57 protein-coding genes (1 of these 57 only partly in view) are annotated in these 54545 nt (G+C 73.2%); 33 read left to right on the top strand and 24 right to left on the bottom strand.

The window, feature by feature from the left end; translation table 11 throughout:
* Positions 1 to 46: 46 nt before the first annotated feature.
* From ACGF3A_RS24395 to ACGF3A_RS24370, 6 genes are all read left to right on the top strand, one after another.
* On the top strand, positions 47 to 1423 hold the full coding sequence (locus ACGF3A_RS24395) for a hypothetical protein (protein WP_393732388.1): 1377 nt from the start codon (positions 47 to 49) through the stop codon (positions 1421 to 1423).
* Between the two features lie 83 nt (positions 1424 to 1506).
* On the top strand, positions 1507 to 2544 hold the full coding sequence (locus ACGF3A_RS24390; RefSeq protein WP_393732387.1) for a transporter substrate-binding domain-containing protein: 1038 nt from the start codon (positions 1507 to 1509) through the stop codon (positions 2542 to 2544).
* A gap of 126 nt (positions 2545 to 2670) precedes the next feature.
* Positions 2671 to 4968 carry a protein kinase gene (locus ACGF3A_RS24385; RefSeq protein WP_393732386.1) on the top strand — a complete coding sequence of 766 codons (2298 nt, stop codon included), beginning with the start codon at positions 2671 to 2673 and terminating at the stop codon, positions 4966 to 4968.
* Positions 4969 to 5062: 94 nt separating this feature from the next.
* On the top strand, positions 5063 to 6061 hold the full coding sequence (locus tag ACGF3A_RS24380; RefSeq protein ID WP_393732385.1) for an ArsR/SmtB family transcription factor: 999 nt from the start codon (positions 5063 to 5065) through the stop codon (positions 6059 to 6061).
* Between the two features lie 100 nt (positions 6062 to 6161).
* Entirely contained in the window at positions 6162 to 6860 is a 699-nt protein-coding gene (locus ACGF3A_RS24375; protein ID WP_393732384.1) for a peptidoglycan-binding protein, read from the top strand.
* Positions 6861 to 6911: 51 nt separating this feature from the next.
* Complete coding sequence (locus tag ACGF3A_RS24370; protein ID WP_393732383.1) at positions 6912 to 7643, top strand: C39 family peptidase; 732 nt, start codon at positions 6912 to 6914, stop codon at positions 7641 to 7643.
* Positions 7644 to 7692: 49 nt separating this feature from the next.
* Here ACGF3A_RS24370 and ACGF3A_RS24365 read toward each other — a convergent pair whose 3' ends face one another.
* The 3 genes from ACGF3A_RS24365 to ACGF3A_RS24355 form a co-directional block, all read right to left on the bottom strand.
* Complete coding sequence (locus ACGF3A_RS24365) at positions 7693 to 9129, bottom strand: helix-turn-helix domain-containing protein (protein ID WP_393732382.1); 1437 nt, start codon at positions 9127 to 9129, stop codon at positions 7693 to 7695.
* Positions 9130 to 9206: 77 nt separating this feature from the next.
* Positions 9207 to 10010, bottom strand: coding sequence for an SAM-dependent methyltransferase (locus ACGF3A_RS24360; protein WP_393732381.1), 804 nt, complete (start codon positions 10008 to 10010; stop codon positions 9207 to 9209).
* Positions 10007 to 10861, bottom strand: a complete 855-nt coding sequence (locus ACGF3A_RS24355; RefSeq protein WP_393732380.1) for a helix-turn-helix domain-containing protein — start codon at positions 10859 to 10861, stop codon at positions 10007 to 10009. Before ACGF3A_RS24355 ends, ACGF3A_RS24360 begins: the two co-directional genes overlap by 4 nt.
* A 302-nt stretch (positions 10862 to 11163) precedes the next feature.
* On the opposite strand from ACGF3A_RS24355, the gene ACGF3A_RS24350 reads away from it, so the two are divergent.
* From ACGF3A_RS24350 to ACGF3A_RS24340, 3 genes are all read left to right on the top strand, one after another.
* A complete protein-coding gene (locus ACGF3A_RS24350; RefSeq protein WP_393732379.1) occupies positions 11164 to 11952 on the top strand; it encodes an SDR family oxidoreductase in 789 nt (262 codons plus the stop codon).
* A gap of 8 nt (positions 11953 to 11960) precedes the next feature.
* Positions 11961 to 12707 carry a class I SAM-dependent methyltransferase gene (locus ACGF3A_RS24345; RefSeq protein WP_393732378.1) on the top strand — a complete coding sequence of 249 codons (747 nt, stop codon included), beginning with the start codon at positions 11961 to 11963 and terminating at the stop codon, positions 12705 to 12707.
* Between the two features lie 64 nt (positions 12708 to 12771).
* The gene (locus ACGF3A_RS24340) at positions 12772 to 13884 is read left to right on the top strand and encodes a glutamate--cysteine ligase (RefSeq protein ID WP_393732377.1); all 1113 of its coding nucleotides are present in this window, start codon (positions 12772 to 12774) and stop codon (positions 13882 to 13884) included.
* Positions 13885 to 13983: 99 nt separating this feature from the next.
* On the opposite strand, the gene ACGF3A_RS24335 is transcribed toward ACGF3A_RS24340, so the two are convergent.
* Positions 13984 to 14799, bottom strand: a complete 816-nt coding sequence (locus tag ACGF3A_RS24335; protein ID WP_393732376.1) for a hypothetical protein — start codon at positions 14797 to 14799, stop codon at positions 13984 to 13986.
* A gap of 338 nt (positions 14800 to 15137) precedes the next feature.
* On the opposite strand from ACGF3A_RS24335, the gene ACGF3A_RS24330 reads away from it, so the two are divergent.
* Positions 15138 to 16625, top strand: a complete 1488-nt coding sequence (locus ACGF3A_RS24330; protein ID WP_393732375.1) for a hypothetical protein — start codon at positions 15138 to 15140, stop codon at positions 16623 to 16625.
* A gap of 30 nt (positions 16626 to 16655) precedes the next feature.
* Here the strand turns inward: ACGF3A_RS24330 and ACGF3A_RS24325 are convergent, their stop codons facing one another.
* On the bottom strand, positions 16656 to 17252 hold the full coding sequence (locus ACGF3A_RS24325) for an exonuclease domain-containing protein (RefSeq protein WP_393732374.1): 597 nt from the start codon (positions 17250 to 17252) through the stop codon (positions 16656 to 16658).
* A gap of 113 nt (positions 17253 to 17365) precedes the next feature.
* Between ACGF3A_RS24325 and ACGF3A_RS24320 the strand changes: the two genes are divergently transcribed.
* A complete protein-coding gene (locus ACGF3A_RS24320; protein WP_393732373.1) occupies positions 17366 to 17554 on the top strand; it encodes a hypothetical protein in 189 nt (62 codons plus the stop codon).
* A gap of 35 nt (positions 17555 to 17589) precedes the next feature.
* Here ACGF3A_RS24320 and ACGF3A_RS24315 read toward each other — a convergent pair whose 3' ends face one another.
* Entirely contained in the window at positions 17590 to 17958 is a 369-nt protein-coding gene (locus ACGF3A_RS24315; RefSeq protein WP_393732372.1) for an SCO4225 family membrane protein, read from the bottom strand.
* 164 nt (positions 17959 to 18122) lie between these two features.
* On the opposite strand from ACGF3A_RS24315, the gene ACGF3A_RS24310 reads away from it, so the two are divergent.
* The gene (locus ACGF3A_RS24310) at positions 18123 to 20024 is read left to right on the top strand and encodes a hypothetical protein (RefSeq protein WP_393732371.1); all 1902 of its coding nucleotides are present in this window, start codon (positions 18123 to 18125) and stop codon (positions 20022 to 20024) included.
* Positions 20025 to 20048: 24 nt separating this feature from the next.
* On the opposite strand, the gene ACGF3A_RS24305 is transcribed toward ACGF3A_RS24310, so the two are convergent.
* The 4 genes from ACGF3A_RS24305 to ACGF3A_RS24290 all read right to left on the bottom strand — a co-directional run bounded on the left by ACGF3A_RS24305 (position 20049) and on the right by ACGF3A_RS24290 (position 22692).
* Complete coding sequence (locus ACGF3A_RS24305) at positions 20049 to 20663, bottom strand: TetR/AcrR family transcriptional regulator (RefSeq protein ID WP_393732370.1); 615 nt, start codon at positions 20661 to 20663, stop codon at positions 20049 to 20051.
* Between the two features lie 149 nt (positions 20664 to 20812).
* On the bottom strand, positions 20813 to 21016 hold the full coding sequence (locus ACGF3A_RS24300) for a hypothetical protein (protein ID WP_393732369.1): 204 nt from the start codon (positions 21014 to 21016) through the stop codon (positions 20813 to 20815).
* 51 nt (positions 21017 to 21067) lie between these two features.
* Complete coding sequence (locus ACGF3A_RS24295) at positions 21068 to 22150, bottom strand: methyltransferase domain-containing protein (protein WP_393732368.1); 1083 nt, start codon at positions 22148 to 22150, stop codon at positions 21068 to 21070.
* Positions 22151 to 22236: 86 nt separating this feature from the next.
* On the bottom strand, positions 22237 to 22692 hold the full coding sequence (locus tag ACGF3A_RS24290; RefSeq protein WP_393732367.1) for a hypothetical protein: 456 nt from the start codon (positions 22690 to 22692) through the stop codon (positions 22237 to 22239).
* A 125-nt stretch (positions 22693 to 22817) separates the two neighbouring features.
* On the opposite strand from ACGF3A_RS24290, the gene ACGF3A_RS24285 reads away from it, so the two are divergent.
* Positions 22818 to 23486, top strand: a complete 669-nt coding sequence (locus ACGF3A_RS24285; protein ID WP_393732366.1) for a TetR/AcrR family transcriptional regulator — start codon at positions 22818 to 22820, stop codon at positions 23484 to 23486.
* Positions 23487 to 23507: 21 nt separating this feature from the next.
* Here the strand turns inward: ACGF3A_RS24285 and ACGF3A_RS24280 are convergent, their stop codons facing one another.
* Positions 23508 to 24920, bottom strand: a complete 1413-nt coding sequence (locus ACGF3A_RS24280) for a sugar porter family MFS transporter (RefSeq protein ID WP_393732365.1) — start codon at positions 24918 to 24920, stop codon at positions 23508 to 23510.
* 10 nt (positions 24921 to 24930) lie between these two features.
* Positions 24931 to 25989, bottom strand: a complete 1059-nt coding sequence (locus ACGF3A_RS24275) for a Gfo/Idh/MocA family protein (protein WP_393732364.1) — start codon at positions 25987 to 25989, stop codon at positions 24931 to 24933.
* Positions 25990 to 26146: 157 nt separating this feature from the next.
* Here ACGF3A_RS24275 and ACGF3A_RS24270 point away from each other — a divergent pair, with 157 nt between their 5' ends.
* A complete protein-coding gene (locus ACGF3A_RS24270) occupies positions 26147 to 27367 on the top strand; it encodes an ROK family transcriptional regulator (protein WP_393732363.1) in 1221 nt (406 codons plus the stop codon).
* 31 nt (positions 27368 to 27398) lie between these two features.
* On the opposite strand, the gene ACGF3A_RS24265 is transcribed toward ACGF3A_RS24270, so the two are convergent.
* The 3 genes from ACGF3A_RS24265 to ACGF3A_RS24255 all read right to left on the bottom strand — a co-directional run bounded on the left by ACGF3A_RS24265 (position 27399) and on the right by ACGF3A_RS24255 (position 31529).
* Positions 27399 to 28235, bottom strand: a complete 837-nt coding sequence (locus ACGF3A_RS24265) for a heparin lyase I family protein (RefSeq protein WP_393732362.1) — start codon at positions 28233 to 28235, stop codon at positions 27399 to 27401.
* Between the two features lie 51 nt (positions 28236 to 28286).
* Positions 28287 to 30299 (bottom strand): PQQ-binding-like beta-propeller repeat protein, encoded by a 2013-nt coding sequence (locus ACGF3A_RS24260; RefSeq protein ID WP_393732361.1) that lies wholly within the window; start codon positions 30297 to 30299, stop codon positions 28287 to 28289.
* 123 nt (positions 30300 to 30422) lie between these two features.
* Positions 30423 to 31529, bottom strand: coding sequence for a substrate-binding domain-containing protein (locus ACGF3A_RS24255; RefSeq protein WP_393732360.1), 1107 nt, complete (start codon positions 31527 to 31529; stop codon positions 30423 to 30425).
* 209 nt (positions 31530 to 31738) lie between these two features.
* Between ACGF3A_RS24255 and ACGF3A_RS24250 the strand changes: the two genes are divergently transcribed.
* Positions 31739 to 31963 carry a hypothetical protein gene (locus ACGF3A_RS24250; protein ID WP_393732359.1) on the top strand — a complete coding sequence of 75 codons (225 nt, stop codon included), beginning with the start codon at positions 31739 to 31741 and terminating at the stop codon, positions 31961 to 31963.
* Between the two features lie 57 nt (positions 31964 to 32020).
* Here ACGF3A_RS24250 and ACGF3A_RS24245 read toward each other — a convergent pair whose 3' ends face one another.
* Entirely contained in the window at positions 32021 to 32896 is an 876-nt protein-coding gene (locus tag ACGF3A_RS24245; protein ID WP_393732358.1) for an alpha/beta hydrolase family protein, read from the bottom strand.
* A 57-nt stretch (positions 32897 to 32953) separates the two neighbouring features.
* Between ACGF3A_RS24245 and ACGF3A_RS24240 the strand changes: the two genes are divergently transcribed.
* A complete protein-coding gene (locus tag ACGF3A_RS24240) occupies positions 32954 to 33670 on the top strand; it encodes a HEAT repeat domain-containing protein (protein WP_393732357.1) in 717 nt (238 codons plus the stop codon).
* Between the two features lie 6 nt (positions 33671 to 33676).
* Complete coding sequence (locus ACGF3A_RS24235; protein ID WP_393732356.1) at positions 33677 to 34696, top strand: MerR family transcriptional regulator; 1020 nt, start codon at positions 33677 to 33679, stop codon at positions 34694 to 34696.
* 35 nt (positions 34697 to 34731) lie between these two features.
* Here the strand turns inward: ACGF3A_RS24235 and ACGF3A_RS24230 are convergent, their stop codons facing one another.
* Entirely contained in the window at positions 34732 to 35430 is a 699-nt protein-coding gene (locus ACGF3A_RS24230) for a TetR/AcrR family transcriptional regulator (RefSeq protein WP_393732355.1), read from the bottom strand.
* Positions 35431 to 35548: 118 nt separating this feature from the next.
* Between ACGF3A_RS24230 and ACGF3A_RS24225 the strand changes: the two genes are divergently transcribed.
* Both ACGF3A_RS24225 and ACGF3A_RS24220 read left to right on the top strand, forming a co-directional pair.
* Positions 35549 to 37336 carry an ABC transporter ATP-binding protein gene (locus ACGF3A_RS24225; RefSeq protein WP_393732354.1) on the top strand — a complete coding sequence of 596 codons (1788 nt, stop codon included), beginning with the start codon at positions 35549 to 35551 and terminating at the stop codon, positions 37334 to 37336.
* Positions 37333 to 39051 carry an ABC transporter ATP-binding protein gene (locus ACGF3A_RS24220; RefSeq protein WP_393732353.1) on the top strand — a complete coding sequence of 573 codons (1719 nt, stop codon included), beginning with the start codon at positions 37333 to 37335 and terminating at the stop codon, positions 39049 to 39051. The genes ACGF3A_RS24225 and ACGF3A_RS24220 overlap by 4 nt, the downstream gene beginning before the upstream one ends.
* Here ACGF3A_RS24220 and ACGF3A_RS24215 read toward each other — a convergent pair.
* Positions 39042 to 39974 carry a TIGR03564 family F420-dependent LLM class oxidoreductase gene (locus ACGF3A_RS24215; RefSeq protein ID WP_393732352.1) on the bottom strand — a complete coding sequence of 311 codons (933 nt, stop codon included), beginning with the start codon at positions 39972 to 39974 and terminating at the stop codon, positions 39042 to 39044. The two genes, ACGF3A_RS24220 and ACGF3A_RS24215, sit on opposite strands and share 10 nt — an antisense overlap.
* 115 nt (positions 39975 to 40089) lie before the next feature.
* On the opposite strand from ACGF3A_RS24215, the gene ACGF3A_RS24210 reads away from it, so the two are divergent.
* The 5 genes from ACGF3A_RS24210 (at position 40090) to ACGF3A_RS24190 (ending at position 42971) form a co-directional block, all read left to right on the top strand.
* Positions 40090 to 41034 carry a LysR family transcriptional regulator gene (locus ACGF3A_RS24210; protein ID WP_393732351.1) on the top strand — a complete coding sequence of 315 codons (945 nt, stop codon included), beginning with the start codon at positions 40090 to 40092 and terminating at the stop codon, positions 41032 to 41034.
* Positions 41031 to 41462: a methyltransferase domain-containing protein gene (locus tag ACGF3A_RS24205; RefSeq protein ID WP_393732350.1), complete on the top strand. Its 432-nt coding sequence runs from the start codon at positions 41031 to 41033 to the stop codon at positions 41460 to 41462. The genes ACGF3A_RS24210 and ACGF3A_RS24205 overlap by 4 nt, the downstream gene beginning before the upstream one ends.
* Positions 41463 to 41549: 87 nt before the next feature.
* A complete protein-coding gene (locus ACGF3A_RS24200; protein ID WP_393732349.1) occupies positions 41550 to 42002 on the top strand; it encodes a DUF3995 domain-containing protein in 453 nt (150 codons plus the stop codon).
* Positions 41983 to 42492 (top strand): RNA polymerase sigma factor, encoded by a 510-nt coding sequence (locus ACGF3A_RS24195; protein ID WP_393732348.1) that lies wholly within the window; start codon positions 41983 to 41985, stop codon positions 42490 to 42492. The genes ACGF3A_RS24200 and ACGF3A_RS24195 overlap by 20 nt, the downstream gene beginning before the upstream one ends.
* Positions 42489 to 42971 carry a hypothetical protein gene (locus tag ACGF3A_RS24190; RefSeq protein WP_393732347.1) on the top strand — a complete coding sequence of 161 codons (483 nt, stop codon included), beginning with the start codon at positions 42489 to 42491 and terminating at the stop codon, positions 42969 to 42971. The genes ACGF3A_RS24195 and ACGF3A_RS24190 overlap by 4 nt, the downstream gene beginning before the upstream one ends.
* Before the next feature lie 65 nt (positions 42972 to 43036).
* Here ACGF3A_RS24190 and ACGF3A_RS24185 read toward each other — a convergent pair whose 3' ends face one another.
* From ACGF3A_RS24185 to ACGF3A_RS24165, 5 genes are all read right to left on the bottom strand, one after another.
* Positions 43037 to 43537 (bottom strand): hypothetical protein, encoded by a 501-nt coding sequence (locus tag ACGF3A_RS24185; RefSeq protein ID WP_393732346.1) that lies wholly within the window; start codon positions 43535 to 43537, stop codon positions 43037 to 43039.
* Positions 43538 to 43583: 46 nt separating this feature from the next.
* Positions 43584 to 44537, bottom strand: coding sequence for a sigma-70 family RNA polymerase sigma factor (locus tag ACGF3A_RS24180; protein ID WP_393732345.1), 954 nt, complete (start codon positions 44535 to 44537; stop codon positions 43584 to 43586).
* 10 nt (positions 44538 to 44547) lie between these two features.
* Positions 44548 to 45744 carry an NAD(P)/FAD-dependent oxidoreductase gene (locus ACGF3A_RS24175; RefSeq protein WP_393732344.1) on the bottom strand — a complete coding sequence of 399 codons (1197 nt, stop codon included), beginning with the start codon at positions 45742 to 45744 and terminating at the stop codon, positions 44548 to 44550.
* Between the two features lie 108 nt (positions 45745 to 45852).
* A complete protein-coding gene (locus ACGF3A_RS24170) occupies positions 45853 to 46029 on the bottom strand; it encodes a hypothetical protein (protein WP_393732343.1) in 177 nt (58 codons plus the stop codon).
* Positions 46030 to 46137: 108 nt separating this feature from the next.
* Positions 46138 to 46983, bottom strand: coding sequence for an SDR family NAD(P)-dependent oxidoreductase (locus tag ACGF3A_RS24165; RefSeq protein ID WP_393732342.1), 846 nt, complete (start codon positions 46981 to 46983; stop codon positions 46138 to 46140).
* A 94-nt stretch (positions 46984 to 47077) separates the two neighbouring features.
* Here ACGF3A_RS24165 and ACGF3A_RS24160 point away from each other — a divergent pair, with 94 nt between their 5' ends.
* The 6 genes from ACGF3A_RS24160 (at position 47078) to ACGF3A_RS24135 (ending at position 51689) form a co-directional block, all read left to right on the top strand.
* On the top strand, positions 47078 to 47500 hold the full coding sequence (locus ACGF3A_RS24160; protein ID WP_393732341.1) for a MarR family winged helix-turn-helix transcriptional regulator: 423 nt from the start codon (positions 47078 to 47080) through the stop codon (positions 47498 to 47500).
* Positions 47501 to 47567: 67 nt separating this feature from the next.
* Complete coding sequence (locus tag ACGF3A_RS24155; protein ID WP_393732340.1) at positions 47568 to 48188, top strand: DUF2975 domain-containing protein; 621 nt, start codon at positions 47568 to 47570, stop codon at positions 48186 to 48188.
* Positions 48188 to 48406, top strand: a complete 219-nt coding sequence (locus tag ACGF3A_RS24150) for a helix-turn-helix domain-containing protein (protein ID WP_393732339.1) — start codon at positions 48188 to 48190, stop codon at positions 48404 to 48406. Before ACGF3A_RS24155 ends, ACGF3A_RS24150 begins: the two co-directional genes overlap by 1 nt.
* 447 nt (positions 48407 to 48853) lie before the next feature.
* Positions 48854 to 49714 carry a helix-turn-helix domain-containing protein gene (locus ACGF3A_RS24145; RefSeq protein ID WP_393732338.1) on the top strand — a complete coding sequence of 287 codons (861 nt, stop codon included), beginning with the start codon at positions 48854 to 48856 and terminating at the stop codon, positions 49712 to 49714.
* A 333-nt stretch (positions 49715 to 50047) separates the two neighbouring features.
* On the top strand, positions 50048 to 50593 hold the full coding sequence (locus ACGF3A_RS24140; protein WP_393732337.1) for a hypothetical protein: 546 nt from the start codon (positions 50048 to 50050) through the stop codon (positions 50591 to 50593).
* 49 nt (positions 50594 to 50642) lie between these two features.
* Complete coding sequence (locus ACGF3A_RS24135; RefSeq protein ID WP_393732336.1) at positions 50643 to 51689, top strand: hypothetical protein; 1047 nt, start codon at positions 50643 to 50645, stop codon at positions 51687 to 51689.
* 24 nt (positions 51690 to 51713) lie between these two features.
* Here the strand turns inward: ACGF3A_RS24135 and ACGF3A_RS24130 are convergent, their stop codons facing one another.
* Positions 51714 to 52181, bottom strand: a complete 468-nt coding sequence (locus ACGF3A_RS24130) for a MarR family winged helix-turn-helix transcriptional regulator (RefSeq protein ID WP_393732335.1) — start codon at positions 52179 to 52181, stop codon at positions 51714 to 51716.
* Positions 52182 to 52472: 291 nt separating this feature from the next.
* Here ACGF3A_RS24130 and ACGF3A_RS24125 point away from each other — a divergent pair, with 291 nt between their 5' ends.
* The 3 genes in view from ACGF3A_RS24125 to ACGF3A_RS24115 are tightly spaced (at most 31 nt apart) and all read left to right on the top strand, a layout consistent with a single transcriptional unit that may run on beyond the window.
* Complete coding sequence (locus ACGF3A_RS24125; protein ID WP_393732334.1) at positions 52473 to 52781, top strand: GNAT family N-acetyltransferase; 309 nt, start codon at positions 52473 to 52475, stop codon at positions 52779 to 52781.
* A 31-nt stretch (positions 52782 to 52812) separates the two neighbouring features.
* Positions 52813 to 54132 carry a glutaminase gene (locus tag ACGF3A_RS24120; RefSeq protein ID WP_393732333.1) on the top strand — a complete coding sequence of 440 codons (1320 nt, stop codon included), beginning with the start codon at positions 52813 to 52815 and terminating at the stop codon, positions 54130 to 54132.
* On the top strand, positions 54129 to 54545 hold the start of the coding sequence (locus ACGF3A_RS24115) for a pirin family protein (RefSeq protein ID WP_393732332.1). 627 nt of this gene lie beyond the right edge of the window; 417 of the gene's 1044 nt are visible here — the first part of the coding sequence; the start codon lies at positions 54129 to 54131; its stop codon lies beyond the right edge, outside the window. The genes ACGF3A_RS24120 and ACGF3A_RS24115 overlap by 4 nt, the downstream gene beginning before the upstream one ends.

The following is a 54545-nucleotide window of genomic DNA, read 5'->3' as shown; positions in this document are numbered from 1 at the left end:
GCCGACGAAGACGGGGGGCGCGTCCGGGCCGGATGCGTCTGTGCACGTGTCCGCACCGACGGGGGCGGCCGTACGGGCCGTTCCGGGAGGGCGGCGGGGGAGAGCGCGGGTGGTGGCCTCGGCGGTGCTGGGGATCGTCGGGACGGGCTCCCCACCGGCCCGGTTGCGGCTGGCGGGGCTGGTCATGACGCTGGTGACGGTGCTCTTCGGGGCGGTTCTGGCCGTATCGGTGCACGAGCGCCAGACGGCGGCCAGGAACCTGGCGGAGCAGTCCGCGCCGCTGAGCGCGGACGCGGCGGAGATATACCGGTCGCTGGCGGACGCGGACGCCACGGCGGCGGCGGGCTTCCTGCGGGGCGTCAAGGCATCCCACGCGGACCGCGTCTCCTACGAGGCGAACATCCGTACCGCCTCCCGGCTGCTCACCAAGGCGTCGGCCCGTACCGGGGAGTCCTTCGCCGCCCAGCGGCAGATAGCGATCCTGAACAAGGAACTGCCCGACTACAACGGCCTGGTGGAGGCGGCACGCTCCGCGAACAGGGAGAACAAGCCGGTCGGCAACTCCTACATGCGGTACGCCTCGGAGCAGATGCGCTCCACCATGCTCCCGGCGGCCGAGGACATGTACCACGCGGAGACCCGGCGGATGGCCGCGATCCGCGCCGACACCGCCGAGCCGCCCTGGGCGACCTACGGCGCCGGGCTGCTCGCCCTGGCGGTGATCGGCTTCTACTCCTACCGGCTCTACCTGGCCACCAACCGGCTGCTCAACCTGGGCCTGGTGGCGGCGGCCGCCGCGGTGCTCGTCTCCCTGGTCTGGCTGACGGTGAGTCACACCACGACCCGCTCCTCGCTGGAGGACTCCGAAGCCCGCGGCTCGGCCTCGGTGCAGGTGCTGACCCAGGCCCGGATCGCGGGCCTGAAGGCCCGCGGGAACGAGAACATGGCTCTGGTCGCGCGCGGGGAGGGGGCCGCCCATTCCCGGGAGTTCGACTACTGGGCGGGCGCGATGGACGACAAGGACAAGGGGCAGCGGCTGATGCAGCGCTCCGAGCAGCAGGCCGAGGACAAGATCGGGCGGCGGCTGGTGGTGGATGCCTGGGCGGAGCTGAAGGACTGGAAGAAGCAGCATGTCCAGGCCCGGAAGCAGGACGACCGGGGTGACTACGAGGCCGCCGTGGCCCGCACCATCGGCGGCAAGGCCGACGGCAAGACCGTCAGCGACACCACCGAGCGCAGCTTCGCCGCCATGGACCGCAAGCTGGCCGCCGCGGTCGCCCACGAGTGGAAGCAGTTCCAGGACCGGGCCGAGAACGGGCGCGGCGCGCTCACCGGACTGCCCGTCGGCGGCTCGGTGCTGTGTCTGCTGGGCGTGGCCGGTGTGGTCCTGGGCGTCGGCAAGCGGCTGTCGGAGTACCAGTGACCACCGGGGACGGGGACGGGGACCGGGACGGGGGCGGCGGCGGGGGCCGTGGCCGGATGAGGGAGAGGACGGCAGTGGGGAACATGGGTGCAGGATCCGGCGGTCCGGCGCGGGGCGCCGCGCCGCGGCGCGACCGGCGCCGCGTGGCCGGGGGGTGGGCCACGGTGTGGCTGGCCGCCGTCGCGCTGGTGACGGTGCCCACGGTCAGCGGCGCCGCACCGCATCAGGCGCCGACTTCGACAGCGCGGTCCGCGACGCAGGCGGGCGTGCCGGAGCAGGCCCCGCAGAACTCGGCGTCCGCCGGGGGGAACTGCGACACCAAGGTGAGTCCGGACCCGAAGAGCGGCAGCAAGAACGGAGCCGCCGTCAAGAAGATCAAGGACCGGGGCAAACTGATCGCCGGGGTGGCGCAGAACAGCAACCTGTGGAGCCACCGCAATGCCAAGGGTGAGCTGGCGGGCTTCGACATCGACCTGGTCAAGCAGCTGGCCGACGCCCTGCTCGGCGACCGCGACGCGGTGGAGCTGCGCACCGTCCCGGTCGACCGCCGCCAACAGGCCGTGGACGAGGGCGAGGTGGATGTGCTGGTGCAGGCCGTGCCGATCACCTGCCGGGCGCTCAAGGGCACCCCGGAGGAACCGCCGGTGGACTTCTCCAGCCCCTACTTCGAGACCGGACAGCAGGTGCTGGTTCCCGAACACTCCGACATCACGGGCTTCAACCGCACCCTGAAGGGCAAGACGGTGTGCACCGCCTACGGCTCCAGCGGCTACGAGCTGCTGAGTGACGAGGGCCAGAAGAAGTACGGCGCGTGGATGCGGGGGCGGCCCAACGCCCTGGACTGCCTGATGCTGCTGCAGCTCTCCCGCGTGGATGCCGTCCTGACCGACAGCGGGACCGCCGCGGGCCTGGCTTCCCAGGAGGACGGCACTCGGCTGGCCGGGCCGCAGATCGGCAAGGACTCCTACGGCGTCGCCGTGAAGGACGGCGCCGACGACCTGCTGCGGGTGATCAACGGCACCCTGGAGAAGGCCGGCAAGAGCGCCTGGCAGAAGAGCTACGACCGGTGGCTGAAGGACTGGCTGGGCCCGGCCGAGCCCCCGGAACCGCAGTACGGCTGAGGCCCGCCCCCCGGGGAACGCTCCGGCGGCGTACCGGTGGGCCCGCGCGGCCGTGGAGTCCACCGGGACATCCATGCCTCCCGCGCCGAGCGTTACCCTCTGGGAGATCGACGGGGAGGGGACGGCGTGCGGGGACGACGTGTCAATGGGCGGTACGAGCTGCTGGAGCTGCTCGGCTCGGGCGGTATGGGGGAGGTCTGGCGGGCGCGCGACGCCGAGCTGGACCGTGACGTCGCGGTCAAACTGCTCACCCCGGGGCGGCCGACGAGTAGGGATACGGATAAGGACGCGGGGACGGGGAAGAGCGCGGGCGGCTCCGGCGCGGAGACCAGCGAGGAAGAGCTGCTGGGCCGCTTCCAGCGGGAGGCCCGTGCCGCCGCCGCGCTGGACAGTCCGTACATCGTGGCGGTGCACGACCATGGGACGGACGGGGATACTCCGTATCTGGTGATGACGCTGGTCGAGGGGCGCACGCTGCATGAGGAGTTGCTGGCCTCGGGGCGTGCGTCGCTGGGGGACGCGCTGGGGTGGACGGCGGATGTGTGCCGGGCTTTGGCGACCGCGCATGCGGCGGGTGTGGTGCACCGGGACATCAAGCCCGCCAATGTCATGGTGGCGCGGGACGGGACGGCGAAGGTCGTGGACTTCGGCATCGCCAAGTTCATCGAGTCCCGCGCGACCGACCCGCAGTTGACGCAGACGGGGCAGATGCCGTTCGGCAGCGTGCTGTACATGGCGCCCGAGCAGTTCCGCCAGGAGGACCTGGACGGGCGCACCGATCTGTACGCGCTGGGCTGCGTGCTCTACGAACTGCTGGTGGGGCGGCCCCCGTACACCGGCTCGGCGGCCGGGGTGATGTTCAACCACCTCAACGACACCCCGCTGCGGCCCTCCCGCGCCCGTACCGAACTGTCCCCGGCCGTGGACCGCCTCGTCCTCGCGCTGATGGCCCGCGACCCCGACGAGCGTCCCGCCGACGCCGACGAAGCCCTCGCCCGCGTCCAGGCTCTCATCGACGGCACACCCGAACCAGAACCCGAACCCAAGCCCGTACCGGCTCCGAAAACGGAACCGGAACCGGAGCCGGAGCCCAAGTCCGGGGCCGTGGCGAAGGCGTCCGCCGACTCGTCCCCGTACGACCCGCCGCCGCGTCGGCCCCTCGCCCCCATCGTCCCGCCGCCCCCGATCCCCGACCAGCCCCGGCCGAACCGGTCCAAGGCGCTGTTCGGCGGGGCGCTCGCGGGGGTCGTGCTGCTCGGCGGCATAGGCATAGCGCAGATGGACGACGACCCCGAACCGGGCCCGGGGCCGCACCCGCGCCCGCTCCCCACCTCCTCGACCGGCTCGCCCGCGCCCCCGTACAACGGCTACACGATCGCCGTCGCGTACGAGGAGGACGCCACCGGCACCGAGGTCAGCGGCGAACAGCGGGCCCGCGTCGTCCGGGCGGCGCTCAAGGAGGGCATGAAGGGCCAGAAGGGGAAGAAGCTCCCCGTCCGTGTGCTGCCCGTCAAGACCGGATACTCGGGCGACGCGGCACAGGACGTCCCGGAGGGGACCATCGCGGTCGTCGGCGCGGCGAGCGACCTCGACATGTCGATGAGCTCGAACGACCCGGGCCGGGAGATGGCCTCCCTCGACACCTGTTCCAGCCTGCGCTACAGCAACGACGACTACTCGACCCTGGCCGGAGCCCGTGAGCTCGGCAAGCAGGAGGGCCGCTACCTCAAGCAGGTGAAGGGCGTCAAAAGGGTGCTCGTCGGCGCCGAGGACGACATGGAGATCGAGGAGGGCGAGGGCACCACGGCGGGGCTCAAGGAGAGCGGCCTGGCGTACCGGCAGCCCAGCGGCGACAGCGACGAGATCGACAAGGACATGGTCGCGCAGGACCTGCGGCAGAAGCGGACCGAGGCCGCCACGCTCCCGACCTCCTCCGAGTCGTGGATCGGGGCGCTGAAGAAGGAGAAGCGGCTTGCCGTGGTCGAGCCCGCGCTCGGCGACCTGTGCGACCCGGCCGAGGAGCGCATCACGGGCGAGGACGCGGCCCGCGACCTGCCGGAGGGCTCGCTCCGCTTCCGCCAGTACCGGGACGAGTCGCAGAAGCCGGACTGCGCGCTGATGCCCAAGCTGTGCGCAGCCCCGGCGGAGGTGAAGCCGCTGCTGAAGCACCGCGGCGCTGCCGAGTTGTACGACGCGACGCTCGTCCTCGCCAAGCACCTGCCGGACGCGCTCAAGAACGACCCGCAGATCGTCGAGGTCCGCAGCGCGCTCCGGGCCGACCTGGAGGGCAGCACGACGCACGGCCTCCTCGGACGCTACGAGTTCCGCAACCACCGCGCCCAGGACCGCCCGATCTGGGTCGACGAGCGCCGCAACGGCAAGTGGAAGGAACTCGGCACGGTCCAGAACCTGCTGGGCGACTGACTCCCGCCCCTCGCCTCGCGGCTCTTGACAGCGGCCGTCCCCCGGCGGTCGCCTGGGCGTCTGCGGAGCGGCGGCGCGGGGGAGAAGGTGGGCCATGCTGCGGGTGTACTTCACGTCCGAGGATCTGGCGCGGGTGCGGGTCGCGCCGGGGCCCGACTACCTGTGGGAGATCAGCAACAGCATCCAGACCCTGCAACGCACGGACGGGACGCGGGAGTTCGGCGAGTGGCGGCGTTGGGCACGGCCCCGGCTGCCGGAGAGCTGCCGGCTGCTGTCGCCGCTCCTGCCGCCGCACGGCTGCTCGCCCGACTTCCTCACCCCGACGTACGGCGAACGCGCGTCGCTCCAGGCGGCCGTCGACACGCTCGTCCGTACGCCCAGGCCGCGGCTGCGCGCCGACCTGACGCGGGTGGCGGCCACGCGGCGGCTGCCGGGGTGGACGACGGCGCTGGCCGACGGGGACAGCGCCGCGCTGCGGCGGTTGGGGCAGGTGCTGGGCGCGTACCACCGGGAGGTGCTGGCCCCCTTCTGGCCGCGGGTGCACGCGCACATCGACGCCGACCGCGCGCTGCGCGTGCACGGGCTCCTCGACGGCGCCGTGGACGGGCTGCTGGCGGGGCTCGGCCCCCGGTTCCGCTGGCGTCCGCCCGTACTGGAGGCCGACTATCCCGTCGAGCACGACCTTCGGCTGAACGGGCGAGGGCTGCTGCTCCAGCCCTCCTTCTTCTGCTGGCCCACCCCGATCACGCTGGCGGACGGCGCGCTGCCGCCCGTTCTGGTGTATCCGATCGGCCATGAGAGGGACTGGTCCCGCACGGAGCCGCCGGGACGCCCGGAGGGCGGCGGGCCCCTGGGGCAGCTCATCGGGCACACCCGCGCCGCCGTGCTGCGCGCGGCCCGTACGGGGGCGTCCACGGTGGAGCTGGCCCGGCTGCTGGGGGTCACGCATCCGGCGGTGAGCCAGCATGTGAAGGTGCTGCGCGCGACGGGCCTGGTCACGACGGTGCGGCGGGGCGGGCGGTCCCTCCATGTGGCGACCGCCGAGGGCCGCGCGCTGCTGCGTAGCGGGGAGCGCGGCGGGGGAGCGGTGTAAGCCTGGGCTTTCGGGCGTTGCGCCTGTCATGCCCATGCGAGGAGCCTGTTCGGGCTGTCGCACCTTCCATCCCCCCCACCACGTCGCGAAGGAGCTGGCGTTGCGTACCCACCTCACCCGCCCCGCCGTTCTGGCCGCCTCACTCGTCGCCGCGGGGACGCTGCTCGCCGTGCCGGGCACGGCCCAGGCTTCCTCCCCCTCGTCCCCCTCACCGTCCGCGTCCGCCGAGAACGAGAAGGCGGGCGCCGGGCACGGCCTGAAGAACTTCCAGGAACGGCACGGGCTCCCCCGTACCGGCACCGTCGACAGGGACACCGCGAAGGCCCTCGACCGGGCCCCCGACGCCGAGCTGCGCCGGACCTTCAGGACCGCCGCCGACCTCGGCCCGGAGGAGCTGGCCAACGCGCGTACGGTGATCGGCGTCGGCAAGGGCGCGGGCATCCCCGAACAGGGCCAGGTCATCGCGCTGATGACGGCCATGCAGGAGTCGAAGTTCGTCAACTACCTGACGCCCGTCGACCACGACTCCCTCGGCATCTTCCAGCAGCGCCCCAGCACCGGCTGGGGCACCCCCGAGCAGATCACCGACGTGCCCACCTCGTCGAAGTCCTTCTACGGGGTGGCCGACTTCGGCAGCAATCCCGGGCTGATCCAGATAGCGGGCTGGGAGACCATGGCGCCCGGCGACGTCTGCCAGGCCGTGCAGGTCTCGGCGTACCCCGACCGCTATGCCCAGTGGGAGCAGTTCGCGCGCGACCTGCTCGCCCAGGAGGGCCCGACGGTTCCGCCGATCTCCTGACGCGCGCGTCCGTCCCCTTTCTCCCCCCCCACCTCTCCTCCAGGAGTCCGTATGCGTAAGAGACTCGTCTCGACGGCCGTCGCCGTGGCCGCTGTCGGTGCCCTCGTCACCCCCGCCGTCGCCCACGCGGACAGCGGGCCAGCCGCTCGCGGCGCCTCCGCCTCCGCCCCCGTCGAGGTGCTCGGCGGCGGCACGGAGTCCGGCACCGCCGTCGTCAGCGGGCAGAACGAGCCGGGGACCCGGTTGAGCGTCGAGGGCGCGCGCACGAAGAGCGCGCACACCCTGAAGGTCGACTACCAGGTCCAGGAGACCGGCTACTGGTGCGGCCCCGCCGCCACCCGTATCGCGCTCTCCGCCCGCGTCGGGCCGCCCAGCCAGGGGGACCTCGCCGCGCAGCTCGGCACCCACGAGGGCGGCACGGACCACATCAGCCAGGTGACCGGCGTCCTCAACGCCAACCTCGGCACCGGCTGGTACGAGACCAAGGAGATGCCCAACGACCCGCCCACGCAGGGCCAGAAGGACCTGCTGTGGAACGACATCGTCAAGGACGTCGACAACAACTACCCGGTCGTCGCCAACATCGTCGCCCCGCCCGGCAACCAGCCGCCCGGCTACCCCGGCGACCAGACGATCTACCACTACTTCACGGTGATCGGCTATGACGACGCCAACCGTACGGTCCTCATCGCCGACCCCGCGTCCTTCGGCGGCAACCAGATCTACTGGCTCTCCTTCGACCAGCTGGCCAGCCTCATCCCCCCGAAGGGCTACGCCGCCTGACCGACCGGGCGCACCGGGACCGGCGGCCGTCACCCCCCTCTGACGGCCGTCACAACCGCGGCCCCCGATACGTCCTGCCGCCCCTCCTCGGGAGCTTGGCCGGGACGTCGTCGGGGGTCGCGAGGGTTTCCACGGCGAGGTGCAGCTCCGCCCTCACCGTGGGCGAGGACAGGTCGAGGTCCAGCAGACGGCCGCACTTGGCGAGCCAGCTGGTGAGCGTCTCGCGGTGGACGCACAGCTCCGCCGCGGCGGGCGCGGTACGGCCGCGGTGCCGGAGCCAGCAGCGCACGGCGATCCGCAGCTGCGCGTCGAGCGGCGAGAGCAGCGTGGAGGCCCAGCGCGCCGCCTCCCCGGGGCTCAGCAGGGCGACGGGCAGCGGCGGATCGGGGGCCGGCCGGACCGGCGGCGCCGACGGCGCGGCCGGGGCGCGCAGGGCCAGCAGCAGCTGGGCCTGCACGGTGGGGTGGTCCAGGTCGGCCGCGAGCAGCGAGGCGATCACCGGCAGCCGGGCGCGGACCGTGCCCTCGGAGACGCCGAGCACGGGCGCCGCCGCGTGGGCCGAGCCCGACCTGAGCCACGCCTCCAGCGTGCGGCGCTGTTCCCGCTGGAGCGGCATGAGGACGGCACCGGACCAGGCGGCGAGCCGCTCCCCGGGGACGACGTGCAGCAGTTCGTGGGCGCCGAGGCTCGTCGTGAGGCAGCCGACGGCCGCGCTGTCGCGCGCGGTCCCCGCCTCGGCCCACGCCGTGCTGATCATGTCGAGCGGCGCCGGGTCGGAGGCACCGCCGGTCAGCTCGTGCCGGTCCGCGACGCGCGCCATGAGCGAGAGCATCGCGTGCTGCTGGTCGTGCGCGCCGTGGAACGCGACGACCACCAGCTCGTCGGCGCCGTCCAGGCAGATCAGCAGCGAGCCGCCGCCCGCGCCAGCCCGTGCCTCGCGCCACACCTCCCGGTGCGCTGCGCGGACGGCGTCGCCGGTCAGCCGGTAGACCGTGGCGTGCGTCGCGGCCGTACCGCCCAGCGCGTCGGTGGCCAACTGGCGCTGGCCGCGCAGCAGAAGGTGCAGCACCGCCGTGTGCAGGCGCTGCTCGGCCTCGTCCGCGCGCCGCGAGCGTACGCGCAGCAGATCGGCCGTCGTCTCCGCGACGAGCGCGGCCTCGGCGGCGCGCGCCGGACCGCCCGGACCGCCCGGGCCGCCCGGGCCGAGCACGAGGACGGCCCCCGCCACCTGGCGGGTGAGCAGCCGCGGATACGCGTGCGGGCGCGCGGCGGCGCCCACGGCGGCGGGGCCCGCGCCGCGCGGCGCGCTGTGCACGGTGCCGTGCAGGGGGTTCACGACGGCCGCCCAGCCGTCGACCAGCGCGGCGGCCTCCGCGAGCAGCGCGTCCTGCGACTCGGCCGCCGCGTGCGTGAGCCGCCGGACCGTGCCGAAGCCCGTGTCCCCGTCGGCCGGGGACGGCGCCGCCCGTGAGGACGGCGCCGTCACAGAGGCCGACGACGGCGCGGGCCGTGCCGCACGCCGCGTACCACGGCGCCGCGCGTCGTTCGGTAGCGCGTCGCTCGTCACGGGATCCGTGCGACCGCGCCCCACCCCGCCCGCTCGGTGGTGCGGCCCGTGGTCGGGTCCGGGCGCCAGTTGGGCCACGACACCATGCCGGGCTCGACCATCTCCAGACCGTCGAAGAACGCCTTCGTCACCTCGGGCTCCCGGAAGATGTACGGGATCGCGCCGGAGCCGTTGTACTCGTCCTGCACCGCCCTGTGCTCCTCGTCGGAGGCCGTCGAGTGGCTCAGCGCGAGATAGCTGCCCGAGGGGAGCCGGTCCGTCAGCCGCCGTACGAGGGACAGCGCGTCGTCCCACTCCACGATGTGCCCCAGCACGTCGTTGATCACCAGGGCCGTGGGCCGGCTCATGTCGAGCGTCTTGGCCGCGCCCTCCAGGACGGCGTCGGTGTCGCGCATGTCCGCCTCCACGTAGGCGCTGGCACCCTCGGGGGTGCTGGTCAGCAGCGCGTGGACGTGGAGCAGGACGAGCGGGTCGTGGTCGACGTAGACCACCCGGGACTCGGGGGCGATGCGCTGGGCGACCTCGTGGGTGTTGTTGCTGGTCGGTAATCCGGCGCCCAGGTCGAGGAACTGGCGGACCCCGGCGTCCCGCGCCAGATGGCTGACCGTCCGCCGCAGGAAGTCCCGCGACTCCTGGGCGAACTGCGTGATGAGCGGGTACTTGCTGGCGTAGGCGTCGCCCGCGGTCTTGTCGGCCGGGAAGAAGTCCTTGCCGCCGAGCCAGTAGTTCCACACCCGGGCGCTGTGCGCCACGGTCGTGTCGATCTGGTGCGGGGTGTTCGACGGTTGTCGCTCGGTCATTCGAGAACCTCTTTCGACGTGTCGGGATGGGGCGCGCTCGTGCTGGAGAAATCCATCAGCAGGCGGTAGTTGGTGACGGTGGTGGCCGCCGTGTCGGTGTCCCAGACGTCGGCGGTGCCGACCGGCCCCGCCTCCCGGACCATACGGTCGGGGATCTCCGGCGATTCGACCCGGTAGAGCGTCAGCGCCGGGATGCCGGTCAGGGCGTGCGGGGGACCCGTCAGGGGGTGGATCTGCAAGGTGAGCCCGGGCCGTTCGGCCGCGGCGCGGAGGGCCTTGCGCTGCTCGGCCATGACCTCCTCGTCGCCGACCCGGGTGTGGAGCGCGCATGCCGACATGAGTGCCCAGATACGCGTCCGCTGAGCCCGCAACCGCTCCTGTCGCGCCATCAGGAGTTCGGTCCGCTGCTCCCGCTCCGCGGGGGCGAGATCCGGCCGTAGCGCCTCGTCGAGGGCGCGGGCGTACGCCGGCGTCCGTAACAGCGCAGGTACGAGGGCCGGTTCCCAGATCCTGATGATGCGCGCGGCGGACTCCACGCTCATCAGGTCCCGCTGCCAGGGGTCCATGACGGCGCGCCACGGGTGCCACCAGCCGGGCAGGCTGGCGGCCGAAAGCTTTCCGAGGAAGTCCTCGATCTCCTCGGACCCCGCGCCGTAGGCCGTCAGCAGCGTGTGGACCTGTCCCGCGTCCAGCGACGTCTTGGCCTGCTCGATACGGCGGACCGTGTCCCCGTGGGCGCCGAGCGCGTCGGCCGCCTGCTGGGGCGAGAGACCCGCCGCCTTGCGGAGGATCCGCAGCCGCGTGGCCAGAACGACGTGCGCGAAGTTCGGACCGGACCGTTCGCGGGCCACGCGCACCTCCCTCTGGCTGTTTCCGCCCGACTTTGGCCGGACCTCCTCCGGCAAAGTCCGCAGATTGCGGATCATGCACACCTTGCTGCTTGCATTCGCTGCGTGCGACCCGTTGAGTATGTTCCGTCACGCAGAAGTGAGCAAGCCGTTCCCGACCGTTACGGGGGGATGGTCGGTACGGCTGCCGGGCGTGCGCGGCACGCCCGGCGCGATGCGTGGCCCCCTTGGCACCTGACCAGCAACGACGTGTCCGTTCACGAGGTCCTGCGCACGTCGCGGGCAGTGGGGAAGGGGGAGTTGCCGTGTGGCGCCGTCGAGATCCCGGCCGGGAAGCGCGCACGCCGCGCGGCCGTCGGCTCGCCCGCGTCCCGGCCCCTCGGCAGCACGCGGTGGCCGCCGCCCCCGAAGCCGTCCCGGACGGGCGCCCGCGGCACCGCCGTTCGGTCCTGGTCACCGAGGGCGACACCGGCATCGGGCTGGCCGTCGCGCGCCATCTCCAGGCGGTGGGCGACCGGGTGGCCGCGACCTACCGGGCCGTGCCGCCGGACGGCGAGGAGTTCCTCTCGCTCCCGTGCGATGTGACCGACGCCCGCCAGGTACGGGGGACCTGGCGGGCGGTCGAGGAGCGGCACGGCCCGGTCGAGGTCCTCGTCGCGAACCCGGGGACGAGCGACGCCCGGCTCCGCAACGACGGAACGTTTCCCTCGTCCGTCGTACGGGAGTCCCTGTACGGCATGCTGCGGGGCGAGTTCGGCCGCATCATCCTCATGGGCGGCGCGGTCCCCGGCTCCACCGAGGGCGACCCCGTCCACTGCGCCACGTCCAAGTCGGCCCTGCTCGACCTCGCCCGCAGGCTCACCGTCGTCTACGGCTCGCACGGCATCACCGCCAACGTCGTCGCGCCCGGCCTCCCCCTGGCCCACGCCACCGCCCGCCTCACCGCCGACCAACGCGCCGTGCTCACCCAGCAGATCCCCCTCGGCCCCCTCGCCCGGCCCGAGGACATCGCCCACGCCGTCCACTGGGTCTCCACCGCGGAGGGCGTCTCGGGCGCGGTGATACCGGTGGACGGGAACGGCATGGAGTACTGAGGGGTCCCGTGATCAACTCCTACGCGGGGCTCGCCCGGCACTACGACGCGATCATGACCTCCGGCTACTACGACTACGGGCGCTACGCACGCGGCCTGCTGGGCCTCCTCGAAGGCCGCCGGGACCTCCTCGAACTCGGCGTCGGGACCGGCCTCGCCGCGCAGGCACTGCTGGAAGCGGGCGGCCCACGGCTGCGGATCACCGGGATCGACCTCACCGGGAGCATGCTCGCGCAGGCCAGGGAGCGGCTCGGCGGGCGCGCCCGCCTGCTGCTGCGGGACGTCGTGCGCCTGGACTTCTCCGCCGCCTTCGACGCGGCTTTCTCCCTCGGCGGGATCTGGGCCTTCCTCCGCGAGGAGGGGGAGGAGTCCGGCCTCACGCTCTCCAGCCACCTGGTGGAGGAGCGCGACAACGTGCGGGCCCTGCGCAACGTCCACGCCGCGCTCAGGCCCGGCGGCCGCCTCCTGATCGCCGTCCAGCCCCCGCACACCGACGCCGAACGGCCGCTGCCCGGCGGGCTCGTGTACTCCCAGCAGGTCCACGCGGCGGAGGCCGACCTGCTGGCCAAGGACTACTACGTCAAGGACGAGAGTGGCACGGTCCTCGCCCATCAGCGCTGCTGGTTCCGTACGTTCGACGCGGAACGGTCCGAAGAGCTCTTCCGGCGGGGCGGCTTCGTGTCGCCGGACGCCTCGTGCGCGCGGGCGACGCCCGGTGTTCTCCGGGGCCGCCGGGTGACAGCCTGGACGGCATGACGGCGAAGCCGAACGTGGCGCGGCGGAAGGCACTTCTGGTCCGGGTGACGGGCGGCGCTCTGTCGTGACCGGGCCCACGGTGGGGCTGGAGGAGGAGTATCTGCTCGTCGATCCGGTGACGCGCCAGGTGGAGCCGCGAGGCCAGGACGTGGCGGCCGTGGCCGCCTCCGACGGACTCGGGGACCGGGCCGTACCGGAGCTGACGCGCTATCAGGTGGAGGCGCGCACCGTGCCGCACACCACCGTGGGGGAGCTGGGCGAGGAGGTCCGCGAGCTGCGCGCCGGGGTCGCGCGGGCGGCCGCGCAGCAGGGCCTGTGCATCGTCTCCAGCGGCTCCCCGGTCCTCGGCCAGACGGTCCCGCCGCCGATCTCGGAGGGCGCGCGGTACGCGCGGAGTGTGGCGACCTTCCGCGCGCTGGACGACGAGCAGACCGCCTGCGGCTGCCACATCCACGTCGGCATCCCCGAACCGGCCCGCGCCCTCCAGGTCAGCAACCATCTGCGCTGCTGGATCCCGGCGCTCATCGCGCTGTCGGCCAACTCCCCGTACTGGCAGGCCGTGGACACCGGCTACGCCAGCTGGCGCACGATGACCCTGGCCCGCTGGCCGGTCGCGGGCCCGCCGCCGTACCTGGAGTCCCCCGCGCACTACGACGAGCTGGTGGGCCGTCTCGTCGAGACCGGGGCGCTCATGGACCGGGGAGGCGTGTACTGGGACATCCGGCCCTCCAGCCATGTGCCGACGCTGGAGTTCCGGGCGCCCGACGCCATGGCCACCGCCGAGGAGAGCACGCTCCTGGCCGCGCTGGTCAAGGCGATGGCGGCGACGGCGCTCGCCGCCGTCGCCGCCGGGGAGGCCGCGCCGCGCCCGCGCCCCGAGCTGCTGCGCGCCGCCTGCTGGCGCGCCGCCCGTGACGGCCTGTCCGGGCAGAGCGTCGATCTGCCCGCCAGCAGGCTCGTCCCCACCGCCGTACGCCTCGACCGGCTCCTGGCCTGGATCGGGCCCGCGCTGCGGGACCACGGGGACCTGGAGCTGGTGTGCGGGGCCTGGTCGCGCCTGCGCCTCGGCGGGAACGGCGCCGACCGGCAGCGGGCCGCCCACCGGCGGGGCTCCGGCCTGCCCGGCGTGGTCGACCACCTCATCGCGTCGGCCGCCCCCTCCGCGAGGCGGGGGTGAGCCGGTGGGCCGTGGGTGAGCGAGAGGCCCCACGGGGGCGAGGGCCCCTCGCTCAGTCTGTGTGCCGCCCGTCCCCGTACGGGGTCACGGGTCACGGGATCAGGCGTGCTCGCACATCTCGTCGGCCACCTTCGCCGGGTTGCTGTCGGCCTTGCCGAAGGCGTCGGCCTCGTCCTTGAACTTCTTGTAGAGGTCCCCGTCGGGGGCGACCTCGACGAGACGGCCCTCCTCACCGGACCAGGAGGGGTAGTCGGCCTGCCGGTACTCCTTGTCGGTGTAGGCGGACGCGACGTCCTTGAGCCCTTCCTTCTGGTCGTTGAACATCGCGTGGCTGCCGAAGCCGACGAAGATCCGCGGATACTCGCGGCCGAGGCCCGCGCCGCTCCCGTCCGCGCTCCAGCTCTCGGCGTCGTCCCAGTCGGTGCTGCGGTGCCCGCCGTGCTTGCTCATGAGCAGCTTGGAACGGGTCCAGTCGTCGCCGTTCTTGTTCCATACGACATCGATGTGCTCGAAGTCGTGCGGGTGGCCGGAGGGTTCGAAACCGCTCGTGGCCTGATAGATCGAGTAGCTGACGCGGATCTCGTCCGGGTTGCACTTTTTGACCGTGTAGAAGGTCGGGAAATACTCGCCGTGCGGCGCGCAGCCGCCGTCGGAGTCCGGCCAGTTCTTGACGTCGCCGCCGGGCTTCGGTGTGCCGTCCCCGTTGAACGGGTCCTCGGGCCAGCACGGGTCGTTGGAATTGGCGCGGGCGAAATTCCACTGCGGGGCGCTCGCGGCGGCGAAGTCCTGGAGGGTGGCGGGCCCCTCCTTCTGCGGCTCGTTGGCCTCGCCGACGCCGCTCACGAGCAGTCCGGACGTGACGCCGAGCGTCATGGTCGCGGCGGCCGCGACGCGTATCGTCGTGCGTTTGGACATACGTGTGCTCTGGGAAATGCGTGATAACACGGGTGATCTCCTTGGACGTCGAAGTCCTGTCACTGTCCCGCCACGGGCCGGAATTCCCCCTCCCGTCGGGAATTCCGGCCCCGGGACCGTGGCCGGGTATCCCCTCCGCGGCCTGTCGAGGGATCACGTTATGGCCGCGGCGCACGGCGCGGCATCGGTCCACAGGCTGATCGTCGCCTCTAACCGGAGATAGAGACCAGCAGCCCCAGAAGCCCCAACTTCCCCTGTGCGCACAACCATTCGTACGTCTGAGCGGTCTCAACCCCGGCACCACCCACCCGTCTTGGACGAGAGCGAAGAGGCCCCGTATGCGCACCCGCACGCTTGTCACAGCAGCGACCCTGACGGTCCTGGCCGTCACCGGCCTCGCGGTTCCCGTCGCGACAGCGGCACCGACAGCCGCACCGGCACCGGCGCCGAAAGCCACACCGGCAGCCGCCCCGGCGCCCGCTCCGGACGCGCCCTCCGGGCAGCGTGAGGACTTCAACGGCGACGGCTACCCCGACGTGGCCATCGGCGTGCCGAAGGCGAACGGGAAGGCCGGTGCCGTCGTCGTGACGTACGGCTCGGCCTCCGGGGTCTCCCCGTCCCGCTCGGCGCGGCTCACCCAGGACAGCGCGGGCGTGCCGGGAACGGCGGAGGCGGGCGACCAGTTCGGCGAGAACGTCACCAGCGGCGACGTCAACCACGACGGCTACGCCGACCTCGTCGTCGGCGCCCCGTACGAGAAGGTGGACGGGAAGCCCGACGGCAGCGTCACCATCCTGTGGGGCGGCGCCAAGGGCCTCACCAATGGCGGCATCGCGCTCGAAGCGCCCGACGCCGCCGACCGGAACTTCGGCCAGGGCGCCTCCTTCAGCGACCTCGACGGGGACGGCACCCCGCAGCTCCAGATCGTCAGCGGGCGGCACTTCTGGTGGTACTCGGAGGCGACGCCCAAGGGCGACGGCAGCGATGTCGCGTTCGGCCTGGAGGACGACTTCCTGCCCAAGGACGTCCAGCTCGACGGCGTCGCCTCGGGCAACTTCACGGGCGGTTCGGCCAACGACTTCGTCCTGTACGGCAAGCGCGGGGACGGCGACGGCGACTACCTGGCGACCTTCCGCGGCGGCCCGGGCGACATCGGCTACCACCACACCGTCCTCTCCGACGGCGGCACCGAGACCCGTTCCGTCGCGACCGGCGACATCAACAAGGACGGCAAGGACGACCTGGTCACCGGCGAGCCCTGGGGCGGCCGGGAGGCGGGCTCCGTCACCGTCTGGTGGGGCGCGCAGGGCGGCCTGAACACCGGCAAGGAGGCCGTCAGCTACGACCAGACCAGCCCCGGCGTCCCCGGTACGGGCGAGCCCGGCGACACCTTCGGCGCCGACGTCTCCGTACGGGACGTGACCGGCGACGGCTACGCGGACATCGCCGTCGGCGTCCCGGGCGAGGTCGTCCGCGGTACGAACGCCGGTACGGCCGTCCTCCTCAAGGGCTCCGCCGACGGCGTCAGCGCCACCGGCGCGCAGACCTTCCACCAGGAGACCACCGGCGTCCCCGGCGTCGGCGAGGAGGGCGACCGCTTCGGCTCCGGCGTGCACCTCGCGGACATCGACAAGAACGGCAAGGCCGACCTCTTCGTCGGCGCCGAGCGCGAGGACATCGGCACGGTGGAGGACGCGGGCGCCGTCTGGGTGCTGCGCGGCGCGTCCTCGGGCCTGACGACGGACGGCATCACCTCGTTCAACCCCGCCGACTTCGGCTTCACCGGGACCGCCGGGATCAACTTCGGCGAGGTCTTCGACCACTGAGCGCCCGCCGCTGAGCGCCCGTACGGGCGCTCAGCGCACGCATCCCTCGGGCAACGGGTGCCCGTGGTCGCGCAGATGCTTCAGCGCGGCGGCGAAGGAATAGCAGTCGAAGAGCGCCGAATGCTCTTTCCCGGCGGCCGGGCGGGGGAGGCCGAGCACTTCCCAGAGGCGGCCCACATTCATCGGCGCCGTGCTCGGCGCGACCGTGTTCAGCCACGGCCGGACATTCAGGAATCCGGCGTCGAGAAAGCTGTGCTTGAGCTGCTCGCCACGGGCGCGGGCCCAGCCCATGTTCTCGCCGAGAACGACCATGTCGTTCCCGTAGGAGAGCACCGACTGCCCCCGGCAGAATCCCAGGAACTCGCTGAGCGCCTCGGCGGGGGAGACCCCGTCCCGGTCCACGGATTCCTGGCCGATTCCGGTCAGCTCCGTGAAGTACGGCGAAAGTTCACGATTGACGACCGGCCGGACCAGCGTCTCGTACTCCTCGACGACCGCGCAGTCCTCGCTCAGCCGCAGGGCACCGATCTGCACGATCTCGCGGAGCTGTCCTGGCTCTCCCCAGTCCCGCTCAAGTGCCTCCGGCCACGAGGTGAATTCAAGGTCGAAGACCACGAAGGTGGACAAGATCCGCACACTCCTTGCCTTGCGGGGGGACGGGAGTCGCGACCCGTCCTCTCCCGGCGACCGGGGAATCCAATGTCGCATACGCTCGTCCCCGGACCACCGGAGGAGGACGCGTGACCGAACGGGACGCCCGACGTGAGCGCTACGCCAGGGCGCTCTACGCCACGCTCGGCTTCAGCGCCGACCGCCACCCGTGGGAGGGCCTGGCACCGGCCCGGCGCGAGATCTGGTACGTCCGTGCCGACGCGGCGATGGGCGTGGCGGACGAGGAGATCGCGGAGACGCTCCGGGCACGCGGCTGACCGTACGGCCGCGATCGTACGGCCCGGCCGTACGGTCAGCCGCGCTTCAGCCCCCGGCGCAGGGCGCGGGCGCACCAGTGGATGAGGGCGGCGTTCACCAGGGCGCCGAGGCCGACGGCGATGTAGAGCGCGGAGGCGTGGTCCGGCAGCACGAGGAAGACCATGCTCACCGGCGCGGTCGCGAAGATGGGGATGACCCCGGCGAAGGACGCGTCGGGGTTGTCGCCGTTGCTCACCACGACCGCCCAGACGAGCAGGGCCGCGCAGAGGATCAGATAGCCACCGGCCAGCGCCGAGCCGAGCGCGTCGCGCCCGGAACGCCCGGAACGCGGGGACGGGCTGGTTGAACCGGAACCGGAACCGGCCATGACGTCGGCCTCCTTGGGCGCGTGCGCGGTGCTCATGCTGCGGTGTTCCTCTCGACGGCGCCGGGACCCGGGGTCCGGATCCCGCGGCGCTCCGTTCACTCACGTACCTCAAGGTTAGGAACCCACGGCCGCCGCGGTATCGGACGTGAGGGCGAAAGCCGTCTCTAACCAGAGGTAGAGGCGGGGATAAGGTCATGCACATGCTGGACGAGACCGGCGGGATCGACGCCCTCGACTGGGCCGCACTGGAGCACGCGTACGGCCCGGCCGACGACATACCCGGCCTGCTGCGGGCGCTCGCCTCAGCCGAAGCGGAAGCGGAAGCCCGGGACGAGGCGCTGGACACGCTCTTCTCGTCGCTCTGCCACCAGGGGTCGGTCTACTCCGCCACGGCCGCCGCCGTGCCGTTCCTCGCCCGGCTCGCGCTCGACGGGCCCGGCCACCGGCTGCCGCTGCTCTGGCTGCTGCACGGCGCCGCCGACGGCACGGGCCCCGAGCACCGGCGGGTGCGCCGGGCCGTGGCCACCGCGCTCCCGTCGCTGCTGGCCCTGGCGGGGGACGCGGACGCCGGCGTACGGCGGGCGTTCGTCTGGACCGTCGCCGCCTGCGCGGAGGCCTCCCTTCCGCTGCTTCCCCTGCTGCGGGCGCGTCTCGACGAGGAGGACGACGCCGAGGCCCGCGCGGACCTCGTCACGGCACTCGGCCTGCTCGACCCCTCGCCGGACGGCGCACGCGCCCGCAACCGGGAGCTGCTGGGCGCGCGGGAGCGCCCCGAGCCGCCGGAGGTGCGCCGGGCCGCGGTGACGGACCTGCTGCGCACGGCCCCGCTGCCGCTCCCCGCCGACCTGGTCGAGACGGCACTCGACGCGCACGACGCGAGGGAGGAGGACGAGACGGACCACCCGTGGCCCGCGTCGTACGTCCCGCTGACGGACCGCCTGCTGGACGACCCCGAAGCCGCGCTGCGCGCCGTCGCGCGCGGAGTGCCGCTGGCCTGGGACCTCACCGAGACGTGGCGCGACCGCGAGAGGGACGTCCTGCCGTGGCTCGCCGCCGAGGTCGCGGCCGCCGAGGTCGCAGATGCGGACGCCGTGGACGCGGAGTACCTGTGCGGGGTGGCGCGCGTGGGTGCCGCGCTGGAGGGCGGGGAGCCCGCGCCGTGGCTCGACCCGCATCTGCGGTCCGAGGACCCGGCCGTACGGATGGCCGCGACGTACGCGGCGGTACGGCTGCGCGTGCCCGGCGCGCTCGGCCTCGTCCTGCGGCTGATGGACGAGAGTCCGGAGGAGACGCGCACGCTCCGGCTCACGCCGTTCACCGCGCCCGGCGTCGTCGTCACCGCGGCCGTGGACGTGTTCGGGGAGGCGGCGGAGCCGGTGGCGCGGCGCGTGGCCGCGCGGCCGTGCGCCGAGTGGCTGGACGTCCTCGCCCGCTTCCCCGCCCTCGCGGCCACCCACACCGACGCCCTCGTCCGCCACCTGCCCACCGCGCCCGCCGCCACCCGGGTCCTGGCCGCCCTGGGCGGGACCGCGGGCCCCGCGGCGGCGCGCGCCCTGCGCGCACGGGCCGAGGCGGGCGACCTCGCGGCAGCGGCGGCACTGGTGCGCGTCACGGGCGGGACGGGTGGGGCGGCCGTGACGGCCGGGACGGAGCTCGCCCTGGACGCGATACGGACGGCCTGGGACGACGTCGCGCGGCGTACGGAGGCGGTCCGGGTGGCAGGCGGACTCGGCCCCGCCGCCGCGTCGTTGCTGCCGCTGCTGGAGGAACGGCTGAGGGCGCCCGCCCGCGAGAGCCGCGCCGACGCCGCCGCCGCGATCTGGCGCGTCGAGGGCTCCACGCGCGACCGGGACCGGGACCGGAACTTGGCGGCGGTGATCGCGGACCAGCTCGTCCGCGCGGGCGACGTCCACGAGCCATACCCCGCCGCTCTGCGCGCGCTGACGGAGATGCGCCTGCTCCCGGCCGAGGCGGGGCCCGCGGTCGAGCACCTCGCCACCTCCCCGCGCCGCGTCGTCTCCGGCTTCCCGTGCGACGGCACGCCGCACCCGGACCTGGAGGTGAGGAGCCTGGCGAGATCCCTGCTGACGACGACGCCCTGAGGCCCCGCCCCCGCCCCCACCCCCTCAGGAGCTGGACGGTTCCCGGATCCCCAGCAGCAGCAGCTCGATCATCCGGCGGGGGTCGTAGCGGGGATCGCTGTCGCCCCCGACGCAGAGGTTGCCGATGCCGCGCATCAGCTCGTACGGCCGCGTGCCGGACCTGACCTCGCCCGCGTCGACCGCGGCGCGCAGCAGCAGCTCGGCCACGGGCAGCAGGCGGTCCAGGAAGTACGAGTGCAGCGAGGCGAAGCCGTCGGCCTCCGAGTGCAGCGCTTCGGCGAGCCCGTGCTTGGTGACCAGGAGGTCGGCGAAGAGGCCGATCCACTCGCGCAGCGCCCCGAACGGCGAGTCCGCCTCGGCCAGCAGCCGCGGACCGGCCTCCGCGCACTCCTCGACCTGGTGCCGGAATACGGCGATGACGAGGTCGGCGCGGGTGGGGAAGTGGCGGTAGATCGTCCCCATGCCCACCCCCGCGCGGGACGCGATCTCGCGGATCGGGGCGTCGACACCGGAGCTGACGAACACCTCGGCGGCCGCGTCCAGCAGCTTCTGCTGATTGCGCCGCGCGTCGGCCCGCTGGGTCCGCTGGGTCCGTTCGGCCCGCGCGGGCACCTCTGGGGACTGCTCCACCCCGGTCACCGCACTCTCCCTCCGTACCGCCCGGCTGAACGGAGCGTCGCTCCGTTTTCCGGCCGAGTCTAACGGCGCCGGGGTGCCCCGGGACGTACGGAAGGCCCCGCTCCGCGAGGGGAGCGGGGCCTTCTCGCAGCCGGTCAGCCCATCAGCACTCAGTTGCCGCAGGACCCCTGCCCCAGCAGGCCGATGCCGCAGAGCAGGTTGACCCCGAGGCCCGTCGGACCGTCGTCGGTCACGCTCACCGGACGGTTCTGGACGACGTCCTCGGGGTTGTCGGCCGCCACCGCGGCAGAACCGGCCCCGAACACCATCGCGCCCGCCATCACGGTCGCGGCAATTCCGGTACGGATACGCATTGCGCCTCCAAGGGAAGGTGTTGCTGACAGTAAAACGGTCACCGCCATCCCTCACCCCCGCGATTCCTGATGCTCCGATCGGGTCACGGGCGAGGCGTGCCGCGGCGGGTGGAGGACGAGGACGGCCAGGCCCGCCGCGTCGTGCTGGGTGTGCGGCCAGTCGCCCGCGAGGGCGTCCAGGGCCGCCTGGCCGACGGCGGTGCCGCGCCTGGCGGCGGGGACCCGGTCGGCGAGCGGGGTGATCACGCAGGCCCGGCCTCCCGGCCGTACCAGGGCGTGCAGGCGGGCGCGGAAGGCGGCGGGGTCGTGCAGGAAGGCGAGGGAGAGGCGGCAGGTGACGAGGTCGAAGTCGGGGTGCGGCAGGCGGTACGCGGGGTTGTCGCGCTCGATGTCGAAGCCGAGGAACTCGACGCCCGCCACGCCCGCGCTCTCCGCTCGCGCCCGCGCCAGCGCGCTGGGGGCGAAGTCGGCGCCGACCACCCGTTCGTAGCCCGACGCGGCGAGGGCGCGCGCGAGTTCGCCCGTACCGCAGCACAGGTCCAGTGCCCGGGCGTCCGGCCGCGCGGGGCTCAGGTGCGTGGCCAGGAGCGCGGACTCCTCGTCTCCCAGCGGGCGGAAGTTGCGGCCCTCGGCGTAGTGCCGGTCCCAGGCGTGCCGCGACGGAGGGACTCCTGCGGCGGGGGCGGTCCCGGCGGCCCGGGTGCGCTGGTGCTCGCGGAGCACCGTACGGGTGCCCGGGCAGAGCCTCAGCCGGGGGAGCGTCGCGGCGGGGAAGAAGTGCAGCATCACGCCCTCGTGCACGGTCAGGGCGTGCGGGTCCCCGTCCCACGCGCCGAGGAAGACCTGGACGCGCACGGGGCGGCCGTCGGGGTCGGCCGTCTCCACCACGCTGAACGGCGACAGGCCGGGAACCCGCAGCCCGGCCTCCTCCTCCAACTCCCGCTCGACTGTCTGCCGCAGCGTCTCGTCCGCCTCCCGCCCGCCCCCGGGCAACGCCCAGCGGCCCGGCTGCCGGATGCCGGGAATGTCGTCGCGCAGGTGGAGCAGGTACTCCCCGGCGGAGTTCACGAGCAACGCCGAGGCGTCGCTGGGCTCCTGATCCGGACGCCGGTCCGTACTCCGGTCCGTGCGCATGCGCGTCGCCCCTCTCGCTGAAGGTCCTGGACGGTGGCCCGGCCCTCAGCATGTCGCGCGGACCGGGCGGCGTCGCTACGGCGGCACTACGGGGTCGCCGTGGCCCACGTGGTGATCTGCTCCCGGGCCTCGCGGAGTGTGGCGCTCTTGTCGAAGCCGTGGGGGCCGTCGGTGCGGTCCGTGTGCCAGGTCGTCGCGCGCAGGGTGCCGCGGTCGCGGTACGCGCGCATGATGCGCCGGTGGTCGGGGCGGGCCACGAAGCCGTGCAGGTCCTTCTCGTCGTGCCACAGGGAGACCGAGCCGGTGCGGGGGCGCAGCAGTCCGGGGACGGTCCAGAGCCAGACGCCGATCGCGCCGTCGACGTCCGGCCAGGCGCGGCGCAGGGCGAACCCGGCCCTGGTGACGCCCAGCGCGGTCCAGGGGCGGCGCGGTGCGAACTCGGTGACGCTCACGAGGAGGGTGGCGGCGGAGGTGTCGTGCGGCGCGGCGGGGCCGGGCTGCCACGAGGTGAACCATATGGGGGCGGCGGGGGACGACGGCATGGCGTTCTCCTTGTGAGGTAAACAATCTGCACGACCGTTCGTGTTAATGTAACAGGGTCCCGGCGCCCATCGAGTAACCTCGTCGGCGCCAGGAGGTCGGCCCAGGAGGGCAGGTGGACGAGGGCGTGGCAGCCACACGCAGCGGTGCGTCGAGCGGTGCGCGCACCGACGGGCGGGTCGCGCGGGGGAACGAGACGCGGGCGCTGATCCTCAAGCGCGCCGTGGACCTCGCCTCCGTCGAGGGCCTCGACGGGCTCTCCCTCGGACGGCTCGCGGGCGAGCTCAAGCTGAGCAAGAGCGGGGTCTTCGCGCTGTTCGGCTCGAAGGAGGACCTGCAGCTCGCGACCGTACGCGCGGCGGTCAAGGTGTACGTCCAGCACGTGGTCCGGCCCGCAAGTGAACTCCCGCCCGGGATCGACCGCGTGTGGCACCTGTGCCTGAACTGGCTGGCGTACTCGCGGGAGCGTGTCTTCCCCGGCGGCTGTTTCTTCTACGCGGCAGCGGCCGAGTTCGACGCCCGCGAGGGCAAGGTCCACGACGCCCTCGCCACGGCCCGCGCCGACTGGCGCGCGCACGTCGAGGAGACGGTACGGGAGGGGCAGGCGGCCGGAGAGATCGACGGGGACGCCGACGTCCCCCAACTCGTCTTCGAACTCCTCGCGTTCCTGGAGATGGCCAACGCCGAGTCCGTCCTGCACGGCGAGTCCGTCAGCTACGACCGCGCCGCCCACGCCGCCCTGACCCGCCTCCGCACCGTCGCCACGGACCCGTCCTCGCTGCCGGAATCACCGTAGGGGGAGGGCTGAGCCTCGGGCTCAGGCGGCGGTCCAGCGGCCGCCGTTGTCCCAGTAGCCGCGGATCTCCTCCAGCGAGCGGCCCTTGGTCTCGGGCGCCGTCCGGTGGAGGAAGAGCAGGGCGACCAGTGAGAGCACGGCGAAGACGCCGAAGCTGAACGAGCCGCCGAGCGAGCGCAGGACGCCGGGGAAGGCGAACGTGGCGATGAGATTGGCGGTGAAGTCGGAGAGTAGGAGGGCCGCGGCGCCCACGCTGCGCAGCCGGGCGGGGAAGGCCTCGCCGGTGTAGACCCAGATGAGCGAGCCGATGCCGAAGTAGAAGCCGACGTAGAAGACGCTCAGCCCGGCGACGGCGAGGTAGCCGGTCGCCGTCGTCTGGTCGGGCCGGGCGAAGACCAGGGCCATCGTCAGATGGCCGACGACCATGGCGGTCGTGCCGATCATGAGGGGGCGGCGGCGTCCCCAGCGGTCCACGACGAGCATCGACAGGACGACGCCCAGCGCGGCCACGGCCTGGACCAGGGCGGAGACGAGGATCGAGTCGGACTCGCCGCTGATGCCCGCCGTCCTGAAGATGGTGGGGCTGTAGAACAGCACCGTGTTGTTGCCGGTGATCTGGACGAAGAAGCCGAAGGCGATGACGAAGAACGTGGCGCGGGCGTAGCGCCTGGTGAACATCTCCCGGAACCGGCCCTGTTCGCCCCCGGCCAGGTCCGCCTCGATGGCGTCGAGCCGGGGACGGGGGTCGGCCCGCGGGTCGACGCGGCGCAGGGTGGCCAGCGCGTCCTCGCGGCGGCCCTTCATGGCGTACCAGCGCGGGCTGTCGGGGAAGCGGAGCAGCGGGAGGCAGACGGCGAGGGCCGGGAGCGCGGACAGCCCGAGAATGACCTCCCAGGAGCGGGTGCCGGCCAGCAGCCAGGCGGTGAGCATCGACAGTACGACGCCCGCGCTGACGAAGAACTGGTAGGCGGTGCCGAGCTTGCCGCGGTCCCGGTCGGTCGCGAACTCCGAGATGAAGACGGGGACGACGACCGTGGAGAGCCCGATGGTCACGCCGAGGAGGAGCCGGACGCCGGTCAGCCACCACACGCCCCAGGGGACGGCGCTGAGCGCCGCGAAGAGGGCGAAACCCGCGGAGAGGATGAGCATGGTCGTCCGGCGGCCCAGCTCGTTCGCCATCCGCGGGCCGATCGCGGCACCGATGATGCTGCCGAAGACCACGATGGAGGTGATGACCGAGATCCACAGCGTGCTCAGGTGATAGTCGTCCTCCAGGAAGAGGAGGGCGCCGCTGATGGAGCCGCTGTCGTACCCGTAGATGAGCCCGATGACCGCGGCGACGAGGGTGACCTTCGCGCCCAGCGGGCGGGTGGGCGGATCGGCGGACCCGGCGTCCGTACGGGAGCGGCCCGGCGGCGGCTGGAGCTCGGTCATCGTGCTCTCCTCAGCGGAAGTCTGCGGTACGGAAGTCTGCGGTACGGATGCCTGCGGTACGGGCGGGGACGGTGACCGTGGCGCCGGTCTCCAGGGAGCGGTGGACGGCGAGGACCACGTCGGTGACCACGGCGCCCGTGTCGAGGCCGGGGCCGACGGGTTCGCCGTTCTCCAGGCGGGTGACGAAGTCCTGGACCATCCAGGTGGGCGGGCCCTGGAGCCGTCCGTCGATCTCGCCGCCGAGCAGCCCCGGCCAGCGGAAGCCGTCGGGGCCCGCGTGCCGGACGCTCTGGTCCTGGAGGTCGACGTAGACGGCGGAGGTCTCGCCGACGGCCTGGAACTGGAAGTCGACGACGGAGGGCATGGTCTCCGGCAGCACCCAGGTCGAGGTGAGGCTGGCGGTGGTGCCGTCGTCGAAGGTCAGCAGGGCGTGGACGACGTCCCAGGTGTCCACGCCGAGGGCGGCGAGCCGTCCGCGTGAGCCGCGGGCGTCTACGGAGGTCACGGTGCGGCCGTTCACCCACAGCGCGGCGTCCACGGTGTGGCTCATCAGGAACCAGGCGGGGGAGGAGCGGGCGGCCCAGCCGATCATCCGCGTCGGTACGTGAGTGGTGTTGCTGAGCAGGATGTTCTGGGTGAGGACGCGGCCCAGTTCGCCCGCCGCGGCCAGGTCGTGGATGCGGCGGACGGCCGGGTTCCAGCGGTTCTCGAAGCCGACCATGCACTGCACGCCCGCTTCCCCGACGGCGGCGCGGATGGCCTCGGTGTCCTCGGCGGTCGTCGCCAGCGGCTTCTCCACCAGCAGATGGAGCCCGGCGCGGGCGGCGTCGACGGCCGCGTCCCGGTGGGCGAAGTCGGGGGTGGCGACGATGACGGCGTCCAGGTCCTCGTCGGCGAGCATCGCGCGGTGGTCGGTGTAGGGGGTGAGGCCGAAGTCGGCGGCGACCTTGTGGGCCGCGGGCTCGGAGATGTCGCAGACGGCGCGGACGTCGGCGCCGGGAAAGCCGCGCAGGGAGTGCGCGTACATGCCGCCGCGTATGCCGCCGCCGATGATGCCGATCTTCTGCATGGTGATGACCTCGCTGAGGGGTGTCGCTGTCGAAGTATGTTCACGATCCGTACTAACCAGAGTTACGTCAAGGGGTGAGGTGCGGAGTTTCCTCGGATGCCCCGCCGAGGTAAGTTCGGCACAGGGAGTTACTGACGAGATGGGGGCGAGGGCGAGGATGGGGAAGACGAAGGCGGCGGCGAGCATGGGCGAGGCGGGCTGGTCGCACGCCCGGATCCTCCAGGCCCTCTACGATCTGGGCCCGCTCTCCCGTGCCGACCTCGCCCGCGTCACCGGAGCCTCGCGCAGCACCCTGACCGCCCTCGTGCAGCAGCTCATGGACCAGGGGCTGCTGGCGGAGCAGGAGTCCCGGCCCAGCAGCCCGTCGGGCGGCAAGCCCTCCCGCCCGCTCTGGATCTCCCCGCAGGCCCCTCCGGTGGCCGTGGCCCACCTCCTGCCGGGGCGTCTGGAATGCGCCCTGGTCAGTGCGGGCGGACAGCTGCTGGCCAGGGTCCAGCGGGAGTTCACCCCGGGCAGCGGCGACGGCGAGGCCGCGACCGCCGCACTGCTCGACGGGCTCCGCGACATCCTCGCCCGTACGGCGACACCGCCCCTGGGCATCGGCGTCGCCGTCGGCGGCATGGTCGACACGGACACCGGCACCGTCATCAGCGTCGCCCTGGCTCCCGAGCTCGACGGGCTGCCCCTGGCCGCCATCCTGCGCGCCGAACTCGGCGCCGGACTCGGCACCGGACTCGGCACCGAGCTCGTCTGCGTGGACATGCACCCGCGCGCCCAGGCGCTCGGCGACCGCTGGTTCGGGCAGGGCCGGGGACGCAGCCGCTTCGCGTCCCTCTACACGGGCGAGGCGCTCGGCGTCGGCCTCGTCCTCAACGGCGAGGTCCACCGCGGCCCCGCGGGAACGGGCGGCGAGATCGGCCACAGCATCGTCCAGCTCGACGGCCGCGCCTGCCACTGCGGGCAGCGCGGCTGCTGGGAGACCGTCGCCGGGCACGACTGGCTCCGCGCCGAGGCCACCCGGCTCCGCCTCCCGGGCGCCGCGACCCTCACCGCCGGGCCCCTGACCCGGCTGGCGGCGGCCGAAGTGCCGCACGCCGCCGAGCTGGTGGAGCGGTGGGCGGCCAACCTCTCAGCGGGCCTGGTCAACCTCCACCAGATCTTCGCGCCCGGCCTCTTCATCCTGCACGGCGACGTCGCCGCCGGGGGCGAGCAGCTCCGTGGCCGTATCGAGCACCACCTGCACGCCCGTATCCCGTCCCACCCGGCGGGCCCGCCCCAGGTCGCCCTGACGGCGCTCGACGACGACGCCACCCTCCTCGGCGCGGCCGGGCTCGTGCTCTCCGAGCAGCTCCGCGCGATGAAGGGCACGGCCCGCTGACCGTGCCCTTCATGGCGGTGCTGCGGAGCTGTCAGCGGGACTTCGAGGCGCCGGCGCCCTTGGCGAGGTCCAGGACGCGGATGTTGTCGTGCTCGACGGTCCGGGTCGGGACGTTGCCGTTGTCGATGGTCTGGTCGGGCCGGTAGAGGCCCCACTTGAGGTAGCCGAAGGTGGTGGGGTTCTCCGGGTGGAAGGTCTTCACGTCCTTGTACGTCTTGCGCAGGGTGAAGCCGGACTCGCCGGGGAGCTTGCTGGAGACCTTGTAGTAGCCCGTCTTGTCGTCGGTCCAGCGGACGTCGACGCGGAAGGTCATCCACTTGTTGATGTACGGCTTGAAGTCGTCGACGACGGTGGTCTGGAGGTTCAGCAACGGCGACCGGAACTCGACGCTGTTGCGCTGGGCCATGAGATAGAAGGACGGCCTGTTTCCGCCCGCGTGCTTGCCCTGGAAGATGATGTCCCCGTTCGTCGGGTCCCCGGGCTTGTAGGTCTTCCAGTCCTTGAGGAGGACGTCGAACTCGTAACGGTGTTCGTCGCCCACCTCGATACGGCCCTCGGGGAGCTTGTCGGTGGCGCTCTCGCTGCGCGGGGCGCCGTTGGAGACGTAGTCGGGGTCGTCGAGCGTGACCTTGTGGGTGACGGCGTGGTCGTCTCCGGAACGCACGACCTCGGAGGCGTCCTTGGCCTTGGCGTGCGTCGTGGTCAGGTTCGGTATGCCGGAGTTGAGGCTGCCGTCCTTGTAGTTCACGTCGAGCTGCGGCGACCGGGCGTCGTGCTCCTCGTCGGCCTGGGCGCCGGTGAGGACCGCGGCGGTCAGTGCCCCGCCGAGACCGAGGCCGACCGCGGCGCGTACTGCTGTCTTGTTCATCTCGATGCGTCTTTCTGTGTGGGGGGATGTGGGGGGGGTGGGGGAGCGGGGCTAGTCGTCGATGCGGACGAGGTTGTCGCCGCGGAGGGTGTAGATCCGGCCGCGCGGGTCGGCGGCGAGGTGCGGTCCGCTGTACCACCTGCCGTTGATCTCGGGGACGACGGTGCGTACGGCGAACGTCTTCGGGTCGAAGCGGAAGAGCGTGGTGTCGGAGACGGCGTGCACGACGCCGCGGGCGGTGGTCATGGCCGCGAACCCGGGGCAGAGTTCGCCCAGGTCCGCGGTGTGGACGAGGCCGCGCTCGCGGACGTCGAGGACGAAGAAGCCGCCCTTCCTGGTCAGTCCGTACAGGTGCGGGCCCCGGACGGCGAGTGCCGCGACGCCCGTGGGGAAGGGGAGGTCCTTGCGCCACAGCTCCTCACCGGCGACGGGGTCGTAGGCGACGACCGTGCCGCGGGGGCCGTCGGTGTAGGGGTTGTCGCCGCCGAGGTAGGCGGTGCCGCGCCGGGTGGCGACCGCGCGGACCAGCTGCCACTCGTCGACCGGGTTGACGCGGATCCGCGACTTCCCGGTGCCGGGCGCGTACGTCCACAGTGAGCCGCCGCCCTCGGTGTCGGACTGCACTCCGGCCAGCAGCAGCCGGTTGACCGGGTCGAAGCAGACGTCAAGCGGCCGGTTCTGCTCGTGGGGGAAGTGCGCGGCCTGGCGGGGCGGACGGCCGTCGCGGGGGTCGTACGTCCAGATGCCCAGCGAGTTGTACTGGCCGGTGTGGAGGACTCCGTCGACGATCTCGGCGTCCTTGGCCTCGCCGGGGATCCGGAGGTTGACGACTGCCCCGGAGGCGCCCTTGTCCTTGCGCAGGTCGTGGCGGGCGAGGGCGCCGGTGCCCCCGACGTACGCGTACCGGCCGTCCGTGGCGATCCCCATGCACGACTGCGGGCCCTCGGGCGCACCGGCGGGGCCGAGTTCGGTGATGTCGCAGCTCCGGTCGGAGAGGTCGATCTCGGCGACGAAGCCGAACGCCGAGACGGCGACCAGCTTGCCGTCGCGGTGGTCCAGCCCCCAGACCTCGCCCAGCTCGGGGCCGTCGAACTCGACGCGCGAGACGGTCCTGTCCTTCTTCGAGAAGGCGGACACCCCGGCGTCGTCGGTGAAGTAGACCGCGTCGTCGTCGGAGGTGAGCGTCTTGGCCATCGCGCCGTTCGTACGGACGACCGTGTACGAGGACGGGTCGGTCAGGTCCATCACGGCCAGGTGCGCGGACCCGGTCGACCCCGAGGTGCCGATGACGAGCTTGCCGTCGAGGACGGCGAGTTCGCGCAGGCTGGGGTCCTTCGCCAGCTCGGGCGGCAGCACGGAGCCGAACTCGCGCGTGCGCCGGTCGTAGGCGAACAGCGAGGCCTTGCCCGCGCCGCCCCCGCCGGTCAGGACGCTGCCCGCGCCGAAGTAGACGGTCGTGTCGGTGGCGGCCACGGCCCGGGCGAGGGTGGCCTTCGGGTCGGGGACGCCGAGGCCGGTCACCTTCCCGCTGGCCGGGTCGTACTCCCACAGCTGCGAGGCCTTGCCCGGGGTGCCGCCGACGGCGAAGACCGTGCCGTCGGGGGCGACGGTCAGCTCCCGTACGTCGCGCTCGCCCGTACGTCCCAGGGCTTCGGCCTTCTTGGCCGGGGCGCGCGGGTCCCAGCGGTAGAGGTTGGGCTCGCCGTCGGACTTGGACAGGACACCGGCGTAGACGTAACGGCCCCCGGGGTCCGCCGCGAGGGCCTGCACGCTGTGGCCGGAGGCGAGTTCGGTGCGGGAGGTCACCTTGCGGGTGGGGAGGTGGAAGCCGATCAGCCGGGCGGGGTCGAGATTGCGCGAGCCGATGCAGACGGTGTCACCGACCAGCACGCCGCTCATGAGCGCGAACTGGACGATGCCGGGGCCCAGGTCGGTGATCCTCGTCCGGCCCGGTGCCGCCCAGGTGGAAGTGGGGGACAGCGCGGAGGCGGAGGCGGCCAGCCCCAGTGCGCCGGTCGTCTGGAGCAGACGGCGTCTGCTGATGAAGGGGGTTTGCTGCTGCATCTGGCACATCATTCGACAGCAACGAAAACCGCGTCAATGCTTGAGCTTTCGAAATCTTGTAAGTGAAAGAAAGTGAAAGGTACTTCCGGGTGTCCGGTTGTCCGGGTGTGGACCCCGCCCGTGTCAGCCGTGCCCGCACGACGCCCGTACGCGTAGCTCGGGGCGGAGCAGCAGCTCGGCCAGCGGCGGAGCGGGGTCGGCGAGCCTGCGCCGCATCAGCTCCACGGCCCACGCGCCCACGGCCCGCTTCGGCGGGGCGACGGCGGTCAGGGGGACGTCGTTGAGCTCGGCGACCTCGTCGTCGTACGTGACGACCGCCAGGTCCTGCGGCACCCGCAGTCCGCGCGTCTGCAGCAGGCCGACCAGCGTGACGGCGTCGAGGTCGTTGTGCACCAGCGCCGCACTGACCTTCCCCGCCAGCGCCTCCTGGACGAACTCCTCGAACCTCCCCACGGCCGCGTCCGGTTCGGCGGCCGTACGGATGTGGTGCTCGGGACCACGGGGCAGGCCCAGACTCCGTACGGCCGCGGCGTAACCCTCGCTGATCAGCGGGGTGTTGGGGCTTTCCACGCGGGCGACCAGGGCGATCCGCTCGTGCCCGAGCCCGGCGAGGTGGCGGACCGCCAGGCCCGCGCCGTACGCGTGATCGGACGCGACCTGCTCCACCCGGCCCGCGCCCGGCCCGACGCGCCGCTCCATCAGCACCGTCGGCATCTCCAGGCCGCTCAGCCACCGTTCGGTCCCGTCCACGGGGCCGAGTCCCGCGCGCGGCATCAGCAGCAGGCCGTCGACTCCGGCCGCCGCGAGGCGGCGCACCTGCTCCTGGTTCGCCGTCAGCGTCTCGCCGGAGACGGCCAGCACGACGCGGAACCCATGGGTCCGCGCGGCGTCCTGCACGCCGCGGATGACCTCGGGGTAGTAGTAGTCACCCGGCGGGACGACCAGGCCGAGCGTGTGCCGCGGGTGCGCCTGTGCCTGCGCCGCCGCCTCCGCTTGTGGCTGCTGCCGCGCGGCGGCGTCCCCCGTGTCCGTGGCGGCGGACCGCTCCGTGGCCAGCGGCATCACGCCGCCGTGCACGCGCGCGACCAGCCCCCGCGCGGCGAGATCGCGCACGTCCTGCCGCAGTGTGACGGCGGAGACGCCCATCTCCGCCGCCAGTTCCTTCACCTTGACGGCCCCCCGCTGCTCCACCGCCCGCAGGATCGCCTCGCGCCGCTCCTCGACCAGCACCCCGCACCCCTCTCCCACTCGAAAGTCGAAAGATATCAACGGATTCGACGGGGCGAACGGTGCAGTTGATGCCGTGGGACGTCACAGAGGTTCGACGGAGACGTCCGGGGTTGTCCACAGGGGTATCCGCCTCGGGCGCGTATCCGTACGGTCGTTCTGAACGGGACACCAACGGGGGCAAACGGGGGTCAGCGGTGCACGGAGTGGTGATGGATGACAAGGCGGCCCAGGTGATGGCCGGGCTGCCCGACGAGGTGGCGCGGGAAGAGATAGCCGCCCTGCTCGCGGACGTACGGGCCCGGCCGCGCGCCCACCCGGACGTCCGGGAGATCGTGGGCGCCGAGGTCCGGGAGGCGTTCTCCGCCTTCTGCTGGGTGCAGTACGCGGTGCGGGACGGGGCCGTCGCGATCCGCGACATCGGCTGGACGGGCTGAGACCCGCCCCGGCGGCGGCCCCTCGCGGGTCGCGGAACGCGGGTCGCGGGACGCGGGTCAGGTGAGCCGTCGCCGGAAGAAGTCGGCGGCCTCGCCGCCGACCCGGAAGCGGACGGCAGGATCGGCGGGCTCCGCCGCGAAGAAGTCGTCGTGGCGAACCCCGGGTCCGGCCGAGTGGCCGCTCGCGCCGGGGATGTGCTCCAGGTAGGGCCGGGTGTCGGTCTCGTACGGGTTGACCGTGTCGGCCCCGCCCCACCGGATCTCCACCGGCACCTGAACGCTGGCCAGGCTCTCCGGCGTCACGAGGCCGCCAGAGCCGGGGGCCACTTGGAAGACGGCTCGCACCCGGCGGTCGGAGAGGTCGGCCCCGGCGCCGTCCACCGCGTGCCGCGAGGCCTCGTCCTGCGGGTATTTCGCGCGCAGCGCCTCCAGCACGCCCGGGAACTCAGGCGTCTCCGGCAGGGGAACCGCCCCCGTGAACACGGCCCACAGCGCCTCCGGGGAGACGCGGGCCCCGGCCAGCGCCGCCGCCGTATAGGCCCCGAGGGAGAACCCCGCGGCGCCGACCGGACCCAGCGGCCCCTCCTGGGCGAGGGCGTCGAGGGCGAAGGAGACGTCCCGGGGCCGTTCCCAGACGTGGAGGAAGCCCTCCGGTTCGTAGCCGTCGACGAAGTTGTTGCCGTGGTGGTCCAGGGCGGCCACCCGGAAGCCCGCCTCCCTCAGCGGGCGTACCAGCCAGTCCATGTCGCTGCCCGAACCTCCGGTGCCGTGCGACACGGCGATCAGCGGGGCGGGGGCGGGGGTGGCGACGGGAGTGCGCGGCTCCCACAGATAGAGACGGACGGGACGAGGGCGCTCCGGCTCCCGGAGATCACGGCGCGACTCGTCGTACAGGACACGGATCCGTGGCTGTTCCTGACCAGCGGTCGTCATGGCGACAGCGTAGGGAACGCCTGGCCGGGTGCGGCAGGCCCGGTTGACCTTGACACGGTGACAAGGTCTTCACTGCTTGCCCAGGAGGTGGTCCTGGTGACGGTCACGGGGCAGGAGGCGGAGCGCGCGCTGCGGGGACTGGGGGACGGGCGGGCGTCCGTGCGGTTGCGGGCGGCGATGGCGGTCGGGTCCGCGCCCGATCCGCGCTATGTCGAGGCGCTGGTCGAGCGGTGTGCGAGCGAGCCCGAGTTCTTCGTGCGGGACATGCTGACCTGGGCGCTCACCCGGCACCCGGTGTCCCTGACGCTTCCCGCGCTGCTGCGCGAGGTCCGTGCGGAGCGGGCGCAGGCGCGGAGCCAGGCGCTGCACACGCTCTCCAAGATCGGGGACCGGCGGGCGTGGCCCGCGCTCACCCGCGAGCTGCTCCGGGACCCCGAGGACGAGGTGGCCAGGAGCGCGTGGCGGGCCGCGGTCCTGCTCGTACCGGAGGGCGAGGAGCCCGCGCTCGCCACGGTGCTGGCGACGCAGCTCGGGCGGGGCGGCCGGGAGACGCAGCTCAGCCTCAGCAGGGCCCTGGTCGCGCTGGGCGCGGCGGCCGAGCCCGTGCTGCGCGCCGCGGGGCGGGGCGCGGGGCAGGACGCGGGGGACCCGGGCGTACGGGCGCACGCGCTCGCCACGGAGCGGCTGCTGCGGGACCCTGACGCCGGATTCGAGTTCGCGATCGAGGAGGCGAAGCGCGTCGTGGCTCTCGGCGGGGCGGCGCCGGAGGGATGATGGAGCGTGTTGATCGGTGAGGTGGCGCGACGGTCCGGTGTCAGTGCGCGGATGCTCCGGCACTACGAGTCGTTCGGACTGGTGAGCCCCTCGGGGCGGACGGGCTCCGGCTATCGGGAGTACGCGCCGGGGGACATCCAGCGGATCTTCCACATCGAGAGCCTCCGTACGCTGGGGCTCTCGCTGCGCGAGATCCAGCGCGCGCTCGACGACCCCGGCTTCACGCCCTCGGCGCTCGTCGACGACCTCATCCGGCAGACGCGCGAACGTATCGCGGCCGAGACCGAGCTGCTCACGCGGCTGCGCCGGATCGACGCCGCGGACCCCACCGGCTGGCAGGAGGTCCTCCAGGCCGTCGCGCTGCTCCAGGCGCTGGAGTCGAAGAGCGCCGGTACGCGCCAGCGCGCGGCGCTCTCCTCGGCAGACGCGGACCCGGTGCCGGTGGAGGCCCTGGTCGAGGCGGTGCTGAGCGAGTCCGAGCCGAACGTCGCAGGGGCCCTGCGCTGGGCGCTCGCACGCGCGGGCGACGGCGTTCCGGCGCTGCTCGCCGAGGGCCTGGACTCGCCGGTCGCGGCGGTGCGCGAACGAGCCGTCCAGACCCTCGCCGAGATCCCGGAGGAGCCCGGCGCCGCCGTACGGCTGCGGGACGCCCTCGCGCACCCTGACCCCGTGGTGCGCGGCCACGCGGCGCTGGCCCTCGGGGCGCGTGGCGAGGCCGGAGCGGTCCCGACACTGGTCGACATGGTCGTGGCGGGCCGGAACGACACCGACGCCGCCGACGTGCTGAGCGTGCTGGCGGGCGACGCCGCGACGGCGGACCGTATCGCGGGCCTGCTCGCCGACCGTCTCGCCCTCGACGGCACGGAGGCACCCGCGCGCGGACGGCTGACCCAGGCGCTCGCGGGCATCCCGGGGGCGCGCGCTTCCCGCGCGCTCGTGGAGCTGTCGCACGACGGGGACCGTGCCGTCGCGCTGACGGCGACGTACCTGCTGCGGCTGCGCGACAGCGGCACAGAGGGGCAGTGACGGTCCGGCGGTGATCCGGCGGTGATCCGGCGGGCTCAGGTCAGGCCCGCCCGTCCCGCCCGTCCTGCCCGTGCGCGGACGCCGTCGAGCACCGTGTCGAGCATGCGGTCGAACTCCTCCCGCGAGCCGAAGTCGTCCAGCCGGTGGGCGAGTACGGAGAGCGTCGGGTGCGCGTCCGCGTCGATCGCGGGCACGGCGCCGGGCCCGGTCTCTCCGCCGCTGGTGCGCGCCAGCAGGTGCCCGTTGAGGAAGCTGATCAGCACCATCGGCGTGTCCACGACCAGCTCGTCGGGGAGCCCCGTGTCGCGCATCGCGGTGAGCAGCCGTTCGAGGGCGGCGAGGATCGCCGGGGAGGTCGCCGAGACGGCCGCGGGGGACGTCTGCGCGTGCGTGAGCAGGAGCGGGAAGATCTGCGGGTGGCGCAGGGCCATGTCCCGGTAGCTGTACGCGAGTCGGCGGGCGACCGCCTCCCAGTCCTCCGACGCCCCCTCGTCGCCGCCGCCCCCGTCGTCCGCGACGTCGACCTCGGCGAGCACCGCCTCGCAGACGGCGTCCAGCAGCGCAGCCTTGCCCTTGATGTGGTGGTAGATCGACATCGGGTCGACCCCGAGCTCGTCCGCCAGCCGCCGTACGCCGAAGCGCTCCGGCCCTTCACGGTCGACGAGGGCGACCGCCGCCGCCGCGATCCGCGTGCGGTCGAGTCCCGCCGAGGTCCCTCGTGCGCGTCGTGCCACGTGCGCGTCCTTCCCGTTTCCCGCTTGCCAAACCTACGACGTAGAACTTACCGTGCAAGCGAAACCTACGCCGTAGATTTCATTGAGGGGCGATGGGCAACCAGGAAAGGGGGGCGCGGTGAAGGAGCTGATACGGCCGCATCTGCCGGGGTTCGCGGTCGTGGTGGTCCTCCAGGTGACCGGCGCGCTCGCGGGGCTGGCGCCGCTGCTCGCGGTCGTCGAGCTGGGCCGTACGCTGCTGGCGCCCGGACCGGCCGACCGCGGGCACGTCTGGACGGTCGTCGCGCTGGGCGCGGCCGGTCTGTTCGTACGGCTGGTGTGCACGGCCGCTTCGTCGGGGGTGGCGCATCTGCTCGACGGCCGTGTGCAGCTGGCGCTGCGGCGGCGGCTGGCCGCGCAGCTGGGGCGGGTGCCGCTCGGCTGGCTGGCCGGGCGCCGGAGCGGCGAGCTGAACAAGGTGGTGGGCGAGGACGTCGGCGCCGTGCACCCGTTCCTCGCGCACGCTCCGGGCGAGCTGGTCTCCGCGTTCGTGGTGCCGCTGGTCTCGCTCGTCTATCTGTTCACCGTCGACTGGCGGATGACGCTGATCACGCTGATCCCGGTGGTGCTCGCGCTCGCGCTCGTGCCGCTGATGATGGCCTCGGCCCGGCAGCGCGAGCAGCGGGAGTTCGACGCGGCCATGGGGCGGATCGCCGACTCGGCGGTCGAGTTCGTGCGGGGCATCGCGGTGGTCAAGGCGTTCGGCGAGGGAGAGCGTGCCCACCGCGCCTTCCTCACGGCCGCGGACCGGTTCGCCGAGGTCTTCGGCCGGTGGGTGCGCGGCATCTCCGGCATCGCCGCGGGCATGCAGCTCGCGCTCTCGCCGCCGTTCGTGCTGCTGGTGGTGGTGACCGGCGGCGCCGCCCTCATCACCGGCGGCTCACTCGCCCCGGCCGACCTGCTGCCCTTCCTGCTGCTCGGGCTCGGGCTGACCGCCCCCGTCGCGGCCCTCGGCCACGGCTTCGACGATCTGCAGGCGGCCTGGCGGGCGCTCGGCCGGATCCGCGAGGTCCTCGCGGTGCCGCCGCTGCCCGAGCCCGCGCGCCCCGTCACGCCCAGCGGGCACCGGGTGGAGCTGCGCGGTGTCCGGTACGGGTACGAGCCGGGCCGCGAGGTCCTGCGGGGCGTCGATCTCGCCCTGGAACCGGGCACGTTCACCGCGCTCGTCGGCCCCTCCGGCGGCGGGAAGTCCACGCTGGTCCAGCTGCTGCCGCGGTTCTTCGACCCCACCGAGGGCACGGTCACCCTCGGCGGCGTGGACCTGCGCGAGCTGAGCGGCCGGGAGCTGTACCGGAAGGTGGCCTTCGTCTTCCAGGACGTACGGCTGCTGCGCGCCTCGGTCACCGACAACATCGCGCTGGCCGTCCCCGACGCGGGCCCGGGGGAGGTGGAGCGGGCCGCGCGGCAGGCGGGCGTCCACGAGCGGATCCTCGAACTGCCGCGCGGCTACGCCACCGTGCTCGGCGAGGAAGCCACCCTTTCGGGCGGTGAGGCCCAGCGTCTCGCGCTGGCCCGCGCGCTGCTCACCGAGGCGCCGGTGCTGGTGCTGGACGAGGCGACCGCGTTCGCCGACCCGCGCACCGAACGCGCCGTGCGCGAGGCCCTGGCCGCGCTGCGCGGCAGGCGCACGCTCCTGGTCATCGCCCACCGGCTGGAGACCGTCGCCGACGCCGACACCGTCCTCGTCCTGGAGGACGGCACGGTCACCGAACGGGGCCGCCCCGCGGAACTCCTCGCCCGCGAGGGCCGGTTCGCCGAGCTCTGGCGCGGCCACCGGTCGGCGGCGGTGACCGCCGGGACGGCCGAACCGGGGGCCGTGCCCCACCACGTACCGCACCACGCACAGCGAGGAGGCGAGCCGCGATGATCCGCACGCTGCTGCGCGTACTGGGCGAGGAGTACACCCGCCCCGTGCGCCGCACCGTGGCCCTGATGTCCGCCGCCGCCCTCGCCGAGGGCCTGACCTGCGCGCTGCTCGTGCCCGTGCTGCGGGCGCTGTTCGGGCCCGAGCCCGCGGACGTATGGCCGTGGCTCTGCGCGTTCGCCGCCGCCGTCGCCGGGTGCGCGGTGCTGCGCTACGTCGCCGACCTGTCCGGCTTCCGGGTGGGCACCACGATGCTGCGCGGCATGTACCACCGGCTCGGTGGTCATCTGGCCCGGCTGCCCCTCGGCTGGTACGGCGCGGACCGCGTCGGCCAGGTCTCCGTGCTGGCCAGCCGGGGTGTGCTGCGGGCGATGAGCGTGCTCGCGCACGTGCTGGGCCCGTTCCTCGCCGCCTGTGTCACCCCGCTCACCGTCGTCGCCGTGATGCTCGCCTTCAACTGGCAGATGGGGCTCGCCGCGCTGGCCGCCGTACCGCTGGTGGCCGTGGTCCAGGCGCGCTCCGGGCGTGCGACGGCCGACGCCGACGCGCGGCGTGCGGCGCACGAGCAGCAGGCGACCGCGCGCGTCCTCGAATACCTCCAGGCCCAGCCCGTGCTGCGCGCCGGAGGCCGAACCGACGAACGCTTCGAACTCCTGGACGCCGCCCTCCGCGACATCCAGCACACCAACCGCCGCCTCGCGCGCGCCACGCTGCCCGGCGTGCTGGGCCTGACCCTCACCGTGCAGGCGGTCTTCACCGCGCTGCTCGCCCTGGGCGCCTACCTCGCACTCGGCGGCAGCCTCGGTACCGCGGACGTACTGGCCCTGCTGGTGCTGGCCGCGCGCTGCGCCGATCCGCTGCTGTCGCTGGCCGAGATCGGCGGCCAGCTGCGCGCCGTCCGCGCCGAGCTGACCCGGCTCGACGCCGTGCTGCGCACCGAGCCGCTCCCCGAGCCCGCCGAACCGGTCCGGCCGACGGGCCACGCCCTGGAGTTCGACGCCGTCACCTTCCGGCACGGCGGCCGTACGGTGCTCGACGGCGTCTCCCTGACCGTTCCCGAGGGGCGGCGGCTCGCGGTCGTCGGCCCGTCGGGCGCGGGCAAGACCACCCTGCTCCAGCTCCTCGCGCGCTTCTACGACGCGGACGCGGGCGCCGTCCGGGTCGGCGGCGCGGACGTCCGTACGATCGCGACGGAGGAGCTGATGGCGCGGATCGCCCTCGTCTTCCAGGACGTCCACCTCTTCGACGGCACCATCGAGGAGAACGTACGCCTGGGCCGCCCCGGCGCCACCGCGGCGCAGCTGCGGGAGGCGGCCGCCGCCGCCCGGCTCGACGAGGTCGTCGACCGCCTCCCGGACGGCTGGGCCACGCACGTCGGCGAGGGCGGCGCCCGGCTCTCGGGCGGCGAGCGTCAGCGCGTCTCCATCGCCCGCGCGCTCCTCAAGGACGCGCCGGTCGTGCTGCTCGACGAGGTCACGTCAGCGCTCGACCCGGTCAACGAGGCGGCCGTCCACGAGGGCATCGAGCGCCTGATGGCGGGCCGCACCGTGGTGATGGCCGCCCACCGCCTCCGCACGGTGCGGCACGCCGACACCCTCGTCTTCCTGGACGGCGGCCGGACGGCGGAGCACGGCACCCACGACGAACTCCTCGGCCGCGACGGCCGCTACGCCGAGTTCTGGCGCCTCTCCCAGGCGGAACCGAGCGCTCACGGTTGAGCTACGGCGGCACCTGCAGCGGCGGTGGCGGTGGCGGCCAGCACCTCCCGTGTGGCGTCCGGCTGGTCGCCCGTCGGGACCGCGATGAGGTCGGTCGTCCCCGCGTCCCCGTAGCGCGCGAGCTGGCGCAGGACCTCGGACTCGGAGCCGACGACGGCCGTCTCCGCGACGTTCGTCAGCCCGTCGCGCTCCAGCAGCGCGCGGTACGCGGGCATCGAGCCGGCGCCTCCGAAGACCTCCGCGAGGTCGTCGCGTACGCGGTCGGGCTCGGCGGTGACCGCGACGAGGGCCATGACCACGACCCGGGGCGAGGTCCCCGGCGGGGCACCCGCCTCGACACCCGGCACCAGGTGCCGGGCGACCAGCCCCGGCCGCGCCCAGGTCACCACGGTGCCGTCCGCCAGCTCGCCCGCGAGCCGCAGCATCCTCGGGCCGAGCGCGGAGAGCAGGACGCCGGGCGGCGGGGGAGCGGCCTCGGGAACGTCGAGCCGCGTCACCGCCGTCAGCCGCTCGCCCCGGTGCTCGACGGCCTCGCCGCGCAGCAGGGGCCGCAGGATCTCCAGGTACTCGCGGGTGTGGGCCACCGGCGCGTCGTACGGGATGCCCCACTGGCCCTCGACGATGCCCGGATGGCTGGGGCCGATGCCGAGGGTGAGCCGTCCGTCCGTGAGCGCGTGCACGGTGAGGGCCGAAGCGGCGAGGTTCACCGGGTGCCGCGCGTACGTCGGCACGATCGCCGTCCCCAGCTCGGCCCCCGCCGGGCCCGCCGCGCCGACCGCCGCCAGCACGCTCAGCGGATCGTGGCCCGTGGGCCCCTGGTTGACCCAGGCGTGCGCGAAGCCGCCCTCGACGGTACGGCGTACGGACGCGGCCGCCTCCGGGGCGCTCAGGCCCGTGTCCATGGTGTGGATTCCCAGTCGCATGGTGACGAGTCAAGCCCGGGAATGCCGCGCGAACCAGACGCGTTCGCCCTGCGCAGTCATCACATCCCGTGATGACTGAGAGATCCGCAGGACGGACAAGGGGGGGCGGTCGCCCGTGGAGCTGCGCGCGCTGCGCTATTTCGTCGTCGTCGCCGAGGAGTTGCACTTCGGGCGGGCCGCCGAGCGGCTGCACATCGTGCAGCCCGCCGTCAGCCAGCGCATCGCGCGGCTCGAACGGGAGCTGGGCGTCGGCCTGTTCGACCGCTCGACCCGCCACGTACGGCTGACCACCGCCGGACGCCGGCTCCTCCCGCACGCCCGCGACACCCTCGCCGCCGCCGAGCGCGTCCGCGCCACGGCGGGCGAACTGGCCTCGGGGGAGTGCGGCGTGATGCGCCTCGGCACGGGTTCCGGTTTCGGCGACCGCCTGGCGCGCGGCGTCCGCACGCTGCGCCGCGCCCACCCCGGCGTCGAGCCGGTCCTCATCGACCGCCCCGTGGCCGGGCGCCTCGACGGCGTACGCCGTGGGGAGCTGGACTTCGCGCTGATCCGCGGGGTGGGGGAGGGCACGCCCGAGGCGCGCGGACTGCGCGTGCTGCCGCTGTGGACCGAGCCGCTGCACGCGGTGCTGCCCGCCGGGCACGTGCTGGCGGCCGAGCCCGCGCTGCCGCTCGCCCGGCTCGCCGCGCTGCCGTTCCGCTTCCCCTCGCGGGAGGAGGACGCGCCGCTGCACGGCATCATCGTGCAGGCGTTCCGCGAGGCGGGCGTCCACCCGACGCTCGGCCGCCCCGCCGGAACGGTCCGGGACACCCTCGTGGAGATCGGCACCAGCGCGGACACCTGGACCCTCGCCACCCCGCCCATGCTCGCCTCGGCCCCACCACCGTCCCCGGCCCAGGTCGTCAGCGTCCCCCTGGACCCGCCCCTCCATATCCCGGCCGGTCTGATCGCCCCCGCGCACTTCTCCGAGGAGTGCGCCCGCACAGCCGCCGACGCCTTCTCCCCCTCCGCCTCCACCTCTCCTTCCCCCTCCACCTCTCCTTCCCCCTCCACGCCATGAGCGCCGAACTGTCGGATCGCCTCGCCCGGGTGGTCGACGCGCTGCCGCTGCGCCCGGGCACGCGCGTCCTGGAGATCGGCGGCGCGCCCGGCGCCGCGGCACGGGAGGTCGCCCGGCGCGTGGCTCCCACCGGGCATGTGCTCGTCCTGGACCGGTCACCGGCCGGGATCGAGCGGACCCGGCTCGGCTGCGCGGCCGAGATCGCCTCGGGGCTGCTCTCCACCCTGTGCGCCCCGGTCGAGTCCTTCACGCTGCCGCCCGAAACCCCGGTCTTCGACCTGGCGTTCGCGTGCCGGGTCGGAGCCCTCGACGGCCGTCACCCCCGGCTCCACGGGCCCGCTCTCGCCCGTATCCGCGCGGCCCTCGCGCCGCACGGGACGCTGTACGTCGACACGGGGGATCCCCTGACCCGTGTCGGCCTCGGCTGAGAATTCCCGTACTCCGAGGGAACGTTTCGCGCGGACGCCTCCTCCACTGGGCGACGGATTCCACCGCTGCCTGCTCCGGGAGACCCCATGCCGTACGGACCCGACAACCCCGCCCTCACCCGGGGCGCCGCGCTCATCGCCTCCGTGCTCACCGCCGACGCCCTGCTCCACCTGTACTGGACGACGGGCGCCACCTGGCCCGCCGCCGACGACAGGAGCCTGTCCCTGGCGGTCCTCGGCACGGACGTACCGTTCACGCCGCCGGTCCTGCTGCCCCTCGTCGCCCTGCTCCTCACCGGCGCGGCCCTCGTCCTCGCCCACTCCCGCCGCCCTCGCCACCCGCTCCTCCGCCTCGGCACCCTGGCCGTGGCCGCGGGGCTCTCGCTGCGCGGACTGGCCGGGGTCTACTGGCTGTTCGCCAAGGAGACCGGCACCGCGTTCTACTGGCTCAACCTCGCGCTGTACACCCCGCTGTGCGCCGTGCTGGCCGTCGCAGCGCTGCGCGTGGCGCGGTGGAAGGATGCGGTCCGTGCCCGATGAGCGAACCGTCCGGCTCGTACGAGCCGCGCAGCGTGGCGACACCCTCGCCATGGCCGAACTCCTCGACCTCCTCGCCCCGTACGTGGGCCGCGTCTGCGGGCCCATCGCCCTGGACCAGGGCGCGGACGCGGCGCAGGAGGCGCTGGTCGCGGTCTTCAGGTCGCTGCGCACCCTCAAGGACCCGGCGGCGCTGCACGGCTGGGTCCGCGCCATCGCCGTACGGGAGGCGGTCCGCACCGCGCACCGCGCCGCCCGCGCCGTACCGGCCGATCTCAGCGCGCTGCCCGCCCGCGGCGACCCCCAGCTCTCCGCCGACATCAGGGACGTGCTGGACCGGCTCTCCCCCGAGCACCGCGCGGTGCTGATGCTGCGTGACGTGGAGGGCCTGGACGAGCGCACCGCCGCGGCGCTGCTCGGTGTCCGCACCGGCACCGTCAAATCGCGGCTGCACCGGGCCCGCGACATCTTCCGGAAGGCGTGGACGTCATGAACGAGCCCTGGACGAACCAGCCTTGGACGAACGAGCCTTGGCCCACCACCGAAGTCGACCCCGTGCGCCGCCTGCGCGCCCTGGCCGCGGGCGTCCGCGGCGCCCATGTGACCGAGGCGTACGTCGACGCGCCGTTCGCACGTGTCTGGGACCTGCTGGGCGACCTGGAGGACGCCTTCGGGCACGTCGTGACCGACATGGAGCGCCTGCGCGTCGTCCACCGCGCGGGCGAGCGCGTGGAGGCGGTGGCGCGCAGCAGGTACGGGATGCGGGCCCGGCTGCGCGGGACGCACCGTCCCGGCTGGTGCTGGCTGCAGAGCCGGTTCCTGCTGGTCGGCGTGGCCGCGACGCCCGAAGGCCCGGGCACGCGGGTGGCGTTCACCGGCGGCGTACGGCTGCCCGCCCGCGCCGCGCTGATCCCCCTGGGCGTACGCCGCGAGGGCCGCCGCAACGTCCAGCGCCTGACGGCCCTGCTGTGACCCCGCCTCGGCACGGCGAGCCCGTCTCGGCCGGGTGCACCGGGCACACCGGGTACTCCCGCTCGTCACCACGCCCGTCGCCAGTACTGCACGCGGAAGAACTCGTCCACGTCGCGCAAGTCCTCCTCGTGCCCCTGGTGAGCGCGTTCGACGGGGTCCTGTCCCCTGCGCAGGGGGACGGGCGCGGTCTCCGGGGAGACGCAGAAGGCCATGCGCAGCCGGTAGGTGCCGGGTCCTGGCAGGGTGAACACGTCCTCGTCGATGCCCGCCGCGATGACCTCGACACCGAGGACGCCACTGGGCATCACCACCTCGGCCTCCTCCACCCGGGACCAGGCACCTTCCTGTTCCCGCGGCGGCTCCCCGTCCCAGCTCTCCAGCCGGAGCCGGATGAAGGCCACGTTGGAGACCAGGTCGGGGTAGACCATCCCGGTGTCGGTGCGCAGCCACGCGCCGCCCTCCGGGGGGTCCACGTGGTACGTGTCGGCGGCGCACTCCATGTCGATGAGGCCGAACGTGCCGTAATCGACCGTGACTTCCCGCGTGGTGGCATCCAGCATCCCCATGGCGCTGAACGGTAGCCGCTCCGCGAAACCGGGCACGCCGCTCGCCTCACCAGTGGGAGAGGAGCGGCGTGTCCGGGCCGTGCCGCCGCCAGGACTCGGTGAGGCGTACGAGGCGGGCGGGGGCGGCGATGCCGCGTACGGTCGCGATCCTGCCGCCGCCGAGGTCGAACGTCACGGCGCCGGAGACGCGGTCGCCGACCACGAAGAGGAGTGCGGGGGCGCCGTTGACGCGCGCGTGGTGGACGGAGGGCGTGCCGCCGACGAGCCGCCGCTTCGCGGCCGCCGGCTTGAAGCCCGCCCGTGCGACGGCGGCGATGCGCTGCGGAGTGTCGTACCGCAGCAGCGTCCTGGTCAGCCCGGCGCCGTCGGAGATCGCCGTCGCGTCGTCGGTGAGCAGCGCCACCAGCTCTTCGGTACGTCCCGAGACCGCGGCGGCGAAGAACTCCTCGACGATCCTGCGCGCGGAGTCCGGGTCGGCCGCGCCGCCACGGTGGCGCGCGGCGGCGATGCGGCGCCGGGCCCGGTGGAGGTGCTGCTGGCTCGCGGACTCGCTGATGCCGAGGATCCCGGCGATCTCGGCGTGGCTGTCGCAGAACGCCTCGCGCAGGACGTAGACGGCCCGTTCGACGGGGGACAGGCGCTCCATGAGCGTCAGCACGGCCAGGGAGACCGCTTCGCGCTGCTCGGCGGTGTCGGCCGGGCCGAGCATCGGATCGCCGTCGAGGAGCGGTTCGGGCAGCCAGGCGCCCGCGGTCCGTTCGCGGCGGGTCCGTGCCGAGCGGAGCCGGTCGAGGCACAGATTGGTGACGACCTTGGTCAGCCACGCCTCCGGCACCTCGATCCGCTGCCGGTCGGCGGCCTGCCAGCGCAGGAACGCGTCCTGCACGGCGTCTTCGGCGTCCGTGGCGGAGCCCAGCAGCCGGTAGGCCAGCGAGGCCAGCCGGTTCCGGCTGGCCTCGAACCGGCTGCTGTCGAAGCGGTCGGTGGCGGTGCCGTCCACGTTCCTCACCTTAGACGGCGGCCGTTTCGGGCGCGGCGGTCAGCCGGTGCCTGCGCCGGGGCAGGCCGAGGGTCGGGTACGAGACGCCCCACAGCGCGCCCCGCTGGACGCCCGCCTTGATCCGCAGGGCCTTCCGGCCGCCCATGAACGTCGGCTTCGGCTGCCCCTCACCGTCGATCAGCTGCAGGATCCCGTCCCGCCGCCCGAGGCTGACGGCGCTGTACCGGTGGACGAGCTTGACGTTCGCGATCTTGCGGCCGGTACGGCGTCCGACGATCGCCTCGATGGCCTGCCGGCCGGTGTACCCGGCCGAGCCGCAGTTCATCGGCAGCGGGAGGCCGTTCTCGCCGAGGGTGTGGACGCTGTCGCCGATGGCGTAGACGTCCGGGTGCGAGACCGACCGCATGGTCCGGTCCACGACGATCCGGCCGTTCCCGGTGACCTCCAGCCCCCCGGCGGCGGCGAGGGGATCGACGGCGAACCCGGCCGTCCACACGGTCGCGTCGGACGCCAGGGAGCTGCCGTCGGCGCACCGGACCCGCGAGGCGCCGACGGCTTCGACGCGGGTGTGCTCCAGGACGGTCACGCCGAGGCGCTCGCAGGCCCGGCGCAGATGGCCCCGGGCCCCGGCGGAGAGCCGGGCGCCCAGCTCGCCGCGGGCGAGCAGCGTGACCGAGAGCCCGGGCCGGGCCTCGGCGACCTCGGTGGCGGTCTCGATGCCGGTCAGCCCGTCGCCGACGACGACCACCCGCCCGCCGTCGCCCTGATCCCGCAGCACTTCCAGCTCGTCCAGGCGTTCGCGCAGCCGTAGCGCCGAGGTCCTGGTGGCGACGTCGAAGGCGTGCTCGGCCACGCCGGGGACGGCGTGGTCGTCGCCGTGGCTGCCGAGCGCGTACACCAGCGTGTCGTAGCCGAGTTCACCGCCGCCGTCCGCGTCGGCCACGGCGACGGACCCGCGCCCGGGGTCGACGGCGGTGACCCGGGCCACGCGCAGCCGGATCCCCGTGCCCGCGAAGACGTCGGCGAGCGGTGGAGCCTCGATGTCCCGGCCCGCCGCCAACTGGTTCAGCCGCTGCCGCTGGACGAAGTCCGGCACGGCGTTGACCACGGTGATCCCGACGTCCGCCGGGGAGAGCCGCCGGGCCAGGTTCCCGGCCACGTACGCCCCGGCGTAACCGGCGCCGAGGACAACGATGCGGTGCTTCATGTGCTGCTCCTGTCGGTTCGCTTCGCCGTGTCCCGCTCTTCGTGGGGTGAGCGGGACAGGGCCCCGATTCCTGACAGGAGTTGTGTGTGGCGTGGGTCACGCCGAGGTCTACCGGAAGAGGGTGCCGGTCTTGTCGCCGATGGCCTGCTTGCGGTCGAAGTAGTCGTTGATGACGACGCGGCAGACCTCGGTCCAGAGCCCGGCCATCACGATCTTCGTCCGTCCGGTGGCGCGGACGGCGGCGCGGAAGTCGGCGTCCTCCCATCGGCGGGGCCGGTGCTCCATACGGTCTGCGGTCTGCGCCCATCGACACTCTCTGCCCTAAACGTCCATACGTTCGCCGAGTTGCGCGATTCGGCGCAATCAGCCGCACCGATTCCCCTCCGTCCCGCTTCACGTGGCCGCGGGGGTGTCGAGGTCGCGTGCGCGGTGGTGGCCCAGGCTCCGGTTCAGCCGTCCCGTTGCCCGCGTGACCGCCGTACGGGGCAGGAGTCGCGCGGCCCAGGTGGTCGCGCGCATGCTCGCGCGCCCGGGGTAGGAGTTGACGGCGCCCTTGGCGTAGGCGTCGAGGGTCCGGGCCGCGACGCGTTCGGGCCGGTCGGTGAACCTGGGGTCCATCGTGGCGGTGGTGCCGTCGAAGAAACCCGTGGCGGTGGCGCCGGGGTGGGCCGCCATGACCCGCACCCCGCTCCCGCGCAACTCCTCGGCCAGGGCCTCGGTGAGCGACAGGACGAACGCCTTCGTCGCGGCGTAGCTCGCCTGGTACGGCATGGGCTGGAACGCCGCCGTGGACGCGACGTTGACGATGCCGCCGCTCCCGCGCGCGGCCATACGGGCGCCGAGCGCGTGGGTCAGGCGCATCAGCGCGACGACGTTCAGCTCGACCGAGGTGACGTGCCGCTCGGACGTGGAGTCCAGGAACGGGCCCACGGTTCCGGCACCCGCGTTGTTGACCAGGAGGTCGACGGTACGGCCGCGCCGGTCCAGCTCCGCGACGAGGCGGGGCACCCCGTCGTCGGCGGCGAGGTCGAGCGCCACCGTCTCGACCTCCACCGTCCCGGCCTCCGCCCTGGCCCCGTGCTCCTCGCGGATCCCGTCGGCAACCCCGCGCAGCGCCTCGCCGGAGCGGGCCACGAGGACCAGGTGGGCGCCGCGCCGGGCCAGTTCGCGGGCGTACGCCGCACCGAGGCCCTTCGAGGCGCCGGTGACGAGGGCGGTGGTGCCGGAGTAGACGCTCATGCGCGTGTCCCTTCCCAAAGTGCTTCGTGTCTCGAAGTACAGGCACCGTACCGTAACAGCTTCGATGCTCGAAGTACGGTGCTAACCTTCCGGCATGACCAATCAGCCGCTGGAAGCGGTGGTGCGCGCCAACCACGAGCTGTTCATGCGCACCGCCGACCGCCTTGCCCGGCCGCTTGAGGAACTGGGGCTCACCCATGCGACGGCGCAGGCGCTGTGGGCGATCGAGCCGGACGGGCCCGCGCCGTCCATGAAGGTGCTCGCGGGGCGGCTGTTCTGCAACGCGCCCAACCTCAACTTCGTCGTCAACCAGCTCATCGACCGCGGGCTGGTCGAACGCGGCACGGACCCCGCCGACCGGCGCGTCCGGGTGGCCGTGCTGACCGCACAGGGCCGGGAGGTCCGCGAACGCGTCGTACGGCTGACGCTCGCCCAGACGCCCTTCGCCGACTGCGACCCGGAGGACCTGGACCGGCTGGCCGAGATCCTGCGGCGGGTGCTCGACGGGGCGGAGTGACGGCCGCTCACCGTGCGGTATATCGTTAATCGATATGCTCGTGCGTCACGGCAGGCAGGGGGAGCCCATGGGTACGAAGTCCTGGTGGAGCCGGACGGACAGCAGGCTGCTGGAGGCGGCCCTCGGCCTGGCCGCCGTGCTGGTCGGCGTCTTCGGGGTGCTGCTCCCCGGGCTCGGGGTGGCCGGGCTCATGGATCCGCTGGACACCCGCGAGGTCGAGACCGAGGCGGCCGCCCGGGTGCCGGACGCCGTGGCCGACGCGGTGACGGGTCAGGGCGTGACCCTCACCGGCACGCACGGGGCCGACCTCGTCCTCGCGGGCCCCACCCTGAGCCAGCGGCTGCTGCTCGCCCTGCCGGAGATCGCCACCAGCCTGCTGCTGCTCCTCGTCCTGGCCCTCCTGCTCCGGATCGCCAGAACCCTGCGCGACGGCGACGTCTTCGTGCCGGAGAACGCGCGGCGCCTGAGCGTCATCGGGCTCACGGTGCTGGCCCAGTCCGTCCTCGCCCCGCTGCTGACGGCGTGCACGACGCAGCTGCTGGTGAGCGGCACTCCCATGGACGGCGAGATCCCCTTCTCGGCCACCTTCACGGGCGCGTACGTCCTGCTGGCCTTCCTCGTCCTCGCCCTGGGAGAAGTCTTCCGCCGCGGAACGCGGCTGCGCGCCGACACCGCGGGGCTGGTCTGATGCCGCCGGAAGAGGAGCACCGGGTCCAGGTCCACCTGGACCGGCTGCTCGCCGAGCGCGGTATGACCCTGTCCGAACTGGCGGCCAGGGTCGGGGTGACGGTGGTCAACCTCTCGATCCTCAAGAACGACCGGGCGAAGGCGATCCGCTTCTCCACTCTCACCGCGATCTGCCGCGAACTGGACTGCCAGCCCGGCGACCTGCTCAGCGTCCGCTAGAAGCCGCCTGGGCCGTGTCCGGCGGATCGTGGTTGCCCTCTACCGTGGCAACTGGGCGGGGGCTGCCCCGCCTGTCCTCCCCCAAGCTCTTCGAGCAGGGAGGTGCCCCCAAGGCTGCGGGTTGTGGGTGGTTGCGCGCGCAGTTCCCCGCGCCCCTGGCGGGGCGCTCCGGGGAGCGCCCTCGACCTCTAGGGGCGCGGGGAACTGCGCGACAAGCCACGACGACAGTCGCAGCCTGCAACGCACAGTAAGGGGCAGCCCCTGCCCAGCCCAGAGACGAGGGCAACCATGATCCGCCGGACACGGCCAGCCGCCCTCGTCCGGTGCGGGAGCACCCAGGCGCCGCCGAGCGTGCCCGGACGGGGGTCGAATTCGACTACGCTCTTGCCCGGTTCAGGCGACGGGCATCGCGCGAGACCGGCGTTGCCGCCAGCGGAGGAGAGGTCCGTGTCGGGTGCCGGAGACGGAGGGCTGCGGATCACGCAGGTCGGCGGCAGGTGGCGGGTGACCCGGGCATGGCCGCCCTGGCTGCGCCCGTATCTGCACAGCTACGTCGGCTACTGGGAGACCGGCAGCCCGGTGCCGTACGAGGCCCGCGTCGTCCCGACCGGGCGGGCCGTGGTGGTGATCAACCTGCGGGAGCCCTTCACGCAGGTGCGCAGGCTGCGCGGGGAGAGCGGGAAGGGCGGCGTGGTCGGTTCGCTGATCGGCGGGCTGGAGGACGGGCCGCGGGTGCTGGCCCATCCCGGTGGCCAGGAGGCGATCCGCCTGGAGTTGACTCCCGTCGGCGCGTACCGGCTGTTCGGCGTGCCGATGCGGGAGTTGGCCAACCGGGTGGTGGAACTCGACGACGTGCTCGGCCCCGGAGCCCGCCTGCTGGTGGAGCGCCTGGCGGGCACCGGCGACTGGTCCGCCCGGTTCGATCTGCTGGACCGCGCCCTGCTGTCCCGCCTGGAGCGGGGCCCCGATCCCGCGCCCGAGGTCAGCCACGCCTGGCGGCTGCTCGCCGGCACGGGCGGGACGGTGCCGGTCGCCCGGATCGCCACCGAGGTCGGCTGGAGCCAGGGCTATCTGGTGCGGCGGTTCACCCAGCAGATCGGTCTCGCGCCGAAGGCCGCGGCCCGCGTGCTGCGCTTTCACCGCGCGATGGGGCTCCTCACCGTCGGGGAGGCGCACCCCGCCACGGTCGCGGAGGCCTGCGGGTTCTACGACCAGTCCCACCTCAACCGCGAGTTCCGGGCGCTGGCCGGGACCACGCCGGGGCAGGTGACGGCTGCCCGCTTCGCGGAGGGGGCGCTCGCCCGGTGAGCCTCGGATGCGGTGCCTCGACCGGTGAACCTCGGCTGCTGAATGGCGCGCTCCGGAAGGTCAGATTTTTCCAATACGGGCTGCCCGCGCCTCGTTAAGGTTCCTCGCAGTGATCCCTCAGGGCCCGCGGACCGGTCGTATGGCCGGGCTACTTCGGGGGAGTCGGCCGGTCTCCGGTCGTCGGAGGCCGCAGTGGGACACCGGGGGAGGGTCCCGGGCGCCGGTGCAGTGCACGGTTGCCCGGGACCGAGCACCTGGTCGAGCCGGTCTCGTTCTCCCGTTTCCTTTGCGGCATGTTGCCCGATCGCATCCGATTCTCAGGGGAGTTCTGCCATGTCGTACCCGAATCCCGGTCCCGGACAGCCGACGCGTCGGCGGGGGCGCTGGGAGCGGTACAAGGTGACGCGCCCGTTCTCCCCGCAGGACCTGGCCGGGCTGTGGGGGTCGATCGTGGGCGTCGTGGCGCTCGCGGCGTTCCTGGGGTGGGCGCTCGACATGAAGGGCGGCGTGGTGATCGTCGCCGCGATCCCGTTCATCTCGTCCTGGTTCGACTCCAAGCGGATCCTGTTCCAGTTCGACGCCTCCGGCGTACGGGTCGAGAACGTGATGCTGCCCTGGACGGACGTCCGCCAGTTCGTGGTGGCCACGCCCCCCGGCGACGCGCACGCGCTGATCGGGGTGCGGCAGCCCCAGGGCGCCCAGCTGCCCGAGGGTACGCGGCTCCCGGCGCCCAGCCCGGCGATGCCGACGCCGCTCTACGTGGCCGTGCAGCGGCAGAAGTTCGACCTGGACAAGATGGTCTCGAAGGCGCGCAAGTACGCCCCGCCCCACGTTCAGGTCATGGTCGCCGAGCCCACGGGGGAGCGGGTCGCCTCCTAGCCCAGGGGCGCGACGGCTGCGGCCGGCCGGTGGTGAGTACTGTGCGCGGATGGGATGTTGGACCGCCTTCCTCGTCCGCCTGGAGGACGGCTCCTCGTGGGAGCTGGACGAGAAGTACGGCCGGTGGCACCTCACGGGGGCCGACGACCGCGCCGGTCTCGTGGAGCGGGTCCTGACCGACGGCAGGCCGGTCGACGGGGCCCCGAAGACGGCGCGGTCCTGTCAGGGCCTCGCCGTGGACCTGGCCACGCGCCGGTACCGGTTCTACAGCTGTGCGTTGAACGTGCCGCGCGCGGGCGTCAGCCACCGCGAGAGCATGGCCCTGCACCTGGCGGCGGAGCCGGGCTGGGAGGACTGGGACGTCGCCTACGCCTGGGGTGGGGACGAGGAACTGTGCCGTCTGATCGTCCCCGGACTCCCGCCCCGACCGGCAGAGGCAGGGGAAGGGGCAGAGGCGGAGGCTGCCGCCCAGGTCCCGGCCGTAGAGGTGAATCTGGCCTCACGCGAGTACTGGTTCGTCGACTGGACCCCTGACGATCGCCGGATCACGGTCCGTCACGACGAGCTGATCGCCGACCTCTTCGCGCACGCGACCTGCCTCATCAGCGTCGTCGCCGCCGACGCGACCCTCACGCACTGGCAACTGGTCAACTCGGTCGTCCCCCTGCTGGCACACCAAGGAGAGGCCCTTCCCCGCACGCTGGCCGCCAGCGCGCCCTTTCCCCTGGCCGCCGAGGACGCGGTGACCGACGGCGCGGTCATCGACCTGCGCGAGCGCCGCCTGCGCTACTGGACCACCGACCCCGTCCCGCCGGGGCTCGTCGCGCGCGTGGGGGCGGTCTGGCCGGGCTGGCAGGTCGAACGGCTGGCCTGGGGTCACCTCGGGCACCTCGCCGCCATCGGAGAGCACCAGGACCGGCAACAGCACCAGGACCAGCACCAGGACTCCGACGGTCTGAGCATGACCGACGCCGAACTGCGTGAGGCCTGCTGGGACGAGGAGCTGATCGCCCTCAGGAACCGCGCCCGTGACACCCTCCCCACCGAGCCGCGCCGGCTGCTCCCGCCGAGGGTGCGTGTGATCGACCGGCACTGAGGGCCGCTCCCCGAGTCCGGCCGGTCAGTCGGGCTGCTTCTCCATGTGTGCGAGAACGCGGCCCGAGATACGGGCGAGCGCGTCGAGGTCTTCCGTGGTGAGGGCGTCGATGAAGAGCCGGCGGACGTGCTCGACGTGCGTGGGTGCGGCTTCCCCGATCGCCCGGCAACCGGCCTCGGTGGCGACGATGAAGGCTCCGCGCCCGTCGTCGGGGCAGTCCTCCTTGGCCACCAGCCCGCGCTTCGTCATCCGCCTGACCTGGTGGGACATGCGGCTCTTCTCCCACTCCACCAGCTTCGCCAGGTCCATGAAGCGCATCCGCCCGCCGCCCGATTCGGTGAGCTTGGCCAGCACGATGTAGTCGGAAGCGGACATCCCGGAGTCGGTCTGGACCCGGCGGGAGAGCCGTCCGATGAGCTTCTCCTGCATGTGGATGAAGCTGTCCCAGGCGGCCTTCTCCTCCGATGTAAGCCAGCGAGGCGTTGCGTTCATGCAGGGAGCGTAACCGCGTGCCCTCCCCGGCAACTAGTTGACGCGTCAATCACTTCGGCCTAGTTTAGTTGTTGCGTCAACCAAATGCCGCGCGGCTCCAGAAGGGGAACCCCATGAGCACCGAGACGTCGGCAGCGCGACTGGGCCCGCGAGACGCAGCTCCTCGCCGAGCGTGCCGGAACCGGCGCCTGACATGAATCGAATTGAATGGGACGACGTGGGAAAAGGCGTGAGAAACGGCATGGGAAACGGCGTGGGTAAAGGCCCACGCGGAAGGCGTACGGAGGACACATGTCAGTAGAAGTGAGCGACGTTCCCGAGGCCAATCGGTACGAGGCCCGGGTCGACGGGGAGTCCGGGATCGCGGGCTTCGCGGATTACATCCGTACGGCGGATCTCGTCGCGTTCGTGCACACCGAGGTCTCGCCGGAGTACGAGGGCAGAGGGGTCGGGTCGGCGCTGGCCCGCACCGCGCTCGACGAGGCGCGCGCCGCGCACCTGCGGGTGCTGGCCACCTGCCCGTTCTTCGCGGGGTGGATCGCCCGGCACCCCGACTACCAGGACCTGCTGTACCAGTCCCGCAGTGAAGTCAGCGACTGAACAGGACAGGCTTCCGGTGGAATGAGGAGAAATGCGGTCAGTCATTCCCGACTATCTGGTCGAGGCACTCCGAGATGTGGAGCCGGACGGGTCCGGAGAGCAGGCGGGGTACATCCCCGAGCTCGCGGCGGCGGATCCCGAACGTCTCGGCGCGGTATTCGCCACCGTTCAAGGTGAGGTCTACGGGGCCGGTGACATCGACACCGAGTTCACGATCCAGTCGATCTCCAAACCGTTCACCTATGCGCTCGCGTTGACCGACCGGGGATTCGACCCCGTGCTCGCCAAGGTCGGTGTCGAGCCCTCGGGGGAGGCGTTCAACCAGATCTCCCTCGAAGGCGACACCGGGCGTCCCCTCAACCCCATGATCAACGCCGGTGCGATCACCGCTCACTCGCTGGCCGGCCCGGAGGGCCTGAGTCCGGCGGAGCGCGTGGAGCGCGTGATCCACGGACTCTCGGCCTTCGCCGGTCGTCGGCTGCGGACGGACGAGGCGGTGTGCGTGTCGGAGATGGAGCACGCGCACCGCAATCTCGCCATCGCCCACATGCTCCGCAGCCACGACGTCCTCACCGAGGACCCGAGGACCGTCGTCGAGGGCTACACGCGCCAGTGCTCCGTGCTCGTCACCGCGCGGGACCTGGCCATGATGGCCGCGACGTTGGCCAACCGCGGGGTGAACCCTCTCTCGGGTGAGCAGGTGGTCCCCGGACCGGTGGTACGTCAGGTGCTCAGCGTCATGTTCACCTGCGGGATGTACGACGCGGCCGGTGACTGGGCGACCCAGGTCGGCATCCCGGCGAAGAGCGGCGTGGCCGGGGGCCTGATCGGCGCGCTCCCCGGCCAGATCGGCATCGCCACGTTCTCGCCACGGCTGGATCCGCATGGGAACAGCGTTCGAGGGGTGTCCCTGTTTGAACGCTTCTCGTCCGACATGGGCATGCACCTGATGGGGGTCCCGGCCGCCGCGCGTGCGGTCGTGCGCGCGAACCACGTCCTCGGCAGCGGACCGGACGCGCTGCGGGTCCTGCAACTGCAGGGCGGGATCGGCTTCGCCGGAGCCGAGAGGGTCGTACGGGAGGCCGTGAACTCCGCGCCCCCGGAGGTCAGGGTGGCCATGGACCTCACGATGGTCTACTCGATCGACGACGTGGCACGGCGCATGCTCCTGGAGGTCGCACGCCGTCTCACGCTCGACGGCCACGACGTCTACCTCGTCGACCCGGAATCGATCCTGCCCGATCCCGACCCCGGCGACGGAGGCCGGGTCACCGTCGTGGACATCGTGGAACAGGCGATGCCGTCGCCGCACACGGTGGAGACATCGCCCTTGAAACGGAACGTGCTGTGAGCAACCTGGAGACCCGCCCTCAACCGGCGGTCCTGGAGCCCGGGCAGCCCTGCACGGCGGTGGAGATCCTGACACAGCGCGAGGTGCCGCTCGGCGGCGTACGGGCGACGACCGTGCACCGGACCCTCCCGCAGCGGCGGAGGTCGCTGGTGGGGTCATGGTGCTTCCTCGACCATTTCGGTCCAGACGACGACTCTTTCGGTCCCGACGACGGTTCGGGGACCGAGGAGAGGCCGGGGAGTCCGGACACCGGTGGCATGCGGATGCCGCGGCATCCGCACACCGGGCTCGCGACGGTGTCCTGGCTGTTCGCCGGGCGCGTCGAGCATCTCGACTCCGGCGGCAACACGGCCTCGGTGGTGCCGGGAGAGCTCAACCTGATGCTCGCGGGCCGTGGCATCACCCATCAGGAG

The organism is Streptomyces sp. NPDC048172 (assembly GCF_043202595.1).
Lineage (GTDB): Bacteria > Actinomycetota > Actinomycetes > Streptomycetales > Streptomycetaceae > Streptomyces.
Note: the sequence above shows the minus strand (reverse complement) of the source record. Positions and strands in the feature narration are given on the sequence as shown.

Coding starts and splice junctions, on each gene's coding strand:
- ACGF3A_RS24310 (WP_393732371.1), top strand. CDS start 18,123: ATGCTGGACGAGACCGGCGGGATCGACGCCCTCGACTGGGCCGCACTG.
- ACGF3A_RS24360 (WP_393732381.1), bottom strand. CDS start 10,010: ATGACCGAGCGACAACCGTCGAACACCCCGCACCAGATCGACACGACC.
- ACGF3A_RS24330 (WP_393732375.1), top strand. CDS start 15,138: ATGCGCACCCGCACGCTTGTCACAGCAGCGACCCTGACGGTCCTGGCC.
- ACGF3A_RS24315 (WP_393732372.1), bottom strand. CDS start 17,958: ATGAGCACCGCGCACGCGCCCAAGGAGGCCGACGTCATGGCCGGTTCC.
- ACGF3A_RS24155 (WP_393732340.1), top strand. CDS start 47,568: ATGGGTACGAAGTCCTGGTGGAGCCGGACGGACAGCAGGCTGCTGGAG.
- ACGF3A_RS24125 (WP_393732334.1), top strand. CDS start 52,473: ATGTCAGTAGAAGTGAGCGACGTTCCCGAGGCCAATCGGTACGAGGCC.
- ACGF3A_RS24335 (WP_393732376.1), bottom strand. CDS start 14,799: ATGTCCAAACGCACGACGATACGCGTCGCGGCCGCCGCGACCATGACG.
- ACGF3A_RS24185 (WP_393732346.1), bottom strand. CDS start 43,537: ATGGGGATGCTGGATGCCACCACGCGGGAAGTCACGGTCGATTACGGC.
- ACGF3A_RS24195 (WP_393732348.1), top strand. CDS start 41,983: ATGCGGTCCGTGCCCGATGAGCGAACCGTCCGGCTCGTACGAGCCGCG.
- ACGF3A_RS24205 (WP_393732350.1), top strand. CDS start 41,031: ATGAGCGCCGAACTGTCGGATCGCCTCGCCCGGGTGGTCGACGCGCTG.
- ACGF3A_RS24165 (WP_393732342.1), bottom strand. CDS start 46,983: ATGAGCGTCTACTCCGGCACCACCGCCCTCGTCACCGGCGCCTCGAAG.
- ACGF3A_RS24135 (WP_393732336.1), top strand. CDS start 50,643: ATGGGATGTTGGACCGCCTTCCTCGTCCGCCTGGAGGACGGCTCCTCG.
- ACGF3A_RS24175 (WP_393732344.1), bottom strand. CDS start 45,744: ATGAAGCACCGCATCGTTGTCCTCGGCGCCGGTTACGCCGGGGCGTAC.
- ACGF3A_RS24170 (WP_393732343.1), bottom strand. CDS start 46,029: ATGGAGCACCGGCCCCGCCGATGGGAGGACGCCGACTTCCGCGCCGCC.
- ACGF3A_RS24295 (WP_393732368.1), bottom strand. CDS start 22,150: ATGCGCACGGACCGGAGTACGGACCGGCGTCCGGATCAGGAGCCCAGC.
- ACGF3A_RS24280 (WP_393732365.1), bottom strand. CDS start 24,920: ATGACCGAGCTCCAGCCGCCGCCGGGCCGCTCCCGTACGGACGCCGGG.
- ACGF3A_RS24130 (WP_393732335.1), bottom strand. CDS start 52,181: ATGAACGCAACGCCTCGCTGGCTTACATCGGAGGAGAAGGCCGCCTGG.
- ACGF3A_RS24120 (WP_393732333.1), top strand. CDS start 52,813: ATGCGGTCAGTCATTCCCGACTATCTGGTCGAGGCACTCCGAGATGTG.
- ACGF3A_RS24270 (WP_393732363.1), top strand. CDS start 26,147: ATGGGGAAGACGAAGGCGGCGGCGAGCATGGGCGAGGCGGGCTGGTCG.
- ACGF3A_RS24245 (WP_393732358.1), bottom strand. CDS start 32,896: ATGACGACCGCTGGTCAGGAACAGCCACGGATCCGTGTCCTGTACGAC.
- ACGF3A_RS24260 (WP_393732361.1), bottom strand. CDS start 30,299: ATGCAGCAGCAAACCCCCTTCATCAGCAGACGCCGTCTGCTCCAGACG.
- ACGF3A_RS24390 (WP_393732387.1), top strand. CDS start 1,507: ATGGGTGCAGGATCCGGCGGTCCGGCGCGGGGCGCCGCGCCGCGGCGC.
- ACGF3A_RS24265 (WP_393732362.1), bottom strand. CDS start 28,235: ATGAACAAGACAGCAGTACGCGCCGCGGTCGGCCTCGGTCTCGGCGGG.
- ACGF3A_RS24200 (WP_393732349.1), top strand. CDS start 41,550: ATGCCGTACGGACCCGACAACCCCGCCCTCACCCGGGGCGCCGCGCTC.
- ACGF3A_RS24140 (WP_393732337.1), top strand. CDS start 50,048: ATGTCGTACCCGAATCCCGGTCCCGGACAGCCGACGCGTCGGCGGGGG.
- ACGF3A_RS24275 (WP_393732364.1), bottom strand. CDS start 25,989: ATGCAGAAGATCGGCATCATCGGCGGCGGCATACGCGGCGGCATGTAC.
- ACGF3A_RS24370 (WP_393732383.1), top strand. CDS start 6,912: ATGCGTAAGAGACTCGTCTCGACGGCCGTCGCCGTGGCCGCTGTCGGT.
- ACGF3A_RS24190 (WP_393732347.1), top strand. CDS start 42,489: ATGAACGAGCCCTGGACGAACCAGCCTTGGACGAACGAGCCTTGGCCC.
- ACGF3A_RS24150 (WP_393732339.1), top strand. CDS start 48,188: ATGCCGCCGGAAGAGGAGCACCGGGTCCAGGTCCACCTGGACCGGCTG.
- ACGF3A_RS24300 (WP_393732369.1), bottom strand. CDS start 21,016: ATGCGTATCCGTACCGGAATTGCCGCGACCGTGATGGCGGGCGCGATG.
- ACGF3A_RS24215 (WP_393732352.1), bottom strand. CDS start 39,974: ATGCGACTGGGAATCCACACCATGGACACGGGCCTGAGCGCCCCGGAG.
- ACGF3A_RS24250 (WP_393732359.1), top strand. CDS start 31,739: ATGGATGACAAGGCGGCCCAGGTGATGGCCGGGCTGCCCGACGAGGTG.
- ACGF3A_RS24220 (WP_393732353.1), top strand. CDS start 37,333: ATGATCCGCACGCTGCTGCGCGTACTGGGCGAGGAGTACACCCGCCCC.
- ACGF3A_RS24290 (WP_393732367.1), bottom strand. CDS start 22,692: ATGCCGTCGTCCCCCGCCGCCCCCATATGGTTCACCTCGTGGCAGCCC.
- ACGF3A_RS24160 (WP_393732341.1), top strand. CDS start 47,078: ATGACCAATCAGCCGCTGGAAGCGGTGGTGCGCGCCAACCACGAGCTG.
- ACGF3A_RS24380 (WP_393732385.1), top strand. CDS start 5,063: ATGCTGCGGGTGTACTTCACGTCCGAGGATCTGGCGCGGGTGCGGGTC.